At 72.9% G+C, this 55,619-nt stretch carries 54 protein-coding genes and 1 tRNA gene (1 of these 55 cut by a window edge); 35 read left to right on the top strand and 20 right to left on the bottom strand.

Annotated features, from left to right (window positions below; translation table 11 throughout):
* Together Athai_RS16340 and Athai_RS16335 are read left to right on the top strand one after the other, a co-directional pair.
* Nucleotides 1–912 carry the 3' portion of a carbohydrate ABC transporter permease gene (locus tag Athai_RS16340; RefSeq protein ID WP_203962276.1) on the top strand. 87 nt of this gene lie to the left of the window's left edge, so the window shows 912 of its 999 coding nt (coding positions 88–999); the start codon falls outside the window, past its left edge; its stop codon occupies nucleotides 910–912.
* Entirely contained in the window at nucleotides 909–1,802 is an 894-nt protein-coding gene (locus Athai_RS16335) for a carbohydrate ABC transporter permease (protein ID WP_203962275.1), read from the top strand. Before Athai_RS16340 ends, Athai_RS16335 begins: the two co-directional genes overlap by 4 nt.
* A gap of 61 nt (nucleotides 1,803–1,863) precedes the next feature.
* Here the strand turns inward: Athai_RS16335 and Athai_RS16330 are convergent, their stop codons facing one another.
* Complete coding sequence (locus Athai_RS16330; RefSeq protein WP_203962274.1) at nucleotides 1,864–2,097, bottom strand: hypothetical protein; 234 nt, start codon at nucleotides 2,095–2,097, stop codon at nucleotides 1,864–1,866.
* A gap of 305 nt (nucleotides 2,098–2,402) precedes the next feature.
* Between Athai_RS16330 and Athai_RS16325 the strand changes: the two genes are divergently transcribed.
* The gene (locus tag Athai_RS16325) at nucleotides 2,403–3,194 is read left to right on the top strand and encodes a hypothetical protein (protein ID WP_203962273.1); all 792 of its coding nucleotides are present in this window, start codon (nucleotides 2,403–2,405) and stop codon (nucleotides 3,192–3,194) included.
* 101 nt (nucleotides 3,195–3,295) lie between these two features.
* On the opposite strand, the gene crcB is transcribed toward Athai_RS16325, so the two are convergent.
* From crcB to Athai_RS16305, 4 genes are all read right to left on the bottom strand, one after another.
* Entirely contained in the window at nucleotides 3,296–3,664 is a 369-nt protein-coding gene (crcB, locus tag Athai_RS16320; protein WP_203962272.1) for a fluoride efflux transporter CrcB, read from the bottom strand.
* Nucleotides 3,661–4,242: a fluoride efflux transporter FluC gene (locus tag Athai_RS16315; protein WP_239156971.1), complete on the bottom strand. Its 582-nt coding sequence runs from the start codon at nucleotides 4,240–4,242 to the stop codon at nucleotides 3,661–3,663. Before Athai_RS16315 ends, crcB begins: the two co-directional genes overlap by 4 nt.
* Nucleotides 4,243–4,492: 250 nt before the next feature.
* Nucleotides 4,493–5,725: a phosphoglycerate dehydrogenase gene (serA, locus tag Athai_RS16310; protein ID WP_203962271.1), complete on the bottom strand. Its 1,233-nt coding sequence runs from the start codon at nucleotides 5,723–5,725 to the stop codon at nucleotides 4,493–4,495.
* 206 nt (nucleotides 5,726–5,931) lie between these two features.
* Nucleotides 5,932–7,221 (bottom strand): MDR family MFS transporter, encoded by a 1,290-nt coding sequence (locus Athai_RS16305; RefSeq protein WP_203962270.1) that lies wholly within the window; start codon nucleotides 7,219–7,221, stop codon nucleotides 5,932–5,934.
* Between the two features lie 75 nt (nucleotides 7,222–7,296).
* Between Athai_RS16305 and Athai_RS16300 the strand changes: the two genes are divergently transcribed.
* On the top strand, nucleotides 7,297–8,280 hold the full coding sequence (locus Athai_RS16300) for an ArsR/SmtB family transcription factor (protein ID WP_203962269.1): 984 nt from the start codon (nucleotides 7,297–7,299) through the stop codon (nucleotides 8,278–8,280).
* A 138-nt stretch (nucleotides 8,281–8,418) separates the two neighbouring features.
* Here the strand turns inward: Athai_RS16300 and Athai_RS16295 are convergent, their stop codons facing one another.
* Nucleotides 8,419–9,231: an SDR family NAD(P)-dependent oxidoreductase gene (locus tag Athai_RS16295; RefSeq protein ID WP_203962268.1), complete on the bottom strand. Its 813-nt coding sequence runs from the start codon at nucleotides 9,229–9,231 to the stop codon at nucleotides 8,419–8,421.
* A gap of 75 nt (nucleotides 9,232–9,306) precedes the next feature.
* On the opposite strand from Athai_RS16295, the gene Athai_RS16290 reads away from it, so the two are divergent.
* Entirely contained in the window at nucleotides 9,307–9,783 is a 477-nt protein-coding gene (locus Athai_RS16290; RefSeq protein WP_203962267.1) for a MarR family winged helix-turn-helix transcriptional regulator, read from the top strand.
* Between the two features lie 43 nt (nucleotides 9,784–9,826).
* Here the strand turns inward: Athai_RS16290 and Athai_RS16285 are convergent, their stop codons facing one another.
* Nucleotides 9,827–10,567, bottom strand: a complete 741-nt coding sequence (locus tag Athai_RS16285; RefSeq protein WP_203962266.1) for a M50 family metallopeptidase — start codon at nucleotides 10,565–10,567, stop codon at nucleotides 9,827–9,829.
* A gap of 262 nt (nucleotides 10,568–10,829) precedes the next feature.
* On the opposite strand from Athai_RS16285, the gene Athai_RS16280 reads away from it, so the two are divergent.
* Complete coding sequence (locus tag Athai_RS16280) at nucleotides 10,830–11,900, top strand: phage baseplate protein (protein WP_203962265.1); 1,071 nt, start codon at nucleotides 10,830–10,832, stop codon at nucleotides 11,898–11,900.
* A 252-nt stretch (nucleotides 11,901–12,152) separates the two neighbouring features.
* On the opposite strand, the gene Athai_RS16275 is transcribed toward Athai_RS16280, so the two are convergent.
* Complete coding sequence (locus Athai_RS16275) at nucleotides 12,153–12,815, bottom strand: HAD family hydrolase (RefSeq protein ID WP_203962264.1); 663 nt, start codon at nucleotides 12,813–12,815, stop codon at nucleotides 12,153–12,155.
* Between the two features lie 150 nt (nucleotides 12,816–12,965).
* Here Athai_RS16275 and Athai_RS16270 point away from each other — a divergent pair, with 150 nt between their 5' ends.
* Nucleotides 12,966–14,189, top strand: coding sequence for an amidohydrolase (locus Athai_RS16270; protein WP_203962263.1), 1,224 nt, complete (start codon nucleotides 12,966–12,968; stop codon nucleotides 14,187–14,189).
* A gap of 43 nt (nucleotides 14,190–14,232) precedes the next feature.
* Here Athai_RS16270 and Athai_RS16265 read toward each other — a convergent pair whose 3' ends face one another.
* The gene (locus Athai_RS16265) at nucleotides 14,233–14,448 is read right to left on the bottom strand and encodes a hypothetical protein (RefSeq protein WP_203962262.1); all 216 of its coding nucleotides are present in this window, start codon (nucleotides 14,446–14,448) and stop codon (nucleotides 14,233–14,235) included.
* Nucleotides 14,449–14,574: 126 nt separating this feature from the next.
* On the opposite strand from Athai_RS16265, the gene Athai_RS16260 reads away from it, so the two are divergent.
* Complete coding sequence (locus Athai_RS16260; RefSeq protein WP_203962261.1) at nucleotides 14,575–15,357, top strand: HAD-IIA family hydrolase; 783 nt, start codon at nucleotides 14,575–14,577, stop codon at nucleotides 15,355–15,357.
* Between the two features lie 154 nt (nucleotides 15,358–15,511).
* A complete protein-coding gene (locus tag Athai_RS16255) occupies nucleotides 15,512–18,361 on the top strand; it encodes a penicillin acylase family protein (RefSeq protein WP_203962260.1) in 2,850 nt (949 codons plus the stop codon).
* 190 nt (nucleotides 18,362–18,551) lie between these two features.
* On the opposite strand, the gene Athai_RS16250 is transcribed toward Athai_RS16255, so the two are convergent.
* A complete protein-coding gene (locus Athai_RS16250; RefSeq protein ID WP_203962259.1) occupies nucleotides 18,552–19,058 on the bottom strand; it encodes a hypothetical protein in 507 nt (168 codons plus the stop codon).
* 82 nt (nucleotides 19,059–19,140) lie between these two features.
* Here Athai_RS16250 and Athai_RS16245 point away from each other — a divergent pair, with 82 nt between their 5' ends.
* From Athai_RS16245 to Athai_RS16235, 3 genes are read left to right on the top strand one after another with little or no spacing between them, the layout of a single operon-like run.
* Nucleotides 19,141–19,632, top strand: coding sequence for a rhodanese-like domain-containing protein (locus Athai_RS16245; protein WP_203962258.1), 492 nt, complete (start codon nucleotides 19,141–19,143; stop codon nucleotides 19,630–19,632).
* Between the two features lie 32 nt (nucleotides 19,633–19,664).
* Entirely contained in the window at nucleotides 19,665–20,102 is a 438-nt protein-coding gene (locus tag Athai_RS16240) for a VOC family protein (RefSeq protein WP_203962257.1), read from the top strand.
* Nucleotides 20,099–20,752 (top strand): shikimate kinase, encoded by a 654-nt coding sequence (locus Athai_RS16235; RefSeq protein ID WP_203962256.1) that lies wholly within the window; start codon nucleotides 20,099–20,101, stop codon nucleotides 20,750–20,752. The genes Athai_RS16240 and Athai_RS16235 overlap by 4 nt, the downstream gene beginning before the upstream one ends.
* 81 nt (nucleotides 20,753–20,833) lie before the next feature.
* On the opposite strand, the gene Athai_RS16230 is transcribed toward Athai_RS16235, so the two are convergent.
* From Athai_RS16230 to Athai_RS16220, 3 genes are all read right to left on the bottom strand, one after another.
* Complete coding sequence (locus Athai_RS16230) at nucleotides 20,834–22,792, bottom strand: vWA domain-containing protein (protein WP_203962255.1); 1,959 nt, start codon at nucleotides 22,790–22,792, stop codon at nucleotides 20,834–20,836.
* Nucleotides 22,793–22,987: 195 nt separating this feature from the next.
* Nucleotides 22,988–24,400, bottom strand: coding sequence for a sigma 54-interacting transcriptional regulator (locus tag Athai_RS16225; RefSeq protein WP_239156970.1), 1,413 nt, complete (start codon nucleotides 24,398–24,400; stop codon nucleotides 22,988–22,990).
* Between the two features lie 54 nt (nucleotides 24,401–24,454).
* Nucleotides 24,455–25,447: a phosphatase PAP2 family protein gene (locus tag Athai_RS16220; RefSeq protein WP_203962253.1), complete on the bottom strand. Its 993-nt coding sequence runs from the start codon at nucleotides 25,445–25,447 to the stop codon at nucleotides 24,455–24,457.
* 700 nt (nucleotides 25,448–26,147) lie between these two features.
* Between Athai_RS16220 and Athai_RS16215 the strand changes: the two genes are divergently transcribed.
* Entirely contained in the window at nucleotides 26,148–26,621 is a 474-nt protein-coding gene (locus Athai_RS16215; RefSeq protein ID WP_203962252.1) for a GNAT family N-acetyltransferase, read from the top strand.
* 45 nt (nucleotides 26,622–26,666) lie between these two features.
* On the opposite strand, the gene Athai_RS16210 is transcribed toward Athai_RS16215, so the two are convergent.
* The gene (locus Athai_RS16210) at nucleotides 26,667–27,494 is read right to left on the bottom strand and encodes an NAD(P)H-dependent oxidoreductase (RefSeq protein WP_203962251.1); all 828 of its coding nucleotides are present in this window, start codon (nucleotides 27,492–27,494) and stop codon (nucleotides 26,667–26,669) included.
* A gap of 99 nt (nucleotides 27,495–27,593) precedes the next feature.
* Between Athai_RS16210 and Athai_RS16205 the strand changes: the two genes are divergently transcribed.
* Nucleotides 27,594–28,586: a GlxA family transcriptional regulator gene (locus Athai_RS16205; RefSeq protein ID WP_203962250.1), complete on the top strand. Its 993-nt coding sequence runs from the start codon at nucleotides 27,594–27,596 to the stop codon at nucleotides 28,584–28,586.
* Between the two features lie 83 nt (nucleotides 28,587–28,669).
* Here Athai_RS16205 and Athai_RS16200 read toward each other — a convergent pair whose 3' ends face one another.
* Together Athai_RS16200 and Athai_RS16195 are read right to left on the bottom strand one after the other, a co-directional pair.
* On the bottom strand, nucleotides 28,670–29,386 hold the full coding sequence (locus Athai_RS16200; RefSeq protein ID WP_239156969.1) for a VIT1/CCC1 transporter family protein: 717 nt from the start codon (nucleotides 29,384–29,386) through the stop codon (nucleotides 28,670–28,672).
* A 60-nt stretch (nucleotides 29,387–29,446) separates the two neighbouring features.
* A complete protein-coding gene (locus tag Athai_RS16195; protein ID WP_203962249.1) occupies nucleotides 29,447–30,442 on the bottom strand; it encodes a LacI family DNA-binding transcriptional regulator in 996 nt (331 codons plus the stop codon).
* A 236-nt stretch (nucleotides 30,443–30,678) separates the two neighbouring features.
* On the opposite strand from Athai_RS16195, the gene Athai_RS16190 reads away from it, so the two are divergent.
* From Athai_RS16190 to Athai_RS16170, 5 genes are all read left to right on the top strand, one after another.
* Nucleotides 30,679–31,746: a glycoside hydrolase family 172 protein gene (locus tag Athai_RS16190; RefSeq protein ID WP_203962248.1), complete on the top strand. Its 1,068-nt coding sequence runs from the start codon at nucleotides 30,679–30,681 to the stop codon at nucleotides 31,744–31,746.
* Between the two features lie 2 nt (nucleotides 31,747–31,748).
* On the top strand, nucleotides 31,749–32,630 hold the full coding sequence (locus tag Athai_RS16185) for an ABC transporter substrate-binding protein (protein WP_203962247.1): 882 nt from the start codon (nucleotides 31,749–31,751) through the stop codon (nucleotides 32,628–32,630).
* Nucleotides 32,561–33,070 (top strand): type 2 periplasmic-binding domain-containing protein, encoded by a 510-nt coding sequence (locus Athai_RS16180; RefSeq protein ID WP_203962246.1) that lies wholly within the window; start codon nucleotides 32,561–32,563, stop codon nucleotides 33,068–33,070. The genes Athai_RS16185 and Athai_RS16180 overlap by 70 nt, the downstream gene beginning before the upstream one ends.
* Nucleotides 33,071–33,131: 61 nt before the next feature.
* Complete coding sequence (locus Athai_RS16175; protein ID WP_203962245.1) at nucleotides 33,132–34,019, top strand: carbohydrate ABC transporter permease; 888 nt, start codon at nucleotides 33,132–33,134, stop codon at nucleotides 34,017–34,019.
* Nucleotides 34,006–34,872, top strand: a complete 867-nt coding sequence (locus tag Athai_RS16170; protein WP_203962244.1) for a carbohydrate ABC transporter permease — start codon at nucleotides 34,006–34,008, stop codon at nucleotides 34,870–34,872. Before Athai_RS16175 ends, Athai_RS16170 begins: the two co-directional genes overlap by 14 nt.
* Before the next feature lie 134 nt (nucleotides 34,873–35,006).
* On the opposite strand, the gene Athai_RS16165 is transcribed toward Athai_RS16170, so the two are convergent.
* Nucleotides 35,007–36,197 carry an FAD-dependent monooxygenase gene (locus Athai_RS16165; protein WP_203962243.1) on the bottom strand — a complete coding sequence of 397 codons (1,191 nt, stop codon included), beginning with the start codon at nucleotides 36,195–36,197 and terminating at the stop codon, nucleotides 35,007–35,009.
* A 76-nt stretch (nucleotides 36,198–36,273) separates the two neighbouring features.
* Between Athai_RS16165 and Athai_RS16160 the strand changes: the two genes are divergently transcribed.
* Nucleotides 36,274–36,981: a TetR/AcrR family transcriptional regulator C-terminal domain-containing protein gene (locus tag Athai_RS16160; protein WP_203962242.1), complete on the top strand. Its 708-nt coding sequence runs from the start codon at nucleotides 36,274–36,276 to the stop codon at nucleotides 36,979–36,981.
* Nucleotides 36,982–37,012: 31 nt separating this feature from the next.
* Here Athai_RS16160 and Athai_RS16155 read toward each other — a convergent pair whose 3' ends face one another.
* Nucleotides 37,013–37,921, bottom strand: a complete 909-nt coding sequence (locus Athai_RS16155) for a LysR family transcriptional regulator (RefSeq protein WP_203962241.1) — start codon at nucleotides 37,919–37,921, stop codon at nucleotides 37,013–37,015.
* A 101-nt stretch (nucleotides 37,922–38,022) separates the two neighbouring features.
* Between Athai_RS16155 and metE the strand changes: the two genes are divergently transcribed.
* The 15 genes from metE (at nucleotide 38,023) to Athai_RS16080 (ending at nucleotide 54,622) form a co-directional block, all read left to right on the top strand.
* Entirely contained in the window at nucleotides 38,023–40,308 is a 2,286-nt protein-coding gene (gene metE, locus Athai_RS16150) for a 5-methyltetrahydropteroyltriglutamate--homocysteine S-methyltransferase (protein WP_203962240.1), read from the top strand.
* An 89-nt stretch (nucleotides 40,309–40,397) separates the two neighbouring features.
* The gene (locus Athai_RS16145) at nucleotides 40,398–40,868 is read left to right on the top strand and encodes a hypothetical protein (protein WP_203962239.1); all 471 of its coding nucleotides are present in this window, start codon (nucleotides 40,398–40,400) and stop codon (nucleotides 40,866–40,868) included.
* A 386-nt stretch (nucleotides 40,869–41,254) separates the two neighbouring features.
* The gene (locus Athai_RS16140; protein ID WP_239156968.1) at nucleotides 41,255–42,274 is read left to right on the top strand and encodes a LacI family DNA-binding transcriptional regulator; all 1,020 of its coding nucleotides are present in this window, start codon (nucleotides 41,255–41,257) and stop codon (nucleotides 42,272–42,274) included.
* A complete protein-coding gene (locus tag Athai_RS16135) occupies nucleotides 42,271–43,197 on the top strand; it encodes a carbohydrate ABC transporter permease (RefSeq protein ID WP_203962238.1) in 927 nt (308 codons plus the stop codon). The genes Athai_RS16140 and Athai_RS16135 overlap by 4 nt, the downstream gene beginning before the upstream one ends.
* Nucleotides 43,194–44,033: a carbohydrate ABC transporter permease gene (locus tag Athai_RS16130; protein ID WP_203962237.1), complete on the top strand. Its 840-nt coding sequence runs from the start codon at nucleotides 43,194–43,196 to the stop codon at nucleotides 44,031–44,033. The genes Athai_RS16135 and Athai_RS16130 overlap by 4 nt, the downstream gene beginning before the upstream one ends.
* A gap of 32 nt (nucleotides 44,034–44,065) precedes the next feature.
* A complete protein-coding gene (locus tag Athai_RS16125; RefSeq protein ID WP_203962236.1) occupies nucleotides 44,066–45,364 on the top strand; it encodes an ABC transporter substrate-binding protein in 1,299 nt (432 codons plus the stop codon).
* The gene (locus Athai_RS16120) at nucleotides 45,334–46,440 is read left to right on the top strand and encodes an ADP-ribosylglycohydrolase family protein (protein WP_275422483.1); all 1,107 of its coding nucleotides are present in this window, start codon (nucleotides 45,334–45,336) and stop codon (nucleotides 46,438–46,440) included. The genes Athai_RS16125 and Athai_RS16120 overlap by 31 nt, the downstream gene beginning before the upstream one ends.
* Nucleotides 46,437–47,630 carry an ADP-ribosylglycohydrolase family protein gene (locus tag Athai_RS16115; protein ID WP_203962234.1) on the top strand — a complete coding sequence of 398 codons (1,194 nt, stop codon included), beginning with the start codon at nucleotides 46,437–46,439 and terminating at the stop codon, nucleotides 47,628–47,630. The genes Athai_RS16120 and Athai_RS16115 overlap by 4 nt, the downstream gene beginning before the upstream one ends.
* On the top strand, nucleotides 47,620–48,768 hold the full coding sequence (locus Athai_RS16110; RefSeq protein WP_203962233.1) for an ADP-ribosylglycohydrolase family protein: 1,149 nt from the start codon (nucleotides 47,620–47,622) through the stop codon (nucleotides 48,766–48,768). The genes Athai_RS16115 and Athai_RS16110 overlap by 11 nt, the downstream gene beginning before the upstream one ends.
* Nucleotides 48,768–50,183: an ADP-ribosylglycohydrolase family protein gene (locus Athai_RS16105; protein ID WP_203965795.1), complete on the top strand. Its 1,416-nt coding sequence runs from the start codon at nucleotides 48,768–48,770 to the stop codon at nucleotides 50,181–50,183. Before Athai_RS16110 ends, Athai_RS16105 begins: the two co-directional genes overlap by 1 nt.
* Nucleotides 50,183–51,079 carry a ribokinase gene (gene rbsK, locus Athai_RS16100; RefSeq protein ID WP_203962232.1) on the top strand — a complete coding sequence of 299 codons (897 nt, stop codon included), beginning with the start codon at nucleotides 50,183–50,185 and terminating at the stop codon, nucleotides 51,077–51,079. Before Athai_RS16105 ends, rbsK begins: the two co-directional genes overlap by 1 nt.
* On the top strand, nucleotides 51,076–52,329 hold the full coding sequence (locus Athai_RS16095) for a CaiB/BaiF CoA transferase family protein (RefSeq protein WP_239156967.1): 1,254 nt from the start codon (nucleotides 51,076–51,078) through the stop codon (nucleotides 52,327–52,329). Before rbsK ends, Athai_RS16095 begins: the two co-directional genes overlap by 4 nt.
* 60 nt (nucleotides 52,330–52,389) lie before the next feature.
* Nucleotides 52,390–53,190: an HpcH/HpaI aldolase/citrate lyase family protein gene (locus tag Athai_RS16090; protein WP_203962231.1), complete on the top strand. Its 801-nt coding sequence runs from the start codon at nucleotides 52,390–52,392 to the stop codon at nucleotides 53,188–53,190.
* A 308-nt stretch (nucleotides 53,191–53,498) separates the two neighbouring features.
* A complete protein-coding gene (locus Athai_RS16085) occupies nucleotides 53,499–53,819 on the top strand; it encodes a DUF4190 domain-containing protein (RefSeq protein ID WP_203962230.1) in 321 nt (106 codons plus the stop codon).
* A gap of 524 nt (nucleotides 53,820–54,343) precedes the next feature.
* A complete protein-coding gene (locus tag Athai_RS16080) occupies nucleotides 54,344–54,622 on the top strand; it encodes a hypothetical protein (protein WP_203962229.1) in 279 nt (92 codons plus the stop codon).
* A gap of 154 nt (nucleotides 54,623–54,776) precedes the next feature.
* On the opposite strand, the gene Athai_RS16075 is transcribed toward Athai_RS16080, so the two are convergent.
* Nucleotides 54,777–54,851 (bottom strand) — tRNA-Val (locus Athai_RS16075).
* 52 nt (nucleotides 54,852–54,903) lie between these two features.
* Nucleotides 54,904–55,350, bottom strand: a complete 447-nt coding sequence (locus Athai_RS16070) for a PGPGW domain-containing protein (protein ID WP_203962228.1) — start codon at nucleotides 55,348–55,350, stop codon at nucleotides 54,904–54,906.
* Between the last annotated feature and the right edge of the window lie 269 nt (nucleotides 55,351–55,619).

Raw genomic sequence — 55,619 nt, 5'->3', positions numbered from 1 at the left:
GTGAGCTTCTTCGCGGTGTTCCTCGGCGTGCCGCTGATCATCTTCCTGGTCTTCGTGGTGTCCCCGTTCGTGCAGGCGATCTACTACTCGCTGACCGACTGGGGCGGCTTCAGCGCCACGATGAACTTCATCGGCTTCGACAACTACGTGAAGCTGTTCCAGGACGACACGTTCGTGCGATCGATGCGCAACAGCATCATCCTCGGCCTGGTCGTGCCGTTCGTCACGATCGTGCTGGCGCTCGCGCTGGCCACGGTGGTCACCATCGGCGGCAGCGGCACCGGCGCGGTGCGCGGGCTGACGAGGTCCAACCTCTACCGCGTCGTGTCGTTCTTCCCGTACGCGGTTCCGGCCATCGTGATCGGCATCATCTGGGCGCAGATCTACGATCCCGGTTCCGGCATCCTGAACGCGGTGCTGACCCACCTCGGGTTCGACGGGGCGAAGAACTACGCTTGGCTCGGCGACTCGCGGACCGCGATGGCGGCGTCGATCTTCGTGATCGTGTGGAGCTTCGTCGGTTTCTACATGGTGCTGTTCATCGCCGGGATCCGCGGCATCGACCCGGAGATCTTCGAGTCCGCGCGGCTCGACGGCGCGAGCCGGGTGCGCACGGCGGTGTCGATCGTGGTCCCGCTGATCCGGGACAACATCCAGACCGCCTACATCTACGTCGGCATCGCGGCGCTCGACTCGTTCGTGTACATGGCCGCGCTGAACCCGGACGGTGGTCCGCAGCTTTCCACCCTGGTGATGTCCCAGGACCTGTACACGACGGCGTTCACCAAGGGCCAGTTCGGCTACGCCACCGCGATGGGCGTCATGCTCGCCGTCGTGACGCTGGCGTTCGCGGCGGTGGTGTTCATCGTCAATGCCCTGACCGGGGGCCGCGAGAAGGGGGGTCGGCGATGACCCAGACCGCCGTCACCGAGCCCACCGACACGCCGAACTCGGCGCCCCGGCCGCGCCGCCGCAGCAACGATCGTTCGATCGGCTTCGACGTGGTCGCGCACATCATCCTGATCCTGTGGTCGCTGCTGGTCGTGCTGCCGCTGCTGTGGGTGTTCGTCTCCTCGTTCAAGACGACGAAGGAGGCGCTGGGCAACCCCCTCACCTGGCCGCACAGCCTGCACTGGCAGAACTACGCGACCGCGTGGAACGACTCGGGGGTCGGCCCGGCCTTCATCAACACCATCATCGTGGTGGGCTTCTCGCTGGTCATCGTGATGGTGCTGGGCGCGATGTGCTCGTACGTGCTGGCCCGGTTCAAGTTCTTCGGCAACCGGGCCATCTACTACCTGATGCTCGCCGGGCTGACCTTCCCGATCTTCCTCGCGATCGTGCCGCTGTTCTCGATCCTGAAGAACGTCGGCCTGCTGAACACGCTGACCGGCCTGATCATCACCTACGTGGCGTTCGCGCTGCCGTTCACCGTGTTCTTCCTGCACGCGTTCTTCAAGCGGTTGCCGTTCGACGTGTACGAGGCCGCGCAGGTCGACGGGGCCGGGGAGTGGCGGACGTTCTTCCAGGTGATGCTCCCGATGGCGCGGCCCGGGCTGGCTTCGGTGGCCATCTTCAACTTCCTGGGCCTGTGGAACCAGTTCCTGCTGCCGACCGTGCTCAAGCCGGACAACTCGGTCCTGACCCAGGCGATGGCGCAGTTCCAGTCGCAGGCCGGATACGCGGTCAACTTCGGCGCGCTGTTCGCCGCCGTGGTGATCACCGTGGCGCCGGTGCTGGTGGTGTACATCATCTTCCAGCGTCAGCTGCGCGGCTCGGTGGTCGCCGGGGCGGTGAAGTAGGTCCTGGTCGCAGTGCGGCGCCCCGGCCGTCAGGCCGGGGCGCCGCAACGAATTCCGTCGGTCAGTGCACGGCCGGCCCGGTGGCGGCCAGGTACTCGCTGATCCGGCCGAGGAGGCCCTCAGCCTCCGCGAGCAGGTCGCCGGTTGGCCGCCCGGCCCGGCTCACCCGCTCGCGCAGCGCGAACAGGTCCCGCCGCAGCTGGGCGGAGCAGGAGTGCTCGGCCCCGCAGGGAAGGTTCTCCACCGCGTCGGTCACCCGAGACAGGACGCTCCTCAGGTCTGGCGACGTCGTCATCATCGCTTACCCCTCGTGCTCGTCCGATACACGATCAGTATGCGTCGCGCCCAGTCGACACGCGCGGCTTCCCTGAATTCATCGGCATTCGCCGGACATCGGCCGCCAGGAACGTGACGGACAGCGCCAGCACGCAGACACGGTGCGTGACGATCGCTTGCTGGCACGGAACGGGGAGAGCGGCACTGGAGGCCGGGACTTATCGTGGTGCACGGCGCGGCGGAGAACCGGCCGCCAACATAGGTGATGCAACTGGCCTGGTGGGGTGCACGGCCCCGGTGGGGCCGAGTCTAGGGGGAAGCGGAATGAGCGACAGCGACGTCTGGATCGACGCGGACGGTGACGGCCACGCCGATGACGTGACCGCCCACTACGAGAGCGACGGCTCCGTCGAGTACACGGCGGACACCAACGGGGACGGCCAGGTCGACTTCGTCGCGTACGACGAGAACAACGACGGCATCGTCGAGTACGCCGACTACGACGAGAACCACGACGGCAGCTTCGACGAGCGGATGGTCGACGAGAACGGCGACGGCTACCTGGACGACACCGCCAGCGGTGTCGACTTCAGCCACGACGACTCGTACGTCGGGGGCGGCTCCGGTGGCGGCACCGGTCACGACGACAGCGGCGCCGGGCACGACGGTGGGGACGGCTCCGCCGCGGCGACGCCGGGCGGCCTGTCCGCGCAGCCGCCGGCGGGCGGCTCGGGCGACGGTAGCGACGCGTCCACCTCGGGTGGCTCGGGTGACGGTAGCGACTCGTCCACCTCGGGTGGCTCGGGTGACGGTAGCGACGCGTCCACGTCGGGTGGCTCGGGTGACGGCAGCGACTCGTCCACCTCGGGTGGCGATCACGGCGGCGGCGATGGCTCGGCGTCGATCCCCGACCTGACCACGGTGCCGGGCGCCGGTGGCTCGGACGGCGGCGACTCCTCGGGCGGCTCCGACTCGTCGGGTTCCACCGGCGACCAGTCCGGCTCGGACTCCACCAGCGGTTCCGGCGACGGTGCGGGCGACGGCTCGGATCACGGCGGGCAGGACTACTCGGAGAGCTTCGGCGCCGTCGACGACTCCCCGTCGTACGGCAACTGAGCCATCTCGTTCGGCGGCCCTCACCCCGGGGCCGTCGCACGGTTCCCGTGCCGGCGGCCGCTGCCCGGCGGCCCCACCGCGGCGCGCCGTGGCCAGCGCGGTCAGCCCCAGACCGCGCTGGCCACGGCGAAGCCGGCGAACGCGGCACCGAGCCCACCGGCCAGGCTGGCCACCACGTTGAGCACCGCCAGGCTGCGACCGCCGGTCCCCAGCAGCCGCAGCGTCTCGTAGCTGAACGTCGAGTACGTGGTGAGCGCACCGCACAGGCCGGTGCCCAGCAGCGCGGTCAGTGCCGGGGAGATCACGCCCGCGCCGCCGACGACGAACCCGAGCAGGAACGAGCCGAGCACGTTGACGGTGAACGTGCCCCACGGGAACACCGAATCGTGCCGGGACTGCACGGCCCGATCGACCAGATAGCGTGCCGGCGCGCCGATGGCGGCGCCGATCGCGATCAGCACCAGCGTCATGCCCGGCCTCCCCGCGCCGCCAGCGTACGGGCGAGCAGTGTCCCGGCCAGCGACGCGAGCACGGCACAGACCAGCGTGGCGAGCAGGTAGAGCAGGGCGGTGCGGGCGGTGCCCGCCACCACCAGCTGCCGGGTGTCCACGATGGACGTCGAGAAGGTGGTGTAGCCGCCGAGCACGCCGACCCCGAGAAACGGCCGAAGCAGCGGGTGCGCCGGCAGGACTTCGGCGATCAGCACCATCAGCACCCCGATCAGGAACGCCCCCGAGACGTTGGCCAGGAACGTCGACCAGGGAAAGCCGGACTGGCCGTGCGGCATCGCCACCGACAGCCCGTAGCGGCCGAACGCGCCGAGCACGCCGCCCGCGGCGATCGTGCCCAGCAGTACCACCGGGTGCCGGCGAAGCTCCTGCCGCTGCTGCGGCACGTGCAGGTCGACGTCCGGATCGGTCGCCACCGGCGGGCGCCCCGCATCGGTGGTCGCGCCCGGAGCCGGATCGTCGGCGCGGTGCTCGTGGCTGCCGGTGGGCTCCTGCGGCGACGCGTGCTCGTCCATCGCGGCGCCCTGGCCGTGTGTCATCTGCGGGCTCCCTCGCCTACCGGGTGTGTCGTGCACCTGGTAGGGACCGTTGGCGACCGGTTGGTGCGGTTTTCCGGCAGGTGCCGGACGGCGGGCCCCACCGCCGATGGCCCCAGGATATCGGGCCGATGATCACTGCCGCCGGTACTCGGGGGCGAGAAGACTCACTGTGGGACCGGCAAACGGACACCGGGCGGTGCCGATCGCCCGACGGGTGCCGGGTGGGGCGAACCGCCCCACCCGGGTCGGGTCAGTCGAGCGCACGCAGCCGGATCGTCTCCGGCATCGCGGACAGCCCGGCCAACACCTCGGCGCTGCCGCGGGAACCGATGTCGGTGATCACGTAGCCGATCTCGCCACGGGTACCGAGCAGCTGGCCGTCGACGTTGACCCGGTGCTCGCCGAGCAGGCCGTTGATCTTCGCCAGCACGCCGGGCACGTTGCGGTGCACGTGCACCAGTCGGCGCGCGCCGGGCCGCTCGCCCAGGTCCAGCTGCGGGAAGTTGACGCTCATCGCGGTCGCGCCGGCCTCGATGAAGTCGCGGAACTTGCCGGCCACGAACTGGCCGATGTCCTGCTGCGCCTCCTCGGTGGAGCCGCCGATGTGCGGGGTGAGGATGACGTTCGGCAGGCCCTGCAGCTCGGAGACGAACTCGTCGCCGCGGCCCTTCGGCTCGGCCGGGAACACGTCGATCGCGGCGCCGGCCAGGTGGCCCGAGGTGATGTTGTCGCGTAGCGCCAGGTGGTCGACCACGAAGCCGCGGGACAGGTTGAGGAACAGGCTGCCGGGCCGCATCCGGGCGAACTCGTCGGCGCCGAACATGCCGCTGTTGCCGGGCCGGCCGTCCACGTGCAGGGTCACCACGTCGACCTCGCTGAGCAGCTCGTCCAGCGAGCCGCAGCGGCGCGCGTTGCCCAGCGCCAGCTTGTCGGCGGTGTCGTAGAAGTACACCGACATGCCGAGGTTCTCGGCCAGCACCGACAGCTGGGTGCCGATGTTGCCGTAGCCGACGATGCCGAGCCGCCGGCCCCGCACCTCGTGCGCGCCGGTCGCCGACTTGTCCCAGACCCCGGCGTGCAGGCTCGCGTTCTTCTCGGTCAACCGCCGGGTCAGCGCGATGATCTCGGACAGCGCGATCTCCACCACGCTGCGGGTGTTGGAGAACGGCGCGTTGAACACCGCGACGCCGCGGGCGGCGGCGGCCGCCAGGTCGATCTGGTTGGTACCGATGCAGAACGCACCGACCGCGAGCAGGTTCGGCGCGGCGGCCAGCACCTGCTCGGTGACCTGCGTCTTGGAGCGGATGCCGAGCAGCTGCACGCCGTCCAGCCGGCTCGCCAGCTCGTCGGAGTCCAGCGCGCGACCCAGGGTCTCCACCTGGTACCCGGCCTTCTCCAGCCGGCTCTGCGCGTCGGGGTGAATGCCCTCCAACAGCAGGGCACGGACGGGTTGCTGGGTGGCGTTGTCGATGACCACGAGCATCCTTTCTCGCTCAGGCGGTGGCCGTGCGTCGCTGCTCGGCATCCGGGCCGGCGACGCGGCCGACGGCCCGGGCTGATGCACCCAGCCTAGAGTCCCCGCCGGGGTACCCGACCACGCCGGGTGGCGGGTACCACGATGCAGTCGCCGCCTATCGGCCACCGACCCGTCACCTGCCGGTCACCGGACGGTTCGTCCCGGTCGTCCGGTCAGCCCGCCGCGAGGCCCAGCGCGACCGCCCGGCGGTGGGCGACCCGGCGGGCCAGCAGCAGCGCGCCGGCGCCACACAGCACCCCGATCGCCAGGCAACCGAGCCAGGTCGCGGCCGGCCCCAGCGTGCCGTAGACGAACGTACCGGCGGTGGGGCCGGTGAGGCTCGCGGCGGACCAGCCCCAGCCGAACATCGCCTGGTAGCGGCCGCGCGCCTGGGCCGGGGCGAGGTCGGCGACCAGCGCCGCGGTGAACCCGGCGGTGCCCACCTCCCCGACCGTCCACACCACCACGACCAGGCAGTACTGCCAGGCGGTGTGGGCCAGGCCGGTGAGCGCCATGCCGCCGCCGACCAGCGCCCACGACGCGGCGAGCACCTTCATCCGGTCGAACCGCGCCAGCCAGGTGGTCAGGACCGGTTGCAGCACGACGATCACGATGCCGTTGACCGCCGCGGCGGTGCCGTACACGGTGGCCGGCAGGCCGTGGTCCCGGATCGCCAGCGGGATCGCCACCTGCGCCTGGTTGTACAGGGTGGCGTAGGCGAGGGTGAGCAGCACCAGCGCCACCAGCAGCGGGTCGCGCAGCGCGGTGCGGTAGCCGGCCCGGTCGCCGCCGGTGGCCGGCTGCGGCCGGCCCGCGGTCCCGCGCGGGATGCCCACCGCGATGATGACCGCGAACGCCAGCCCGGAGCCGGCGTCGACGGTGAACAGCAGCCAGTACCCGTGCTCGGCGAGGAACCCGGCGAGCAGGCTCGCCACCGCGAAGCCGAGGTTGACCGCCCAGAACAGCAGCCCGTACGCCTTGGCCCGGGCGGCCGGCGGCACCACGTCGGCGACCAGCGCCGAGGACGCCGGCCGGTACAGCTCGCTGACCGCGCCGAGCAGCGCCGCCGCGGCGATCATCGCCGGTAGCGGGTGCACCGCGCCGAGCAGCACCAGCGCGCCGCTGGTCGCGACGAGCCCGGTCAGCAGCGTGAAGCGGCGGCCGACCCGGTCGGCCAGCAGTCCGCCGAGCGGCTGGGAGACGAGCGAGCCGACCCCGCGTGCCGCCAGCACCGCGCCGATCTGGCCGGCGGACAGCCCCTGCGCACCGAGGTAGAGCACCAGGAACGCGGCGACCATGCCGCCGATCCGGTTCACCAGCTGGCCACCGAACAGGATCCAGAAGGTGCGCGGCAGCCCGCCGAGGTGCGTCTGCATCCCACCGGCGAGGCGGGACCGGCGCTGCGCCGGGATGCCGGTGCCGGTGTGTGGTCGGGGGCGTTCGTCGGTGCTGTGCGGAGTCACGCGGGTAACTGTCGCCGGCCGCATTCGCTCCTTTCCAGAGATTTAGACTGAGCTGAATCTCCGATCGGAGGCATCGTGCTGGAGCTCGCGTTTTCCACCGAGGACGTGCTGCGCATCCGGTTCGCGTTCTCGCCGCTGTGGGAAGCGGTGGTCAGCGTCCGTGCGCTGCGTCACCCGGCCGACCGGGCGCTGCACCTGCCGTGGATCCGGCGGGCTCGTGCGGCGCTGGCCGAGGCGGGTGTCGACCTCGGGCCGCTGCTGGAGCTGGTGCCCCAACCGCTGCGGTACATCCCGGACTTCCTCACCCCGCCGCCGACCACGCCGGTACCGGACTTCACCGCCGAGCTGGCCGCGGTCCGGGCGACCGCGCCGGAACAGGTGCGCGCCGAACTGCGCCGGATGGGTACCCCGGCCGGGCCGTTCGCCGCCCGGCTGGCCGACGACCCGGCCTCCGGGCTGGCCGAGCTGGCCGACACCCTGACCGAGTACTGGCGCGTCGCGCTCGCACCGGACTGGCCGCGGGTGCGCGGCCTGCTGGAGGGCGAGATCGCCTACCGGGCCCGCCGGCTCGCCGAGGGCGGCGCGTACCTGCTGTTCGGCGACCTGCACGAGCGGGTCAGCTTCGCCGACGACCGGCTGTACGTGCGGCACAAGCACTGGCACGACTCGCGCAGCCTGGACGGCGCCGGCCTGGTGCTGGTGCCGTCGGTGTTCGCCTGGCCCAGCGTGTACACGATCAGCCAGCGGCCCTGGCAGCCGACGCTGCTCTACCCGCCGCGCGGGATCGCCACGGTCTGGGAGTCCGGCAGCGCGGTCGGCCCGCAGGCGTTGGGCGCCGTGCTCGGCCGGGCCCGCGCCCGGCTGCTCGCCGAGCTGGTCGCACCGGCGTCCACCACCGAACTCGCCCGCCGCACCGGGCTGACCGCCGGCGCCGTCTCCCAGCAGCTGGCGCTGTTGCGTGCGGCCGGCCTGGTCGCCTCGCACCGGGCCGGCCGGGTGGTCCTCTACGCCCGCACCGAGACCGCCGACGCACTGCTCACGGTGTCCGCGGCGCGGTGACCGGCGCCCGCCTGGCCCGGCGCCGCCGCCGAAGCACCGGGTCACCCGCGGGCCCGGAGCCGCCGGGGCCGCCGCCGAAGGGCCGGGTCACCCGCGGGCCCGGAGCCGCCGGGGCCGCGGCACCGTGGCGGCCGGTGATCAGGCGGGGGTCAGCTCCGGGCTGTGCGCGGCGCCGACCACCCGGCCGACGGCGCGCCGGCCGATTGCCAGTACCAACCGGGTCGGCAGGAACCGGACGCCCTGCATCAGCCCGTTGATCGCGCCGGGCACCACGGTGTGCCGGCCGCGCTGGTACCCGTCGAGCGCGGCGACGGCCACCTGGGTCGCGGTGCGCAGCTGCCCGATCTCCGGCTGCGGGGTACCGAGCCCGGCGGCGAACCGGGTGCGGACCGGCCCCGGGCACACCGTGGTGACCCGGATGCCGGCGGTCCGGTACTCGGCCCACAGCGCCCGGCTGAACGACAGCACGAAGGACTTCGCCGCCGCGTAGACCGCCATGTACGGCGCGGGTTGGAAGGCCGCGGTGGAGGCGACGTTGAGTATCCCGCCCGAGCCGCGTCGGAGCATCTCGGGCAGGAACGCGTGGGTCAACTCGACCAGTGCGGACACGTCGAGCGCGAGTTCGGTCCGGGTGCGCGCCGCGGGGATCTCGGCGAAGCGGCCGGCGCTCCCGATCCCGGCGTTGTTCACCAGCAGATCGACGGTCACCCGGCGGCGGTCCAGCTCGGCCTGGATGGTGTGGACGGCCTGCGGGTCGGTCAGATCGGCGCCGAGCACCTCGGCCCGGACGCCGTGCTCGGCGTGCAGTCGGTCGGCGAGGGCGGTCAGGGTGTCGACCGAGCGGGCCACCAGGACCACGTCGGCGCCCCGCGCGGCGAGCTGCTCGGCCAGGGCCGCGCCGATGCCGCTGGAGGCGCCGGTGACGAGCGCGGTCGTTCCTCGATATTCCATCAGAACTCCAAATCGTCAGTGTCGCTGATGATCAGTCTAGCGGCACCAGGACGGCGAGCGGAATAAGCTGGGCCCATGTCGATCACCGCGCCGACCGATGCCGAGGCCGACCTGCTCGGGCGAACCGGGTTCCGGCTCGTGGAGCTGGGCAAGGTCGCCCTGACGCTGGCCGACGCGGCGCTGGCCGAGTACGGCCTGACCGGCCGGCACCTGCGCGTGCTGACCCTGGCGGCCGGCGGCGTGCCGTCGCAGCAGGGGATGTCCGAGCGGTCCGGCATCGACCGGACGACCCTGGTGGCGATGCTCGACGATCTGGAGCGGCACGGCTACGTGCGGCGTCGCCGCGATCCCGCCGACCGCCGCCGGCACCTGGTCGAACTCACCGACGCGGGCGCGGCGGTGCTGGGCACCGCGGCCGAGGTGCTGGACCGGGTGGAGGACGACCTGCTCGGCCCGCTGCCCGCGGCGGAGCGGCGCCGACTCGGTCGAACCGTGGCGAAGATCCTGGATGACCGCGGCGCCGGCGGCGAGCTGCCGGTGGTCGAGTGCTGACCCGGCCCGGCCCGGGACACCGGCGCTGGCGGGCCGACCCGGGTCAGCCCGTGACGCCGGCGATGGAGGGCAGTTCGGGCACCAGCCAGTAGCCGCCGATCAGCAGGCAGCCGGCGGCGACGAGGAAGAACACCACGACCCAGACGATGCCGGGTACCCCCGTGAGCCGGTGCAGCTGGTCGGCGTCGGAGCTGGGCGCCTGCCGGCGGGCGCGCTTGGTCTGCAGCTCGAAGATCGGCCGCAGCCCGCCGAGCAACAGAAACCAGGTGATCAGGTACGCGGCGGCGGCCTGCACGGTCGGCGAGGTGAACCAGGAGATCACGAACAGCGCGACGCCGGTGACCACCACGGTGAGTACCCCGTACGCGTTGCGGATCATGATCAGCATCGCGAGCAGCAGCAACAGGGTCAGCCACAGCAGCGCGGTGAGCCGGTTCGCGGTGACCATCGCCGCCGCGCCCAACCCCAGCAGCGACGGTGCGATGTACCCGGCGAGCCCGGTGAACACCATGCCGGGTCCGGTCGGCTTGCCGACCGACACGGTGACGCCGGAGGTGTCGGAGTGCAACCGGATGCCGGTCAGCCGGCGGCCGGACAGCAGCGCCACCAGGGCGTGGCCACCCTCGTGCGCGATCGTGATCGCGTTGCGGGCCACCCGCCAGACCGGCCCGTAGCCGACGACGAGCAGCGTGACGACGCCGGTGACCAGCACCAGTGTCAACGGCGCCGCCGGCTGGGTGCCGATGACCTGATGCCAGACCTCGCTGATCGTCGAGCCGTGCACGGGGCCGCCTCTCTGGCCGGTGGGTCGAGACCGTGATGGTGCCATGCGCGCCGCACGCCACCGGTCACGGCGCCGGCATCACGCCGTACCGTGCCGGCCTGGCCGCGCACGGTCGCCGTCGATGGCGTGAGTCGAGATCTGCCTTGCGAACTTCACGTCAAGCATTGCGAGATTGAGCCTGTTCTACCGTTGATTTCTGTTCCTGTCCCGGTCATGCTGTGCCTGCCGCGTATCGGATGCGGCAGGTGGAGGGAGGTCAGGCGTGGTCGAGACTCCTGGCGGACAGCGGCAGCTCAGCCGGCGTGCCGTGCTCGCCGCCGGCGGCATCGCCCTCGGCGCGGGCATCGGCTCGCTCGCCACCGGTACCGCGAGCGCCGCGGCGACGATCGCCGGTGCGCCGGCGTTGCCGCGCTCGCCGCGGTTCGCGCTGGACGCACCGGGGCACGTGCTGTGGCGGGACCGGCCGCTGTTCAACAACACCGTGCTGCAGGCGCTGGCGTTCGACGACACCCGCGACGAGCTGTACACCGTGCAGCTGATGCAGGGCGGCCAGCAGCTGCCCGGGGAGGGTGCCCCGGTCGCCGGCGCCACCCGCGACCTGCACGGCGACCTGTGCCTGAGCCGGCTGGACCGCACCGGCACGGTGCTCGGTCACATGTTCCTCACCGGGTTCGGCCACGGCGTGCAGATCGGCGTCGAACCGTCGCCGCGCGGCGCGTACCTGTGGACCGAGACGAAGGCGATCGCCGACGACGGCAAGCACGGCTGGGGCAGCGTGCTCGGCCGGTTCCCGTTCGCCGACGGCGCGGTCCTCACCCCCGATTCGCCGAGCCTGCGGCAGTACGCCCCGGTGCCCGGTGCCGACCGCACCACCGCCTCGACCGACCCGGTGCACCGCACGCTGACCATGCGGCACCGCGTCGACGGCCACTTCCGGTACGCGCTGTACCTGCTGCCGCAGCTGCGCGCCGGCGTCGTCGAGCCGATCGCGGAGGTCGCCCAGCCCGACGTGCTCGCCACCGACTTCCAGGGCTACGCCAGCTACGGCCGCTACCTGTACCTGATCGAGGGCAACGCCTTCGGCCACTCCGGGTCGGTACCACCGACCGGCAACACCGTGGTCACCCGGGTGCGGTGGACCGACGGCGCGGTCGAGGACCGGCAGCTGCTGAGCGTCGCGAACGACATGCGGTTCCGGGAGCCGGAGGGGATGGCGATCCAGCTCGGCCCCGGCGGCCGGCCGCGGCTGGCGTTCGGCTTCGCCGAGACGATCTCGACCACCGACTCGCACAAGATCGCCACCGTCTGCTACCTGGACCGGCTCGCTGTCTGAACGCACCGCTGCCCGCCGCTCCGTCGGTCGGCGGCGACGTTCGGTCGGCCGGCACGCCCGGCCGTGCGCCGAGAACGCGACGTCCAGCCGTGCGCCGAGAACGCGACGTCCAGCCGTGCGCCGAGAACGCGACGCCCAGCCGTGCGCCGAGAACGCGACGTCCAGCCGTGCGCCGAGAACGCGACGTCCAGCCGTGCGCCGAGAACGCGACGCCCAGCCGTGCGCCACGGCCCCGGGCCGGATCCGGTCGGCTCAGGCGGGCCAGATCCGGTCCAGCGTCGGCGCCAGCTCGGTGAGCGAGTCGATCCGGTACCCGGCCCGGGCCAGCACGTCGGGGGCCGGTGGGAAGTGCGGATTCGGCGCGGCGATCACCGTCATCCGGGCGTTGAGCGCGGCGCGCAGTCCGTTGCTGGAGTCCTCGATCGCCACGCAGTCACCGGCCGGTACGTCGATGCCGGCCGCGGCGGCCAGGTACACCGCCGGGTCCGGCTTGCCGGCGCCGGCCTGCTCGGAGGACACCGCGGCGCGCACCGTGCCGGCCAGCCCGGTACCGGACAGGAACGCCTCGATGATCCGCGGCGGGGACGAGGTGGCGATCGCGACCGGTACCCGCCGCGCCGCGTCCCGGACCGCCTGCACGGCGTGCGGCAGCAGCGGCGGACCCGCCGCGTACCGGTCGGCCATCCGGTCGATCACCGTGCCGGCGACCTGCTCCGGCGTGCCCCGCACGCCGAGCGTCTCGACCAGGTAGCGGGCCCACTCCGGGGTGGACATGCCCAGCATCGCGGTGGTCGCCTCGTCGGTCCAGCGACCACCGAACTCGGCGACCACGCCGCGCCGGATCTCGTCCCACCACTGCTCGGAATCGACCAGGACGCCGTCCAGGTCGAAGATCACGCCATGCCGTGTGTCCATCCGCCCACGATGCCATTGGCCGGTCCCGGCTCGCGCCCGACCTGCCGGCCCGACCGGGTCGGTACCCGGGCCGGACGCCGGCGTCGGCCGGTCCACGTCGGCGCCGACCGGGGAGTGCGGCAAGCTGGGGGCGGCGAAGGGAGAACTTTCATGGCGGAACAGCTGGCGATCACCGGCGGCCGGGTCGTGCCGGTCGGGGCGGAGCCGATCGACGACGGCGTCGTGCTCTGCGAGGGTGGGCGCATCACCGCGGTCGGGGCGGCCGGCGAGGTGACCGTACCGGCCGGGGCTCGCACCGTGGACGCGACGGGTCAGTGGGTGCTGCCCGGGTTCGTCGACGGGCACGTGCACGCCGGCATCGGTGAAGAGGGCATCGGCTGGGAGGGCCGCGACTACAACGAGATGACCGACCCGAACGGTGCCCGGCTGCGCGCCTCGGACGGCATCAACCCGGCCGACATCGGCCTGGCCGACGCGCTGGCCGGCGGCATCACCACGGTGGTGGTCAAGCCGGGCTCGGCGAATCCGATCGGCGGCCAGACCGCGGCGATCAAGACCTGGGGCCGCACCGTCGACGAGATGATCGTGCGCGACCCGGCCAGCGTGAAGAGCGCGCTGGGGGAGAACCCGAAGCGGGTGTACGGCGAGCAGAAGAAGTTGCCGTCCACCCGGCTCGGCGTGGCCGCCGTCATCCGGGACGCGTTCCTGCGCACCCAGGACTACGTTGCGGCCCGCGCGCACGCCGCCGACGAGGGCAAGCCGTTCGACCGCGACGCGACCTACGAGACGCTCGCGCGGGTGCTGTCCGGTGAGATCCCGTGGTGCCAGCACACCCACCGTGCCGACGACATCGCGACCGCGGTGCGGCTGTCCGAGCAGTTCGGCTACCGGCTGGTGGTCAACCACGGAACCGAGGCGCACCTGCTGGCCGATCTGTTGGCGGACAAGCAGATCCCGGTGATGATCGGCCCGCTGTTCACCAACCGGTCGAAGGTCGAGGTGGCGCAGCGCTCGCTGCGCAACCCCGGCATCCTGGACCGGGCCGGCGTCGAGATCGCGATCATCACCGACCACCCGGTGGTACCGATCGACTTCCTGATCTACCAGGCCGCGCTCTCGGTCAAGGAGGGCCTGGACCGGGACACCGCGCTGCGCTCGATCACCGCCAACCCGGCGCGGATGCTCGGCCTCGACGACCGGGTCGGTACGCTCGCCGCCGGTCGCGACGCCGACGTGGTGCTGTGGTCCGGCGACCCGCTGGACGTCACCAGCCGCGCCCTGCGGGTGTTCGTCGGTGGTCGGGACGTGTACCACTGGGACGACCACCGCGGCGTCGGCGTCACCGCCAACCCGCACTACGACGAGCACGCCTGACGACACCTGGTCCGGGCGCCGCCGGTGCCCGGACCAGCGCCGCCTACTCGGCGGGGTCGGGGGTGGCGGTGGGTGCCTCGGAGTAGAGGGCGACGATCCACTGCTCGGTGCTGGCGCCTTCTTCCTCGTCCGGCACCGACTCGTTGTGCAGGGTGACGCCGAAGCCGAGGGTGGCGGCGGCGTTGACCGCCTCGATGGCCTCCTCGACGGTGCCGAACCACATCCGCTGGATCAGTTCGGCCTCGTTCGCTGCCGTCACGTGTGCCCTCCTCGGCGCCTGATGATCGTCGCGGTCATGGTCGCACACGAGGTACGGACCGGATCGGCCGGCCGATCTTCACCGGGTCGGCACCCGCGCCGGCGCCCGGATCGGACAGGATGGGGTATGACCACACGCAGGCCCACCGAGTGCTGGCTGACCGACATGGACGGGGTGCTGATCCACGAGGGGTCCCCGGTCCCCGGCGCGCAGGAGTTCATCAAGCGGCTCCGCGACTCGGGTAAGCGCTACCTGGTGCTGACCAACAACTCGATGCAGACGCCACGCGACCTGCAGGCCCGGCTGGACCGGATGGGTATCGCGGTGCCGGAGGAGGCGATCTTCACTTCGGCGCTGGCGACCGCGCAGTTCCTGAACGACCAGCGGCCGGGCGGCTCGGCGTACGTGATCGGGGAGGCCGGGCTGACCACCGCGCTGTACCAGATCGGGTACGTGTTGAGCGACCACGACCCGGACTACGTGATCCTGGGGGAGACGCGCACCTACAGCTTCGAGGCGATCACCCGGGCGATCCGGCTGGTCGGCGACGGGGCGCGGTTCCTCGCCACCAACCCCGATCCGACCGGCCCGTCGAGCGAGGGGGTGCTGCCGGCGACCGGGTCGGTGGCGGCGCTGATCTCGAAGGCGACCGGCGTCGAGCCGTACTTCGTGGGCAAGCCGAACCCGATGATGATGCGTTCGGCGCTGAACACCGTGCAGGCGCACTCGGAGTCCACGGTGATGATCGGCGACCGGATGGACACCGACGTGCTGTGCGGGATGGAGGCCGGGTTGGAGACCGTGCTGGTGCTGACCGGCATCACCCAGCGCGACGAGATCGAGCGCTTCCCGTACCGTCCGTCGCGGGTGGTGGAGTCGATCGCCGACCTCGTCGACGAGATCGGCTGATCGGGGCGGAGCGGGCGGTACCGGGTTCGGCGGGTCCGGTTACCACGAAGTAAAGAAATCCGGCATCAGGGACTTGTCTGTCCCCTGCCGCGGCGCGATCATCAAACACGAGAAAATCTCGCGACCTGCCGATGACCCGTGGAGGGGATCGCGCATGATTCGAATCCGCCCGTCAACCCGCAGAACGGTGTCCCTGGTCGGCGCGCTCGGCTGCCTGGCCGCGCTGCTGGTGGCCGGCCCGGCGAGCGCCCGCTCCGACTCGCCGGCCGACTCGGTCACCGACTACTGCCAGGGCCACTGCAACGACATCCTGCCGCCGGGAGAGAACGGCAACGCCACGCTGGCGCAGATCCTGCTCAACCGCACCCTGGGCACCCGGCCCAAGCACACCGCCGACCAGCTCGGCAAGTACGCCGACCTGGTCGACGGCTACCAGCAGCTGACCGACGACAAGCTCGGCAGCTACTTCGACGACTCGTCCCTGGGCGTGCCCGACGACCAGGTGGCGAGCAGCATCCAGCCGCGCGACGACGTGACGATCGTGCGGGACAAGGCCACCGGCGTGCCGCACGTCTACGGCAGCACCCGGGCCGGTACCGAGTACGGCGCCGGCTACGCCGCCGCGCAGGACCGGCTGTGGCTGATGGACCTGTTCCGGCACGTCGGCCGCGGCGAGCTGACCGGCTTCGCCGGCGGCGCCCCGGGCAACCGGGCGCTGGAGCAGCAGTTCTGGCGGCAGGCGCCGTACACCGAGCAGGACCTGCAGGACCAGGTCGACCGGGTGGCGAGCTCCGGCGCCCGCGGTGCGCAGGCGTTGCGGGACGTGACCAACTACGTCGACGGGGTCAACGCCTACATCGACAAGGCGTACTCGTCGCGCACCTTCCCCGGCGAGTACGACCTGACCGGGCACGTAGACCCGATCACCAATGCCGGCGGGATCGACCACTTCAAGCCGACCGACCTGGTCGCGATCGCCGCGGTGATCGGCGCGCTGTTCGGCTCCGGCGGCGGCAACGAGGTCACCAACGCGCTGGCCAAGCAGGCGTTCGACGCCAAGTACGGGATGGCCAGGGGCGACGCGATGTGGCAGGCGTTCCGGGAGCAGAACGACCCGGAGGCGGTGCTGACCGTGCACGACGGGCAGAAGTTCCCGTACGGCGGGGCCGGCGCCGACGCGCCGAGCGTGGCGATGCCCGACCCGGGTTCGGTGACCCCCGAGCAACTGGTGTACGACCCGACCGGCTCCGCCGGCTCCTCGGCGGTGTCGAAGGCCGCCGCGGCGCCGAAGAAGTACTCCTCGGTGGCCGGCATGTACAACCACGGGGTGCTGCCCGCGGACCTGCTGAACTCGCCGAAGCGCGGGATGTCCAACGCGCTGGTGGTGTCCGCCGCGCATGCCGAGGGCGGGCACCCGGTCGCGGTGTTCGGTCCGCAGACCGGCTACTACGCGCCGCAGCTGCTGATGCTGGAGGAGCTGGAGGGTCCCGGGATCAGCGCCCGCGGTGCCGCGTTCGCCGGGCTGAGCTTCTACGTGGAGCTCGGGCGCGGCCAGGACTACTCGTGGAGCGCCACCTCGGCCGGCCAGGACATCACCGACACCTACGCGGTACCGCTGTGCAACGCCGACGGGTCGCCCGCGACGAAGGCGTCGCAGTCGTACCTCTACCACGGCAAGTGCACCGCGATGCAGCGGCTGGAGCGCGACGACGCGTGGTCGCCGACGCTGGCCGACCAGACCGCGAAGGGCTCGTACAAGCTGGTGATGTACCGGACGAAGTACGGGCTGGTGCAGTCCCGGGCCACGGTGGACGGCAAGCCGGTGGTGTTCACCACGCTGCGCTCCAGCTACCGGCACGAGGTGGACTCGATCATCGGGTTCCAGGAGTTCAACGATCCGGGTGCGATCCACTCCGCGACCGACTTCCAGCACGCCGCGGCCGACGTGAACTACACGTTCAACTGGTTCTACGTCGACTCGACCGACACCGCGTACTTCAACTCCGGCGACAACCCGGTGCGCCCGTCCACGGTGGACTTCGACCTGCCGACCAGGGCGGAGCCGCAGTACGAGTGGGTCGACTTCGATCCGTCCGACAACACCGCGAAGTACACCCCGTTCGCCGCGCATCCGCAGTCGCGAAACCAGGACTACTACGTCAGCTGGAACAACAAGCAGGCCCTCGACTACTCCACCTCGGGCCCGGGAGACGGCCCGGTACACCGGGCGAACCTGCTCGACGACCGGGTCAGGGCGCTGGTCGACAGCGGTCAGAAGGTGACCCGGGCGGACCTGACCAAGGCGATGGAGGACGCGGCCAACGCCGACCTGCGTGGTGAGGACGTGCTGCCGCTGGCCCTGCAGGTCATCGACACCGCTCCGGTCACCGACCCGGACCTGGCCAAGGTGGTGGACGCGCTGAAGGCATGGCAGCAGGCGGGTTCGCACCGGGTGTCCGCCAGCGCCGGCGACAAGTCCTACGTGGACGCAGACACCATCCGGATCATGGACGCGTGGTGGCCGCTGCTGGTCTCGGCCGAGTTCCGCCCGGACATGGGCGACTCGCTGTACGCGGCGCAGGCCGCGGCGCTGCAGATCAACGAGTCGCCGTCCGGCGGGCAGAACGGCGACACCGGCGGCGGTAGCTCGGTCAACGAGTCCCAGGGCCACAAGGGCTCGTCCTTCCAGTACGGCTGGTGGGGCTACGTGCACAAGGACCTGCGGTCGGTACTCGGCAAGCCGGTGTCCGGTGGGCTCGGCGCCACCTTCTGCGGCGGCGGTGACCTGGCCCAGTGCCGTACCGCGCTGCTGACCAGCCTGCGGCAGGCCGCGGCCGAACCGGCCGATCAGGTGTACCCGGGTGACGACAGCTGCGACGCCGGCGACCAGTGGTGCGCCGACTCGATCATCCAGCACCCGCTGGGCGGCGTCACCGATCCGACGATCGGCTGGCAGAACCGGCCCACCTACCAGCAGGTCGTCCAGTACCAGTCGCACCGCTGACCGCAGCGCCGGCGCCGTCCGCACCCCTCGTGGCGGGCGGCGCCGGCCGCCGCTCCCTCGTGGCGGGCGCCCAGAGCGGCCATCCCTTCGCTGCACCCTTTGCTCTGGACACTCGTATGCACCACCCGGTGGTGCGCTCAGGTGTCCAGAGCAAAGGGCCGCCAAGGGCTGCCCCCACCGGACGGCGCCGTCACTTCCGGGCAGCGACGAGCGGTTGCGGCGCAGCGGTGTCGGCCCGGCGGATCTGCCGGTAGGCGAGCAGCAGCGGGACGATGCCGAACACGCCGAACGAGCAGTCGACGAAGCGCCAGTACAGCGGGATGTCCCGGATCGGTCCGGCGATGAGCGCCAGCGGGATCACCGCCACACAGGCGATCATCCCGAACTGCACCACCCAGACGTTGCGTACCGGGTCGCGCAGTGGCCCGACGAAGGCCAGCGCGATCACCAGATGCGCGAACGCCAGCCAGTCGGTGCCGTAGGCGAGGTACGGGTAGCGGACGCTCGCGTCGCGCAGCCCGTCGGCGACCGAGCCCAGAAACGCCGCCGGGCCGGGCAACAGCGAGTCCACCGACAGTGCGTGCATCACCTGCACGAGCAGGCGCGACTCGCTGACCAGCGGGAACGCCGTCAGCCCGCTGACCACCAGGCCCACCATGAACACGATCAGATAGCCACGCACCCGCCTGATCCGCATGCGAGAAGTATCGACAGCCGATGTGAAGATCCGATGGATGTCCTGCGGGCTTCTCGAACCGCTTTCCCGGTACCGTCGGACCATGGCGGCGAACCCGACCCCGTCCGGTGCCGACCGACCTGGCCCGGCGCGGAGCGCGGCCCGAGCCGGTGCGAACCGAGCTGGCTGCGCGCGGAGCACGGCATCGGACGGTACCCCGCGGGGGACCGCGGAGCGGATCGACGTCGAGGTGGCGGCCGCGGCGTGGGCGGCCGGCGACCTGGTGCTCGACGTCCGCACGCCGGAGGAGTACGCGACCGGGCACGTCGCCGGCGCCCGCAACGTTCCGCTGGACCGGTTGCCCGCCGCGGCCCGGGAACTGCCCGGCGGTCAACTGCTCACCGTGTGTACCAGCGGCGGGCGGTCCTGGCAGGCGGCACAGCGGCTCGCGGCCCTCGGCCGTACCGCGCTGTCGGTGCGCGGCGGCACCAAGGCGTGGCGGGCCGCCGGGCACCCCGTGATCGACGGGCCGCTGCCCGGTGCCGTCGCCCGCCGGGGGCTGCTGCGCCGGCTGCTGTCCCGCCGCCGTCGGTGAAGCACGCCGCGGGTGCCGGGCATGATGGCGGGATGGCACGTCTTGCACTGGTGACCATCGTGGTCGACGACTACGACACCGCGATCACCCACTACGTCGGCGACCTGGGCTTCCGGCTGGTCGAGGACACCGCTCTCGGCGACGGCAAGCGGTGGGTGGTGGTGTCGCCGGGCGACACCACCGGCACCGCGCTGCTGCTGGCCCGCGCGGCGGACGACCGGCAGCGGGCCAGGATCGGCGACCAGACCGGCGGCCGGGTCGGCTTCTTCCTCTACACCGACGACTTCGCCGCCGACCACGCGCGGCTGCTCGCCGCCGGAGTCCGGTTCGCCGAGGATCCCCGGCACGAGCCGTACGGCACCGTCGCCGTCTTCACCGACCGGTACGGCAACCGCTGGGACCTGCTGGAGCCCGCCCGTCCCCGGATCGCCGGTACCGCCGGGCAGCCGGCAGCGGGCCAGGACCGATGAGCGCGCCGCCGCCGGGCGCCGGGTCGCCGGCCGCGCGGCTGCGTCACGTGTACTGGCTGGGCGGCGGGTCGGGTGCCGGCAAGTCGACGATCGCCCGCCGCCTCGCCGACCGGTACGGGCTGCGCTACTACGGCACCGACGAGGTGATGTCCGACCACGCCGCCCGCAGCACCGCGGCAGACAGCCCGCGGCTGGCCGAGTTCGTCGCGATGGACATGGACGAGCGCTGGCTGCTGCGCAGCCCCGAGACGATGCTGGAGACGTTCCACTGGTTCCGCGGTGAGGGCTTCGGCCACATCGTCGACGACCTGCTCGCCCTGCCCGACACCTCGGGCGTGATCGTCGAGGGGTTCCGGCTGCTGCCGCGGCTGGTCGCGCCGCTGCTGGCCGACCCTTCCCGGGCCGCCTGGCTGTTGCCGACCCCGGAGTTCCGCCGACTCGCCCTGGATCGTCGTGGCGACACCTGGACCATCGCCGGGCGGACCAGCGCACCGCCGCGGGCGCTGGCCAACCTGCTGGAACGCGACCGGCTGTTCACCGACCGGCTGGCCGGTGAACTGCGCGAACTGGGCCTGGCCGCGGTCCCCGTCGATGGCACCGTGTCGGAGGAGGTGCTGGCTGACCGGGTGGCCGCCCTGTTCCGGCTCTGAGGCGAGCGACGGCGGACATCGTCGGGCGGGTTTGCCTGGCCGCCGGCGGTCCCCATCCGCCGGCAGCCAAGCCAACCGTGTTCAGGTTCGGCGGCGGGAGCGCAGGTAGTCGCTGACCACCGCGGCGCCGAGACCATCCGGGTCCGGGGTCACCACCCGGCCGCCGGTACGCCGCGCCACCAGGTCGACGAACGCCCGCAGGCTCGGGTCCTCGCCGAGCATGAACACCGTCACCGCGGCGCCCAGCCGTGCCAGGTGATCCAGCTCCGCGACGGTCACCCGGAGGGTCTCCGGGTCCGGCGGGTAGTCGAAGCGCCCGTCGCCGTCCGGGGTCAGCCGCGCGGTCGGCTCGCCGTCGGTGACCACCAACAGCACCGGCTGCGCGTCGGGGTGCTTGCGCAGGTGCCGGCCGGCCAGCAGCAGCGCGTGGTGCAGGTTGGTGCCCTGCTCGTACGCGCCGTCGAGGCCGACCAGTTCCTCGGCGGAGACGGTCCGGGCGAGCCGGCCGAACGTGATCAGCTCCAGCGCGTCGGTGCGGAACCGGGTGCGGACCAGCTGATGCAGCGCCAGCGCGGTGCGCTTCATCGGCACCCAGCGCCCCTCGGCCACCATCGACCAGGACGTGTCCACGCACAGCGCGACCGCGGCCCGGCTGCGCGCCTCGGTCTCCGCGATGGCCACGTCGGCCAGCGCGAACGGCGCGTCGTCGGCCGGGTCGGCGGCCCGCCGCAGCACCGCGTTGCCCAGCGTGCGCGGCACGTCCCAGGGCTCGGTGTCGCCGAAGCGCCACTCCCGGCTCGCGCCGGTCGGCTCTCCGGCGGCGCCGGCCAGCCGGGTGTCACGCTGACCGGAACGTGCCGACAGCTGCTGCGACACGTCCCGCAGTGCGGTCTCGCCGAGCCGGCGCAGCGCCCGCGGCGAGAGCCGCAACGAACCGTCCGCGGCCCGCTCGAACAGCCCGTCCGCGCGCAGCGCCTGCTCCAGCTCCGCCAGCCGGCGGGCGTCGGCCACCGACCGCGGCCCGAGGGTACGCTCCAGCGCCTCCAGGTCGATGTCGGCCAGCTGCGCACCCGGGTACGACTGGGCCAGCTGCTCGGCCAGCGCATCCAGGTCGGCCAGCTCGCCCATCGCCCGACTCGCCTGGCCCAGCCCGAGCGGCTGATCGCCGTCGAACTCGGCCCCGCCGGACCAGTCCAGGTCCGGCCGCAGTGCCTGCAACTGCGCGTCCAGCTCGGCGAGCGCGGCGCCGATCCGCGGATCGCCGAACGCCTGCGCGGACAGCTCGGCCAGTTCGGCGCGCTGCTCCTCGGTCAGCGAGTTGAGCAGCCGGGACGCCTGCGCCGAGCGCTGCGCCAGCGACTCGATCAGCTCGTCGATGCTGCCCGGCCGTTCCGGGAAGAACTCGCCGTGCTGGCGGATGAACTCGGCGAACCGGCGGTCGATGTCCGGCTCACCGCGGGCATGCGCGGCAAGCAGCGCGTTCAGATCGGCGAGCATGTCCGCGACCCGGGCCACGTCGGCGTCGGTGACCTGCCGCATCGCGTCCCGCATCCCGGCGAACCGCTGGTCCAGCAGCTCCCGGCCGAGCAGCCGCTGGATCTCGGCGTACGCCGCGGCGCCCTCGGCGCTGCGCCAGTCGTAGCCGGCGAGCTCGCGCACCGCGCCGGCGGTGTCGGCCGGCAACGCGTCCAGCTGCATCTCCCGGAACCGCGCGTCGTCGGAGCGTTCCGCGGCCAGCGCGTCGCGCTCGTCCGCCAGCGCCTGCCGCAGCAGCTGGTCGACCTGCCGCAGCGTGCCGTCCAGCCGGTACCGGGAGCGCAGCTCCCGGCGCCGCTCGTGCACCCGGCGAGACAGCTCGTCCAGCCCGGCCCGGTCGCCCAGACCGCGGCGCAGCAGCTCGCGCAGCGCCGCCGACGGGGACGCGCCGGCCAGCACGTCGTCGCCGATGGCGTCCAGCGCGGCAGCCGGATCGTACGGCGGGGCCAGCGGGTCCGGGCCGCCCAGGAACCGGGAGTAACGGAAGGACGGATCGGAACTCATCGACGTTCCTCCTTGGTCGGAACGCCGATGAGGCACGACACGCGATGCTTCTGGTTCGTTCGCTGGCGCTCGCTCACTGACGTTCCTCCTTGGTCGGAACGCCGATGAGGCACGACACGCGATGCTTCTGGTTCGTTCGCTGGCGCTCGCTCATCGGCGTTCCTTCCACCGCGGTCGCGGGGTCCACCGGTCCGGTCACGCTCCGTACACCACCGTGTCGGGGTCGGCATCGGTCGGTTGCTTGGCCAGCCGGCGGGTCAGGTAGAGGTGCTCCAGGGCCAGCTCGACCGCCGCCGCGCGGGCCCCGTCACCCGCGTCGGCCGGCAGCTGCAGCCGGTCCACCAACTCGTCGAGCACGCGCAGCTTCGGCAGCGCGGCGAGCACCTCGCCGGCCGGCACCCGTTCGCCGGTGAGTACCTGGTGGCCGTCGGAGACCGCGTCGGCGAGTTCGGTCAGGTCGAGCCCGGACAGCCGGGACCGGCCGGTCTCCGCGACCGCGCGACGCAGCAGGTAGTGCAGCAGCTCGTCCTCCCGGCCCTCCTCGCCGGGCTCGAACTCCAGCTTGCCGCGCAGCACCCCCGGCACCGTCGTCAGGTCGACCGGCCGAGCCACTGCCGGGTCCTCGCCGGTCAGCGCGGCACGGCGCAGCGCGGCGGCGGCCACGGTCTCCGCTGCGGCGATCGCGAACCGGGCCGACACGCCGGAACGCTGGTCGATCGAGGTCGACTCGCGCAGCAGCCGGGACAGCCGCGCCACCACCTCCAGCAGGGTGTCCGGCACCTCGGCGACCAGCTGCGCCTCCTGCCGGACCAGTGCGATCTCGGCGGTGACCGTCGGCGGATAGTGGGTGCGGATCTCGGCCCCGAACCGGTCCTTGAGCGGGGTGATGATCCGTCCACGGTTGGTGTAGTCGTCGGGGTTGGCCGACCCGACCAGCAGCACGTCCAGCGGCAGCCGCAGGTTGTACCCGCGGACCTGGATGTCGCGCTCCTCCATCACGTTGAGCAGCGCGACCTGGATCCGCTCGGCCAGGTCGGGCAGCTCGTTGACCGCGATGATGCCGCGGTGCGCCCGTGGCACGAGACCGTAGTGGATGGTCTCCGGGTCACCGAGGCTGCGCCCGGCGGCGACCTTCACCGGATCCACGTCGCCGACCAGGTCGGCCACGCTGGTGTCCGGCGTGGCCAGCTTCTCCGCGTAGCGTTCGGAGCGGTGCCGCCAGGCGACCGGCAGCTCGTCGCCGAGCTCGGCGGCCCGCCGCAGCGACGCCGGCGTGATCGGCTGGTACGGGTGTTCGCCCAGCTCGGCGCCGTCGATGACCGGGGACCACTCGTCGAGCAGACCGGCCAGGGCGCGCAGCAGACGGGTCTTGCCCTGGCCGCGCTCGCCGAGCAGCACCACGTCGTGCCCGGCGATCAGGGCCCGCTCCAACTGGGGCAGAACGGTCGTGTCGAAGCCGACGATGCCAGGCCAGGGATCCTGGCCCGCGCGCAGCCGGGCGAGCAGGTTGTCACGGATCTCGATGCGGATGCTGCGGTACCGGTGACCCGAGGCGCGCAGCGCGCCGGTCGTGCGGGGCAGGTGTTCGGGTGCGATGGGAGTCGTCACCCGCACCACGCTACGGCGGGATCGTCGCTCGCGGCCACGCCCGCGGCCGGGCGGCTACTCGTGATCGTCGCGGACCCGGATCGGGCCGCTTCGCGCGTGCGGGTGCCGGCCCGCCGGGCCGGTGCCCCCGGGCCGGCGCTGCACCGGCGTGTCGGACCGGACCGGCGGCCCGGCCGGCCGGCCGGTGGACCAGATCCGGGCCAGCGGGCCCGGGCGTCGCCCGGCGGACAGCTGGGCCCAGGACGCCGGCACGAGCGCGGGCAGCGTGCGCCGCGGCTCGTCGGACTCGATCCTGCTCGGCTGCTCGGACCGTCGTCGCCAGGGTGGCAGCGGCATCGTGTCGAACGGGATGCGGTAGAGCACCCGGCTCAGGAACAGCCCGAGCGGGATCGCCGCGACCACGTCGGTCAGCCAGTGGTAGTCGATGTACACCATGGTGGCCGCCACCGTCGCCGGCGCGCCGAACCGGACCAGCCAGTAGATCGCCCGGGGTAGGTACGGCCCGATGAGCAGCATCAGCGCCCCGTACCAGACGATCGCGTTGCCGGTGTGCCCGGACGGGTAGGCCATGCTGTACGGCCCGGAGGGGTGCGCGAACATCTCCACCGGACCGTGGTGCGGCACGGCGCGGTTGCTCCACACCTTGATCGGGCCGATCACCAGGTAGGTGAGCAGGAACGCGGCGGCCGGCACGAACACCGGCCGGATGGTGCGCCGGCGCCAGGCCAGGAACACCGCGATGGCGAGGGTGCCGTAGGTCAGCGGGCCGCCCTGGCCGAGGCAGCTCAGCGCGTATCCGGTCCACCAGCTCAGCGCGTTGCGGTGGTTGTCCGACCAGTGCAGCGCGGCGGTGTCGAGAGCCAGGATGTGCCGCTCGTTGAAGATCAGCGGGATGGTGATCGCCACGAAGATGGCGACCAGCACCACGTCGAACCACCAGCCGGTCGGCCGCACCCGCGGCGGCACCGCGCGGTGCGCGCCAACGGCACCTCGCGGTCGCGGAATCTGCGTCCCCGGACTCACCAGCCGGTTGCCTCCCGTGGTCATGGCCCCTCACACGCGCGTCGTGCTCCGGCCCCCGTAGCCGTCGCGGTGCCTACGGCCGCAGTCCCGGCCGTAGGCACCGTAGGACATCATCGCAAACCGGACCCGCGGGCGGCCAACCGCCGGGGCCGAGGTCACATCTGTGCTCAACGAGCGGTGGTGTTATCGGGACTCGCGGTCAGGACAATCGCCCATTGCCGCCCGAACTGCCACACCCACCCGGAGACACCCTGTGCCGTCGCCGCACCCCCCGGTGGCACCGCACGGACCCCATCCGGCGGGGCCGGGTGAAGTCGCCGTCGACAACCGTGCCGACGACGCCGTTGTCGTCGGACCGGCCGGGACGCTCCCCAGCATGCCCGACCGGCTGCCGATCGACCACATCGGACGGTGTCGTGGCGGAATGTCTCAGCAAACACACGGCATTTCCGATGCCGACACCGAGCCACCGAGCCGCCGTCCCAGCCGCTCGCACCGCACCGCGCGTGCCTCGCGCTGTCCACCCCGCGCTGTCCACCGTGGTGCGCCGGCCGGCGTCACCGCCTCGGGTGTGCGGCCGGCGGCATGACCTGCGGCGGGCTCCGGTCGCCCCGCCTCTCCGGTCAGTATGGACCGACCGGTCTCGGCTCGCGGCTGCGGAGGTCCGTCGCCCGTCCGGCGGGCGTTCGGCCGCGACTCCGGCTCGGGCGTAGCGTCGGAGATCATGGATGTCGAGATTTGCACCGACCCGGGCCGACTGGACCGGGAGCGGATCTTCCGGTGGCTCTCGAAGGAGTCGTACTGGGCCCGCGGCCGGTCCCGGGTGAAGGTGGACCGTGGCATCGAGCAGTCCCTCAACTTCGGCGCCTACCTGGACGGCGAGCAGGTCGGGTACGCCCGGCTGGTCACCGACGAGGTCGAGTTCGCCTGGCTCTGCGACGTGTTCGTGGACGCCGGCGCCCGCGGCCGGGGCGTCGGCAAGGCGCTGCTGGCCGCGGTCCGGGAGACGCTGGTACCGCTGGGTCTGCGGCGCGTCATGCTGGCGACCGCGGACGCGCACGGTCTCTACGGGCAGTTCGGCTTCCGACCGCTGGCCGATTCGGACCGTTTCATGGAGCTCCGCAGCGACGACGGTGCACCGGCGCCGGGCTCCAGCGGGGCCGACGCGGACACCGGCGTTGCGTCGACGGACGGCTGAGCCGCTCCCGACCCGCACGCCGGCCCGCTCCGGACCGCCCGGTGGTCACGGCAGCGGTACGGTCCCAGCCGCGGTCTTCGGCGCCCGGTGCTCCTCGTCGCCGTCGGTGCTGTGCACGGCGGGGCCGGTACGGCCCGGGGCGAGGTCGGCGCGCAGCACCAGGTCGGCGTCGTAGTCGCCGCCGCGCTCCGACCGGTACGGCAGCGGCGGGGTGTCGGCCAGGGTGTGCAACCGGTCGGTCAGCTCGGTGCGCATCGCCTCGTAGCGTTGCGCGCTCACCCGGTTCGCGCCGGTGAGCAGCAGCGGTGGCAGCACCTGCATCCCGGTGTAGTGGAAGGTGCCGTGCAGCAGGCCGAACAGCGTGTCGGTGAGGTCACCGTGGATGCCGCGCGGTCCCAGGCTCGGGCCGTGCGCGCCGACGGTGACCACGGCGAGGGCGCGGCGGCCGGCGAGCGTGCCGTCGCCGTACCGGCGGATCCGGCCGGTGTCGCGATCGGTCACGCCGTAGCCGAACCCCTTGACGAACACCCGGTCGAACCAGCCCTTGAGGATGGCCGGCAGGCCGTACCACCACAGCGGGAACTGCACCACGACGGTGTCCGCCCAGCGTAGTTTGTCCTGTTCGGTGCGGATCTCGGCGGGCAGGGTCCCACCCCGGTACGCGCGGTGCGACGCCGCAGCCACGTCCAGCCGAGCGCCGGGCGGCTCGGCCGGGTAGTCATCGCGTCGGACCACCGGGTCGAAGCCCATCGCGTACAGGTCCGACTCGCGGTACAGGTGGCCGAGCGCGGCGAGGGTGCGCAGCCCGTCGGCGCGCAGCGCGCCGGTCAGCGACCGCGGCTCCGGATGCGCCGACACCCACAGGATCTTCACCGCGAACCTCCTCCATCGGTTGCGTTCACGCCTCCACCGTGCCGGGCCCGGGCCCGGCACGCGATTGGCCCGAAGGCCAACATGTGCAAGGATCAGGCCATGCCTGCCACCCCACCGCCGCCCGGCCGCCGGCCGCACCGGGTGGCCGTGCTGGTCCGGGACGGTGTGGTGCCGTTGGAACTCGGTCTGGTGCATCAGGTGCTCGGGCGAGCCCGGTCGGCCACCGGCGACCCGCTCTACCGCGTGCTGACCTGCACGCCGGTGCCCGGCCCGGTGCGTACCGACGCCGACTTCCCGATCGTGGTCGAGCGGGGGCCGGACACCGTGGGTACCGCCGACACGGTGCTGGTCCCGGCCGCGCACGCGCCGGGTGCCACCGACGAGACCGGCCGGCTGGACGCGCGGCTCGCCGCGACGCTCGCGCAGCGGCGGGCGGGCAGCCGGATCGCGTCGATCTGTACCGGTGCGTTCGTGCTGGCCGCGGCCGGCCTGCTGGACGGGCGCCGGGCAACCACCCACTGGCGGTCCGCGCCGCTGTTCCGCACGCTGTTTCCCGCCGTGCGGCTGGACCCCGACGTGCTGTACGTGGACGAGGGCGAGGTGCTCACCTCGGCCGGCGAGGCGGCCGGCATCGACCTGTGCCTGCACCTGGTCCGGCGCGACCACGGTGCCGCGGTCGCCAACGAGATCGCTCGGGACACCGTGGTCGCGCCGCACCGCGAGGGAGGCCAGGCGCAGTACATCCGGCAGCCGGTGCCGGCGGCGACCGCCGCGACGACCGCGGCGGTCCGCGAGTGGGCGCTGGCCCACCTGGATCGCCCGCTGCCGCTCGCCGAGCTGGCGCGGCGCGGCTCGATGAGCGTGCGCACCTTCACCCGGCGGTTCCGTGCCGAGGTCGGTGTCGCGCCGGGGGAGTGGCTGCTGCAGCGCCGGCTGGAACGGGCCCGCGAGTTGCTGGAGGGCACCGACGTGCCGGTCGACCGGGTCGCCGCGCAGGCCGGCTTCGGTACCGCGGCGTCGCTGCGCGCCCACCTCGCGACCGCGTTGCACACCTCACCGTCGGCCTACCGCGCCGCCTTCCGTGGCCGCTGACAACAGCGGTCGCGCGCCGGCCGTGGCTGCCCGGCGCGGGTGGTCACCGGTACCGGCGGCCGGGCCCACCGGTAGCGACCCGATCAGGCCGCGGTGGTACCGAACGCGTGGCCGATGCCGAAGGTGACCAGCATTGCGATCGCGCCGCCGACGACGACCCGGACCGCGGCCCGGCCTGCGGGGGCGCTGCCGAGTTTCGCCGCGACGGTACCGGTGATGGCGAGCGCCACCAGCACCACGGCGAACGTGATCGGGGTGCGCAGCCCGTGCGGGGGCAGCAGGATCGCGGCGAGCGGCAGCAACGCGCCGACGGTGAACGAGATCGCCGAGGCGATCGCCGCGTGCCACGGGTTGGTCAGCGCCTCCGGGTCGATGCCCAGTTCCGCCTCGGCGTGCGCGGCGAACGCGTCGTGCTCGGTCAGCTCCTTCGCGACCTGCTGGGCGGTCTCCGGCCGCAGCCCCTTCGCCTGGTAGATCGCGGTCAGCTCGGCGAGCTCGGCGTCGGCGTCCTCGCGCAGCTCGCGGCGCTCCTGCCGGAGCAGGGCCCGTTCGGTGTCGCGCTGGCTGGACACCGACACGTACTCGCCGAGTGCCATCGAGACCGCGCCGGCGGCGAGGCCGGCCAGCCCGGCGGTGAGGATCGGGCCGCGGGCGGCGGTCGCCGAGGCGACACCGACCACCAGCCCGGCCGTCGAGACGATCCCGTCGTTGGCGCCGAGCACGCCGGCACGCAGCCAGTTCAACCGCTGTCCGAGCGAACCGGTGTCGTGCGGCTCCTGGTGCCCCGGCACCTCGACCATCGCATCCACCCCCGTGGGCAGGCTACGACAGGTGGGCCGACCGGGGTGCGCGGCGCACCGTCAGGGCCGCCGTGAGCTGGCCCGGGCGTGCAGGGTGGTGTGCAGGGTGGCGGTCTCCGGCGGCCGGTCCGGGTCGTCGATGCGCGCCTTGAGCAGGGTCGCGGCGGTGCGCCCGAGCTCGTACGTCGGCTGGGTGACGGTGGACAGCGGGGGCCGGATGAAGGTGGCCCACGGTACGTCGTCGAAGCCGACGACGCCGACCTGCTGCGGGATGCGGATGTCGTTGTCCGCCAGGCACTCCAGGGCACCGACGGTCATCAGGTTGTTGGTCACGAAGACCGCGTCCGGTGCCGGCCGGGTGGCGAGCAGGCTGGCCATCGCCGCGTACCCGCCGTGCTGGCGGAAGTCGGCGTGCCGCGAAAGCGAAGGGTCCGGTTCGATGCCGGCCGCCCGCAGCGCCGCCCGGTAGCCGCGCAACCGCCGGCTGGCGGTACTCAGCCGGGCCGGGCCGGTGATGCACGCGATGCGTCGGAAACCCTGCTCGACCAGGTGTGTGGTGGCTTGTCGGGCACCGTGTTCGTTGTCCACCAGGACGGTGTCGACGGCGAGGCCGCGGGGTCGCCGGTCGATCGCCACGACGGCGCGGCCCGCCGCGTGCAGCGCGGCGAGGTTCTCGGTGCGGCTGGTCGGCGAGACGATGAAGCCGGAGATCTGGTCGGCGAGCAGCGCGCGCAGGTAGTCGGCCTCCTTGTCCGGGTTCTCGTCGGAGTTGCACAGCACGACCGAGTAGCCGAGCCCCTGGCCGACATCCTCGACGCCGCGCACCAGCGCGGTGAAGAACGGGTTGTTGATGTCGGAGATGACCACCGCCCACAGGTTGGTGGTGGCGCGGCGCAGGTTGCGGGCCAGCGAGTTGGGCCGGTAGCCGAGCCGCTGCGCGGCCGCGTTGACCCGGTCCCGCAGCCCGGCGTCCACTGTGGATCTTCCGTTCAGCACCCGGGACACGGTCGCCGGCGAGACGCCGGCTTGGCGGGCCACGTCGTAGATGGTCGGCATGGCCACCATCGTCCTCCCATCGTGTGCCGGGGCGCCGCACGCCCCAGGACGGCGGCCCCGGCGTCGATGGGGCGGCGCCGGCCCTTGACTGCCGGGGGGCCTCGCCCTACCTTACGAGAAATCGGTTTCTTGCGACAGGACGGACCGCGCCAGCGGGACGCCGGGTAGATCAGCGGACCGCGCCAGCGGGACGCCGAGGACATCAGCGGACCGCCGTGGCGGGCGCGGAGGACATCATGAGCACTCGAGGCACGGCCGGGATCGCCCGACTCACCGCGGGCCGGACCCGATCGATCAGCCCGGAGAACCCCACCGGCGCGCCCGGTGCCGGCGGGCGGGCCACCGAGGGTACCGGCGCGCACGCCGCGCGTGATCTCGGTCGCGGCTGGAAGGTCTCACCCAGCATCGAGATCGCCGCCGGCGCGACCACGGCGCTGGGCGAGATCGAGGGGCCGGCGACGATCCGGCACCTGTGGCTGACCACCCACCCGGACAACTGGCGCTCGCTGGTCCTGCGCATCACCTGGGACGGCGCCGAGGTGCCCGCGGTCGAGACCCCGGTGGGCGACTTCTTCTGTTCCGGCTGGGGCCGGTTCGCCCAGGTGTCGTCGGTGCCGGTGGCGGTCAACCCGCACGGCGGCTTCAACAGCTACTGGGAGATGCCGTTTCGCCGTTCCGCCCGGCTGACGCTGGAGAACCTCGGCACCGAGCCGGCGATCGTCTACTACCAGATCGACTACGAACTCGACGCGGTCGACGCCGACGCCGGCTACCTGCACACCCAGTTCCACCGCAGCAACCCGCTGCCGTACCGGGAGGTGCACCCGATCGTGACCGGGGTGCGCGGCGCCGGCCACTACGTCGGTACCTACCTCGCCTGGGGGGTCAACTCGCGCGGCTGGTGGGGCGAGGGGGAGCTGAAGTTCCACCTGGACGGCGACGACGAGTTCCCGACCATCTGCGGTACCGGCACCGAGGACTACTTCGGCGGCGCCTGGAACTTCGACGTGCCGGGTGCCGGCTACACCAGCTTCACCACCCCGTACCTCGGGCTGCCGCAGGTGATCGCGCCGGACGGGTTGTACGACAGCCAGCAGCGGTTCGGCATGTACCGGTTCCACCTGCCCGACCCGATCCGGTTCGGTACCGACCTGCGGGTCACCGTGCAGGCGCTCGGCTGGCGCTCCGGCGGCCGGTACCTGCCGCTGACCGACGACATCGCCTCCACCGCCTGGTGGTACCAGGCCGAACCGGGCGGCACCCCGGGCGACGAGCTGACCGCGGACGCGCTGGAGGTGTGTTGACCATGGGCGTCAGCCGCCGGTCGCTGTTCGGCGCGGGCGCCGGTGCGCTCGCCGCGCCGGCTCTGCTGTCCGGCTGCGGGTCGTCCGCCTCCGGCCGCAAGGAACTGGTCTTCTGGCAGTTCTACGCACCCACCCCGGTCGGCGGCTCGCCGGACGTGGTGAAGCAGAGCCAGTGGTTCACCAGGATGGTGAATGACTGGAACGCGCAGCACGAGACGAAGATCCGGCTGGAGTACGTCACGGTGCTCGGCAACCCGAAGCTCGCCACCGCGTTCGCCGCGGGGGAGGGGCCGGACATCTTCCTGCTCTCGCCGGGCGACTTCGCCCGCTACTACAACGGCGGCGTGCTCGCCGAGCTGACCCCGTACATGGAGCCGGCGGCGGTCAAGGACTTCTTCGCGCCGAACATGGCCACCCGCACCGCCGACGGCAAGGTGTACGGGCTGCCGATGGAGATCGAGCCGCTCGCGATGTTCTACTCCGAGCCGGCGATGGAGTCCGCGCACCTGGCCGAGTCCGACCTGCCGCGCACCTGGGACCAGCTGCTGGACTTCGGCGACAAGCTCAAGACCCGCAAGGCGCCACCGATCATGCTGCCCAACCAGCAGGGCTACTACCAGAACTTCACCTGGTACCCGTTCCTGTGGCAGACCGGCGCGGACGCGGTCACTCACGGCCACTCCGGCTTCGACTCGTCCGGCGCCCGGGCCGCGCTGAAGCTGTGGCAGGACTGCATCCAGACCGGTATCGCCCGCGCACCTCCCCGGTACCCGACAGCGACGCGGTCGCCGGCCTCGGCGGCGGGTACGCCACGATGTCGCTCAGCGGCATCTGGACGGTGTCGGCGTTCAAGTACCGCAAGCCGAAGTACCGGTACGGCGTGATCCCGCTGCCGAGGCCGGCCGGCGGCACCGCCCGGACCGCGCTGGGTGGCTGGGCCTTCGTGGCGAACGCGCGCGGCAAGGATCCGGAGACGGCGGCGAAGTTCTGCGTCTGGGCGCTCGGTTCGATGGAGCGGGACTCGATCCAGCGGGTCGTCGACTGGTGCACGGTGGCCAAGAGCGACATCGCCCCGCGCGCCTCGGCGCTCGCGGCCGGGCGCAGGTCCGGCGGGTACGACCATCCGGTGATGAGGAAGTTCGCCGACGAGATCTTCCCGACCGGCCGGGGCGAACCGCGCTACCCGCCCGTGGTGTACAAGGCGATCTCGGACGCGATCCAGCAGTGCGAGTTCGCCGGCGCCGATCCGGCCACGCAGGCCAGGCTCGCCAGCGACACCATCGACGCCTACCTCACCAGCTACCGGGGGGTGCAGATCCTGTGACCGATCTCGCGGTGGGGAAACGCTCGGCGCGCGAGGCGCCGACGACCCGCACGACCCCCGGTTGTCGCGCCGCAGCCGGGAACGCCTCGCGGCCGGGCTGTTCCTCGCGCCGGACGTGCTGGGCCTCGCGCTGTTCGTCGGTGTGCCGATGGTCGTGTGCATCGTGCTCGGCTTCTTCCAGGTCGACGGGTTCGGCGGCTACACGTTCATCGGGCTGGACAACTACCGGCGGATGTTCGCCGACCCGCTGTTCCTCGGCAGCCTGCAGACCACGCTGCTCTACCTGGTGGTGCTCATCCCCGGGCTGTTCGTGGTCAGCCTGGCGCTGGCGCTGCTGATCCGGCAGAAGTTCCCGCTGGTCGGGCTGTTCCGCGGAGCGTTCTTCGCGCCGAACGTGATCAGCCTGGTGGTGATCGGGCTGATCTGGAAGTTCATGCTCACCGACCAGACCGGCTTCGCGGTCCGGGTGCTGGGCTTCTTTCGGATCAGCTCGCCGAGCTGGCTGGGCAGCCCGCACCTCGCGTTGTGGATGGTCGTCGCGGTCACCATCTGGTTCGCGATGGGCTACTACATGCTGATCTTCCTGGCCGGCCTGCAGGACATCCCACGCGAGTACTACGAGGTCGCCACGATCGACGGGGCGAGCCTGTGGCAGCAGTTCCGGCACATCACCTGGCCGCTGCTGAAGCCGACCAGCTTCTTCATCCTGCTCACCTCGACCGTCTCGATGCTCACCGGCGGCATCGACCTGATCTACGTGATGACCTCCGGTGGCCCGGCGAACTCCACCTCACTGATCATCTACTACATCTACGAGCAGGCGTTCGTCTACGGGGAGTACGGCTACGCCTCGGCGATCGGCGCGTTCATCGTGGCGATCCTGCTGGCGTGGTCGGTCGGCCTGTTCGCGCTGACCCGGGGAGGGCGGTTCAACGATGCCCGCGACTGACCCGGCGCCCGCCGCCGGGGCGGCACGCCGACCGGCCCGCGCCCGGACCGCCAGGAGCGGCTGGGTACGGTTCGCCGTCGCGCTGGTGCTCGCGGTGGCGGCGGTGTTCCCGCTGCTGTGGATGGTGTCCGGCGCGTTCCGCACCCCCGACGACGTGTTCTCGCCGTCGCTGCTGCCGGCGCACCCGACGCTGCACAACTTCTCGTACGTGCTGACCCAGGTGCCGTTCCCGCGCTACCTGCTCAACAGCCTGATCGTGGCCGTGGTGGTCACCGTGGTGGCGCTGTTCTTCCACTCGATGGCCGCGTACGCGCTGGCCCGGCTGCGGTTCCCCGGCCGCGACACCGTGTTCGTGCTGATCTTCTCCACCCTGCTGATCACGTTCCCGGTGATCCTGGTGCCGCTGTTCCTGATCGTGCACACGCTGGGGATCCTGGACAGCTACGCGGGGATCATCATCCCGTCGATCTTCAACGCGTTCGGCATCTTCCTGCTCCGGCAGTTCTACCTGTCGCTGCCCAAGGAGTTGGAGGAGGCGGCGATCGTCGACGGCTGCGGCTACTGGCGGGTGTACTGGAAGGTCATCCTGCCGCTGTCCCGGCCGGTGTTCGCCGCCCTCGCGGTGCTGTTCTTCCTGGCCAACTGGAACGCGTTCCTGTGGCCGATGGTGGTCACCACCAGCACCGACCTGTCCCTGGTGCAGGTGGGGATCGCCGCGTTCCAGCAGCAGCACGCCGCGGACTGGAACTTCAGCCTGGCCGCGTCGACGATCTCGGCGCTGCCGACGCTGGGGCTGTTCGTGATCTTCCAGCGCCGCATCGTCGAGTCGATCAAGACCTCCGGCTTCAAGTGACCCGGCACCTTCGCCGGCCGCGAGCACCAGATGCTCCAGCCGGTCGGGTACCGCGACGGGCGACAGGGTGCCGACGATCACCGACGGTCGGCGCACCGGGCCGATGCGGGCGGGCCGCCCCGCGGTCCCGGTGCTCAGGCCGCGGCCTGGTAGTCGGGCAGGCCGGCGTCGGTGGCGAGCGAGGAGGTGCCGGACAGCATCATCCGGCGCACCAACCGGTTGGCGAACATGCCGTTGCGCAGCGTCAGCCCGTACCCGGTGGCCGGGGCGAGGAACCGGCCCGGGTGGGCGCCGCGCTGCCAGCGACCGGCGAACCGCCGCATCCGCCGCTCGTACGCGGCGAGTGCCGGCTGGTGCGCGCCGCCCGTCGCCGCCAGCTCGCCGGCCAGCACGTACCCGCCGACCACGCCGGTGCCGACGCCCATCCCGCCGAGGGTGACGCCCCACGCGGCGTCGCCGAGCAGCGCCACCCGGCCGGCGGTCCAGCGCGCGGCGTGCACCCGCGCGATCTCGTCGAAGTACAGTTCGTCGGCGTCGGCGAGCCCGGCCAGCAGTCGCGGCACGTGCCAGCCCATCCCGGACAGTGCCGCGGTGACGAATTCCTTCTGCGCGTCCTGGTCGTGCCAGTCGACGTTCGCCGGCCTGGACCGGAACACCGCCATCGCACCGGCGGTACCGGCGACCCGCAGGTCGGCCGCGACGCTTGCCATCCGGCCCGGCTCGTTGTACTGCCGGGAGGTGCGGTCGGCGCCGATGTCGTTGGGCAGCTCCCAACCGGCGATGTGGTAGCCGAGGTGCCGCACGAACCGCGACTCCGGGCCGAACGCGAGCCGGCGCACCGCCGAGTGCAGCCCGTCCGCGCCGACGACCAGGTCGTAGCGCTGGGTGTCGCCACCGGCGAAGCTGACCCGCACCCCGCTGTCCGTGTCGGTCAGCTCGACGATCTCGTCGCCGAACAGGTAGCGGCAGCTGCCGCGGCTGTGCTCGTAGAACACCCGGGACAGGTCCCGCCGGTACACCTCGATCTCGCCGCCGGTGAACTCGGCCGGCAGCGTGAAGATCTCCCGGCCGTCCCCGTCCACGCTGCACATGGCGTTGCCGCCGGTCTGCAGCGCCCGTAGCTCGTCGAGCACGCCCATCTTCGCCAGCACGCCGAGGTGGGTCGGGCCGCGGAAGTCGACCGCGAAGCCGCTCTCGCGCAGCGCTGCCGCCTTCTCCACCACGGTGACCTCGGCGCCGTAGTGCGCGAGCCACCAGGCGAGCGCGGGGCCGGCGACGCCGCCGCCGGAGACGAGGACCCGGTAGCCGTTCAGTGCCGCTGTCATGACCGCTCCTTAATTGTTTCCATCGGATACAGATTACTATAGACACAGATCTGATCCGGCGGCAAGGAGGAATCCGATGGCGGTACGCAAGGACGCGCTCGCGTTGCTGTGGGAGCGGCCACCGGCCGGCCGACGCGGCCCGAAGCCGACGCTCACGCACGACCGGATCGCCGCCGCGGGCGTCGCGCTCGCCGACGCCGAAGGGCTGACCGCCGTCACCATGCAGCGGGTCGCCGAGGCCCTGGAAGTGACCAAGATGGCGCTGTACCGGTACGTCCCCGGTAAGGCGGAGCTGATCGCACTGATGACCGAGGCCGCGCTCGGCGGCCCGCCGGAGCTGCCCGCCGGGCCGTGGCGGCCGGCGATGGACGCCTGGGCCCGGCACATCTTCGCCGGCTACCTGCGGCATCCGTGGGCGCTGTCCACCACCGTCGGCCCGCGGCCCGTCGGGCCGAACGAACTGGCCTGGATGGAGGTCGCCTGCGCCCGGCTGGCCGGTACCGGGCTGACCGGAGGTGAGATGCTCGACGTGGCCGCGACGCTGATCGGGCACGTGCGCTCGATCGCGCAGCAGGACGCGGCGGCGGGTTCGGCCAGCCCGGAGCGGAACCTGCAGGAGGGGATGGTGGCGGTGCTGCGCGCGCACCGGGACCGCTACCCGGCGCTCACCGCCGCGCTCGATGCGACCGTCGAGCACGGCGGCAGCGACCAGGCGCTCGACTTCGGCCTGGACCGCATCCTGGACGGCGTCGAGCTGCTCGTCGCCCGCCGCGACGGTTCCTGACCGGCCGCCGGACACGCGGTGGTCGGCGGTGTCAGCGGGTTTGCAGGAGTCGTTGGACGGCCTGGGCCAGGATCAGCACCGCCGGATCCTGGGCGTCCGCCGCCCAGGCCAGGCGGAACCGCAGCGGCGGTGGCGGCTCGGCCAGCGGTACGAACCGGACGTCGGGGCGGCGGACGGTGTCGGCGACCAGGCTCGGCAGGGGTAGCAGGGCGATCCGGGCGGCGACCAGATCCAGCGCCGCCGACGGGTCCTCCAGGTCGTCGGCGGCCGGGTACGGCGAGCGCGGCGGTAGCGCCGCGACCAGCGCCGGCCACGGTCCGCCGGCTGGGCGGTGGGCCGGTACCAGCACCCGGCGGCCGGTCAGTGCCGCCGGGCCGAGCGAGCGGCGCTGCGCCAGCGGGTCGCCGGTCGGTACCGCCAGCCGGTCGATCATCACGGTGAACAGCGGGATCGCGGTCAGGTGCAGCGGAACCGGTGCGGCCAGGATCGCGGCGGTGACGGTACCGGTGGCGGCCAGCTCGGCGGCCTCCCGCTGGCCGGCGGAGCGCAGCAACACCTCGGCGCCGGGCTGCCGGCGGGTCAGCCGCCGGGCGATCCGGGCCGCAAAGGTCCCCAGCATCGGCGGATAAGCAAGCGTGATCGTTGGTCCCGGCGCCGCCGACCAGCGGTCCGCGGCGGCGAGCAGCGCGCCGGCCTCGGTCAACAGCGACCGGGCCGGTGCGAGCAGCGCCTCACCCGCGGCCGACAGCCGCACCGACCGGCTGCTGCGCTCCAGCAGCCGGCAGCCGAGTGCCCGCTCGAACCGGCCGACCGCCTGGCTGATCGCGGGTTGGGAGAGCCCGAGCGAGCGGGCCGCGGCGGAGAAGCTCCGCAACTCGGACACGGTGACGAAGCAGCGCACGTCGCGCAGCGAGGGCAACCGCTCCAGCATCCCCGTCATGTCGTCACCAGCGATAAGTCTGTCAAATTGATCGACCGGGGCGGTTGCCGGGCTGGCTAGCCTGCCCGGACCCGTACGTCGCGAGGCCCGAGGAGAGCGCCATGCCGCAGCCAGCCACCCCGCACCGCCCGGTACCCGAGTCCGCCGGCCGGCGCCGCGTCGCCGCGCCGGAGTTCCCGGCGGCGACGATCCTCGGGTACCCGCGGATCGGCCCGCGGCGGGAGCTGAAGCGAGCGATGGAGGCGTACTGGGCCGGCAAGGCCGACCTCGCGCAGCTGCGCGAGACCGGTCGCCGGCTGCGCGCCGGGACCTGGACCGATCTCGCCGGGCGTGGCCTGGCCGGCCAGGTCTCCAACACCTTCTCCGACTACGACCAGGTACTCGACGCGGCGCTGCTGCTCGGTGCGGTACCCGACCGGTACCGGCGGAGCACGCCGGAGGACACCGTGTTCGCCGCTGCCCGCGGTGCGGACGGGCTCGCGCCGCTGCGGATGACCAAGTGGTTCGACACCAACTACCACTACCTGGTGCCGGAGATCGGGCCGGAGACCCGGTTCCGGGCCGACCCGGCCAAGCCGCTGGCCGAGTACGCCGAGGCGCGGGAGCTCGGGGTCGAGACCCGGCCGGTACTGCTCGGTCCGGTCACCTTCCTGCTGCTGTCCGAGCCGACCGCCGGCGCGCCGGCCGGGTTCACGCCGCTGTCCCGGCTCGACGCCGTGCTCGACGCGTACGAGCAGATCCTCGGTGCGTTGGCCGACGCCGGTGCCGGCTGGGTGCAGCTGGACGAGCCGGCGCTGGTCGCCGACCGCACCCCGGACGAGCTGGCCGCGACGGCCACCGCGTACCGGCGGCTCGGCGGGTTGGCGCACCGGCCGGCGCTGTTCGTCGCCTCGTACTTCGGCGCGTTGCGGGAGGCGCTGCCGGTGCTCGCCGCCTCGCCGGTGGAGGCGATCGGCCTGGACCTGGTCCGCGGCGAGCTGCCGGACGAGCTGGACGTGGTGCGGGGCAAGGTGATCGTCGCCGGTGTGGTGTCCGGCCGGGACGTCTGGCGAACCGACGCGACGCGGGCCAACGAGCAGCTGGACCGGCTGCGCGCCGCGGGCGTGCCCGTCTCCGTGAGCACCTCGTGCTCGCTGCTGCACGTGCCGTACGACCTGGCCGCGGAGACCGACCTGCCGGCGGACCTGACCGGGCAGTTGGCGTTCGCGGCGCAGAAGGTGGACGAGGTGGTGGCGCTCGCCGCCGGCGACACCGGTACCGGGACCGTCCCGGCCCCGGTACCGGCCGCCGCCCCGGCCGCGCTTCCCCCGGTCACCGACCGCTCGCCGTACCCGGTGCGGGCCGCGGCGCAGGCCGCGCGGCTGGCGTTGCCGGACCTGCCGACCACCACGATCGGCTCGTTCCCGCAGACCGGCGAGCTGCGCGCCGCCCGCGCCGAGCTGGCCGCCGGCCGGCTCGACCCCGCCCGGTACGACGCGATCATCGAGGCCGAGATCGACCGGGTGCTGGCGCTGCAGGAGCAGCTCGGCCTCGACGTGCTGGTGCACGGCGAGCCGGAACGCAACGACATGGTGCAGTACTTCGCCGAGCACCTGGACGGGTTCGCGGTCACCGGCAACGGCTGGGTCCAGTCGTACGGGTCGCGCTGCACCCGGCCGCCGATCCTGCACGGCGAGGTGCGCCGGACCGGGCCGATCACGGTGCGCTGGGCCCGCTACGCGCAGTCCCGGACCGACCGGCCGGTCAAGGGGATGCTGACCGGACCGGTGACGATCGTGGCGTGGTCGTTCGTGCGCGGCGACCTGCCGCTGCGCACGGTGGTGCACCAGGTCGCGGAGGCCGTCCGGGGTGAGGTGGCGGATCTGGAGGCGGAGGGTATCGGCATCGTGCAGGTCGACGAGCCGGCGCTGCGCGAGCTGCTGCCGCTGCGCGCCGCCGAGCGGGACGACTACCTGGACTGGGCGGTCGCCGCGTACCGTCGGGCGACCTCGGGTGCCGGTGACGACACCCAGATCCACACCCACCTCTGCTACTCCGATGCCGACGAGGTACTCGCGGCGATCGATGCGCTGGACGCCGACGTGACGAGCATCGAGTCGGCGCGCTCGCACGGCCGGATCCTGGTCGAGCCGGCGCTGCGGTCCTTCGCGCGCGGCCTGGGCCCCGGCGTGTACGACATCCACTCGCAGCGGGTGCCGTCGGTCGTCGAGATCGCCGACGAGCTGCGTGCCGCGCGGGTGGCGCTGCCCGCCGGCCGGGTGTGGGCGAACCCGGACTGCGGGCTGAAGACCCGGGGCTACGCCGAGGTGACCGAGGCCCTGCGCAACCTGGTCGCGGCGGCGCGGGAGGTGCGCCACGCGGCAACTGTGCCCGTTCGGCGCGATTGAACCCTTTAGGGTATATAGACGTATTCATCATGATGTGCTTCGATGGTTCTGAAACTTCTTCGTGTTTCGTCGCCAGCGAGGAGGCCCCCATGAAGCCCGTCCGTACCCTCGTCGGCCTGACGGTCGCGGCCAGCGCGGCGCTGCTGCTCGGCAGCAACGCCGCCTACGCCGCGGGCGGCCAGGTCGACGGCTCGATCACCGTCGCCGGCTCGACCTGCACCTGGACCAACGCCAGCACCAGCGACGTACCGCCGAACACGCTGACCATCGACCACACCACGGTGTCCGCGAGCTGCGGCGGCAGCATCAGCGCCAGCCTCGGCAACGACCCCAGCGTCACGTTCGACGACTCCACCGGTACCGCGACCTCGCCCGAGATCGACGTCTCGGCAACGGTCGCCGGCATCTCCTGCGGGTACCAGGTGACCGACCTGACGGTCAGCCGGCAGAGCGGCACCCGCACCTACACCGGCGGGCCGTACACGGCGGCCAAGACGTCCGGCAGCTTCCTGTGCCCGGGCAGCGAGACCGTCGACTCGGTCTCCCTCACCTTCCACTGAGCACTCCACACCTTCCACTGAGCGCTCCACGCGCCGCCCGGCCGGGCAGTACGGCCGGCCGGGCGGTGCGGCCGGCCCGCGGGCCGGCCCGATCGGAGCCCGCCGCGGCGACGACCACGATGGTCGTCGCCGCGCTTCGGGTACCGGGCCACCGTGCCGGCCGAAGATGACGCACGGTAGTCCGCCTGCGTACGGTTTCGGGTGCCCGGCAGGGTGCGCCGCCCGGCACCCGCGAAAACCCCCGCCCGAACTGTCGGGTACCGCCGTAACCTGCGTGTTCTCCCCGCGAAATCGACCGTTGACGTGCTCGGAGGCGTGCGGTAGCTTGCCGCTGTAGTCGTTTACAAGAACGTTTTCAGCTGGTCATCCGGGAGAGGAGCGGTGGGTTGACGCTGTCCGCACGCCCTACGCTCAGTCAGGTCGCCGACCTGGCCGGGGTGTCCGTCGCCTCGGTGTCCCGGGTCCTCAACGGCCTGCCGGCGAGCCCCGAGATGACCACCCGGGTGCGCGCCGCCGTCGACTCGCTCGGGTACACCCCGGACGCCCGGGCCCGGTCGCTCAAGGTCGGGCGCACCGAGCAGCTCGTCCTGGTGGTGCCGGACGTCGGCAACCCGGTCTACACCGGGTTGATGCGCGCGGTCGCCGCCGTGGTCAAGGACGCCGGCTACCGGCTGCTGCTGTCCACCGGCAACTCCGAGGTGGCCGAGGAGATCGCCATCCTGGACGGGCTGTCCAGCGGCTACGCCGACGGCGTGATCATCAGCCCGCTGCGGATGACCGAACCGATCCTGCAGGCGCTGCAACGGCTGCGGCACCCCGCCGTGGTCATCGGTACCCCGCCCGCGGCGGTACCGGTGGACGCGGTGCAGGCCGACTCGGCCGCCGGCGTGCAGCTGGCGATGCAGCACCTGGTGGACACCGACCGGCGCCGGATCGCGTTCGTCAACGGTCCCGTCGACACCGTGCCGGGCAGCGCGCGACAGCGCGGTTTCGACCGGGCCGACGAGCGGCTGCTGGCCGGCGCCGGGCGGCGCTACGCGGCCGGCGCGTTCACCGTCGACGCCGGTCGGCAGATCGCCGAACGGGTGCTCGACGACCGACCCGACGCCGTGCTGTGCGCCAACGACCTGCTCGCCTTCGGCGTGATGCGGGTGGCGCACTCGCGCGGCATCCGGGTGCCGGACGAGCTCGCCGTGGTCGGCATCGACGACACCGACCTGGCCGCGGTCGTCTCACCCGGCCTGACCAGCGTCAACCTCGGTTCCGGCGAGCGCGGTGCGGCCGCCGCCCGGCTGCTGCTGGACCGGATCGCCGACCCGGACCGGCCCGCCGAGCGGGTCGTCGTCGACCCGTGGCTGACCGTCCGCGAGTCGTCCACCCCGGCACCGCAGGAAGGGGTCCGATGAGCCAGCACGCGACACTCGACCCGCCGGTACCGGCGCCCGCCGCGCCGGCGGCCCGCCGGCGCCGGCGCGACGCGGGCGGCACCATCCTGGTCCTGCCGGCGTTGATCCCGGTGGCGCTGCTGTCGGTCTGGCCGCTGCTGCAGGGCATCTACCTCGCCTTCACCGACACCACGGCCGGCCGGCCGGGCGCGTTCGTCGGGCTGCGCAACTTCGCCGACCTCGGCTCGTACGGGCTGTTCTGGGACTCGTTCCGGATCGGCCTGGTCTGGGCGGTCTCGGTGACCGTGCTGCAGTTCCTGCTCGCGCTCGGGCTGGCGCTGCTGCTCAACATGAGGCTGCGCGGAGCCGCGTTCGCCCGGGTGCTCGCGCTGATCCCGTGGGCGATGCCGCCGGTGATCATCGCGATCATGTGGAAGCTGATGTACGACCCGCGATCGGGTCCGGTGAACGGGATCCTGTCCACGCTGGGCATCATCGACCACAACGTCAACTGGCTGGGCGACTTCTCGACCGCGCTGCCGGCGGTGATCTTCGTCGGCGTCTGGGTGGGGATGCCGGCCACCACCGTGGTGCTGCTGGCCGGGTTGCAGTCGGTCGACCCGGCCGTGCTGGAGGCCGGCGCGGTCGACGGTGCCAGCAGCTGGCGCCGGTTCTGGCACATCGTCCTGCCCTCGCTGCGCCCGGTGATCGTGGCCATCACCACGCTCGACTTCATCTGGTCGTTCAACGAGTTCGGCCTGGTGTACGTGCTCACCGCCGGTGGGCCCGGCGGCAAGACGATGCTGCCGATGCTGTTCGCGTACAACGAGGCGTTCAAGTACGGCAACTTCGGGCTGGCCGCCGCGATGGGAGTGGTGATCGTCGCGGTGATCGTGCTGCTGATGTTCGTGTACCTGCGTGCGCAAAGGCGGGCCGCCCAGTGACTCCACGTCGCCTCACCGTCGGCCGGGCGCTGTCCTACCTCGCACTCGCCGGCTACGTCGTGCTGCTCGGCTTCCCGCTCGTCTGGCTGCTGTCCACGTCGTTCAAGACACCCCGCGAGCTGGCGTCGCTGTCGCCGAGCCTGCTGCCGGAGTCGTTCTCGCTGACCAACTTCCGGTCCGCGATCGAGCAGCAGGACCTGCTGCGGGCCGGGGCGAACAGCCTGATCGTGGCGGGCTGCACGACCGCACTGGTGATCCTCGTGTCGGTACCCGCCTCGTACGCCCTGGCGCGGTTCCGCAGCCGGCTGCGGGGCGTGGCGATGGGGTGGATCCTCGTCTCCCAGGTGTTCCCGATCATCCTGATCGTGGTGCCGCTGTTCCTGATCCTGAAGCAGTTCGGGCTGATCGACTCGCTGGTCGGCCTGGTCCTGGTCGACCTGGTCTGGTCGCTGCCGTTCGCCCTGTGGATGCTGCAGGGCTACGTGGCGAAGATCCCCGCCGAGCTGGAGGAGGCGGCGGCGACCGACGGTGCGAGCCGGCTGCGCACCCTGACCTCCATCGTGTTCCCGCTGCTGCTGCCGGGCATCGCAGCCACCTCGATGTTCGCGTTCGTCCTGTCCTGGAACGAGTTCTTCTTCGCGCTCGTGCTCATCCAGGATCCCACGCTCAACACCCTGCCGTTGGCGCTTGCCCGCTTCGTCGGCCAGGAGGGCCAGGTACAGCTCGGCCCGCTCGCCGCGGGATCGCTGCTGTCGATGATCCCCAGCCTGGTCTTCTTCGCGCTGATGCAGCGCCGACTGACCTCCGGCCTGCTGGCCGGCGCGGTCAAGGGCTGACCCCGCCACAGGTGAAGGAAGGAACCCCTCCGATGCACAGAAGGACGGCCCTGACCGCGATGCTCGCGGCCTCGGCAGCGACCCTGACCGGCTGCGCCACCAACGGCGGCGGCAGCAGCTCCGACAACACCGACGCCAACGGCACGGTGCACCTGAAGTTCCAGTCGCTGGCGTTCGCCGACACGACCGTCGCGCAGACCAAGAAGGCCGTCAAGGCCTGGAACGCGAAGCACCCCAAGGTGCAGGTCGAACTGATCCAGGGCAGCTGGGACAACGTGCACGACCAGCTCGTCACCCAGCTTGCCGGCGGCACCGCGCCGGACATCATCCACGACGAGAACGCCGACATCATCGGGTTCGGCCAGCAGGGCTACTTCGCCGACCTCAAGCCGTACCTGTCGAGCTCACTGCGTGACAACGTCTCCGACGGGGTGTGGAGCTCGCTGACCGTCGACGGCAAGGTGATCGCGGTACCCACCCTGCAGCAGACCTACGTGGTGTTCGCCAACACCACCGCGCTCGGCAAGGCCGGTGTCTCGGTACCGACCGGGAAGTCGCTGTCCTGGGACGACTTCCGGGCGATGGCGAAGAAGCTGACCGGCAAGGGCAGTCACGGGGTCGGGTGGGGGCTGAAGCAACCGGCCGCCACCGTGCTCAACCTGTCCGCGAACTTCGGTGGGAAGTGGTTCCGGAACACCGGGGACAGCGCGAGCATCACCGTCGGTACTGCGGAGCTGCAGGTGCCGCAGCGCATCCACGCGATGGCCTACGACGACAAGTCGATCGACCTGACCAGCCTGACGCAGTCCGGCGGTGACGTGCTGCCCGGCTTCTACGCCGGGAAGTACGCCATGATGGTGGCCGGATCGTACGTGGCGCAGCAGATCCAGGAGCAGGCGCCGAAGGGCTTCGGCTGGGCGGTGCTGCCGCCGCTGGCCGGTACCACCAGCGCCCAGCCGGCGAGTTCGCAGACGCTGTCGGTGTCCAAGGCGACCAAGCACGTCAAGGAGGCGGCGCAGTTCATCGACTACTTCGTCGCCGACGCCAACCTGGCGAAGCTGGCGCAGAGCGACTGGCTGATCCCGGCCACCGCGAGCGCCCGCAAGGCGGTCCGGGCGCAGACCGGCGGCAAGGACGGCTGGGACCAGATCCTGGTCTCCGGCGAGCACAGCGTGGACGCGCCGTACCTGCACGCCAAGGACTACCCGCAGTGGAAGGACCAGATCGCCACCCCGGCGCTGCAGCGCTACCTGGCGAACGACATCAGCACCAGCAAGCTCACCGACCAGCTCACCAAGGGTTGGAAGCAGGTCGCCGGGGGCGGACACTGAACCGCGAGCACGACGTCCACGGGCCGGCCGGGCATCCCACACCCGGCCGGGCCGGACCCGACCCCGGCGCGGCCCGCGACCGGGCTCGTGGCACCCTGCTGGGCCTCGCGATCGGGGACGCGATGGGCGCGCCGGCGGAGAACATGACCGCCGCGGCCATCGCGCAACGGTGGGGCACGGTGACCGGGTTCCTGCGCGACGAGCCGGCCGGTACCGACGACACCGAGTACGCGGCGTTCAGCGCGCTGCTGCTGATCGAGCACGGCACCGCGCTGACCAGCGAGCAGGTCGCCGACGCGTGGGTACGCCACCTCGCCGGCCGGTCCGGCGGGTTTCCGGGCGCCGGGTTCAGCGAACTGGGCACCATCGAGAACCTGCGCGCCGGGCTGCGGCCGCCCGCGTCCGGTCAGCACCTGCACTCGTGGAGCGACGGGCTCGCGATGCGCGCCGCGGTGCACGGGGTGTACGCGGCGGGCGACGTCGCCACGGCCGCCCGGCTGGCCGCGGTGGACGGCGCGGTCAGCCACGACGGCGAGGGCGTGTACGCCGGCCAGGCGGTCGCCGCCGCGGTCGCCGCCGCCCTGGACGGCGCCCGCCCCGGTGCCGTCCTCACCGCGGCCCGCGGCTGCGTACCGGGCGACTCGTGGACGGCGGCGGCGCTGGCCACCGCCGGTACCGCCGCCGGGCCGGACGCGCTGCTCGACGCGCTGGTGGTGCGCAGCTACCCGTGGACCGACCTCGCGCCGGAGGCGGTCGGGCTGGCGTTCGGCGCCTTCCTCGCCGCGGACGGTGAGCTGCGCCGGGCCGTACCGGCCGCGGTGGCGATGGGCCGGGACGCGGACACCACCGCCGCGATCGCCGGCGCGCTGTGCGGTGCGAGTCGCGGGATGGCTGGCATCCCCGCCGACTGGGCCGCCGCGATCGGCCCGGTGACCGGCCGCTGCCTGGGTGAGGTCGTCGCCGGGCTGACCATGACCGACCTCGCCGACCGCCTCGTCGAGGCACGACTTGCCAGGGCGGCAGCCCCGCAGCCGCCGTCGACGGCCGGCCCCGAGGCAAGGACCGCACCGCGATGAGCGAACCGATCGACCGCACCGACACGCACCAGCGGGACCGCCGTCGCGGCGCGGTACTGGGCCTCGCGGTCGGCGATGCCGCCGGCTGGCCGGCCCGGGTGCACCGCTCCCGGCTGCTTCCCGGCTGGACCCGCCGGCTGCGCCGCGAACTGGACGCGTTCGCCGAGGCGGAGTCGGTGACCACGCTGCCGGTTCCGTTCGCGCTCAACCAGGACCCGACGCCGTTACGGCTCGGTCCCGGCGACGACGCCGAATGGGTCGCCTGGACGCTGCTGCGCTCCGGCGCGACCCGGCCGACCGACCGCGCCACGGTGCACGCGCACTGGACGGCGGCGGTGACCGACGGTACGGTCCCGGCCGGCCGGATCGCGGTGGCCGCCGCCGTGGACAACCTGCGCCGCGGTGTGTCGCCGCCGGACTCCGGCCGCCGCAACCCGCACCACTTCGACGACGCCGCGGCGATCCGGGCGGTCGGCTTCGGCGTGCTGGGCGCGACCCCGGCGCACGCGGCGACGCTCGCCGAATGGGACGCCGAGGTGACGCACGCCGGGGACGGGATCGCCGCCGCGCGCGCCGTCGCCGCCGCGATCGCCGCCGCCGTCACCGCCGCGCCGCCCCCCGCCCCGGCACCGTCCGCGGATGCGGCACCGGCCGGGGACGCGGCACCAGCACCGTCCGCGGATGCGGCGCCGGTGGTGCGGTCCGGTCCGCCGGTCGCCGCCGATGCCGCGCCGACCGGAGACGCCGCCGCGAGCACGCTGCTGGCCGCGCTGGCCGACGAGCTGCCGGCGGACCGGCTGCCCGGCCGCACGCTGCGGCGGGCGCTCGCGCTCGTCGACCCGGCCGGTACGCCGGCGGACGCCGTGCCGTTGCTGGACGAGCTGGTGGACCGGGTGTACAGCTACGGCTGCGCCGCCGCCCAGACCGTACCGGTCGCCGCCGCGCTGACCGCGGTGGCGCTGCGCAGCGGTACCCCGGCGATCGACACCATCCTCGCCGCGACCGCCCTGCCGTCGCTCGCCGACAGCGCGCCGGCCCTCACCGGCGCCCTGCTCGGTGCGGTACGCGGCGCCGCCGACCTGCCGCCGTCCTGGACCGACCGGTGTCGGATCCTGGCCGGCTGCTGCGACCCCACGCTCGCCGGGGTCGACCTGCTCGACATCGTGGAAAGGACCACCCGTGGCCAGTGAGAGCCTCGAATCGCGCGCGGTCGGCTGCCTCGTCGGCGCCGCAGTCGGTGACGCCCTGGGCGGCGCGACGGAGGGCTGGAGCCCGGCGCAGATCGCGCAGCGCTGGGGCGGCTGGGTGGACGGCATCGTCGGCCCGTACTTCGCCGACTGGCGCAACGCGCGCCCGATCGCCCCGTACCACAAGGGCGACGGCCACGTCACCGACGACACCCTGATGACGCACCTGCTCGTCGAGGTGTACGAGCAGGCCGGCACCCACCTGACCGCCTACGACGTGGCGGCCCGGCTGGTACCGCTGATGCTCGGTGAGCGCCGCTGGGTGCCGGAGCTGGAGGCGGCGGCGCTGCCGCTGCAACGGGTGTTCCTCGCCGAGAAGTACCTGGCGCTGCGGCTGCACTGGGCGCACGCCGACCCGCGCGAGGCGGGCGTCGGCAACGCGGTCAACTGCGGCGCGGCGATGTACATGGCGCCGGTGGGCATCGTCAACGCCGCCGACCCGGACGCCGCGTACGCGGAGGCGATCGACGTCGCCGGCGCGCACCAGGCCTCCTACGGCCGGGAGGCGGCCGGGGTGCTCGCCGCGAGCGTGGCCGCCGCCGCGGCGCCCGGCGCCACCGTCGACGACGTGGTGGCCGCCGCGCTGCGGCTGGCCAAGGACGGCACCCGGGCGGCCGTGGAGGCGGTGGTGACCGCCGCCGGCACGCTCGCGCACTGGACCGAGGCGATCGAGTCCGGCGCGCTGCGCGCCGCGATCCGCCCGTACGACACGGTCGGCGACGACTACCGCGACCAGGGGCTCGGCGCCCGCCGGCCCAGCCGGGTGCACAGCATCGAGGAACTGCCGCTGGCGCTCGGCATGCTGGTACTGGCCAAGGGCGACTGGCGGGAGGCCGTGCTGGGCAGCGTCAACTACGGCCGGGACGCCGACTCGATCGCGTCGATGGCCGGTGCCATCGCCGGCGCCCTGCACGGCCGCGACGCCGTGGACGCCGACCTTGCCGCGGCGGTCGCGACGGCCAGCCGGACCGACCTGGTCGCACCGGGGGAGCGGCTCGCCGCGGTGACCCGCCGGATCCGTACCGCAGACCGGGCCGCGCGGGCCGCCGTCGACGCCGGGTACGACGGGCTGCTGTCGTGATGCGGTTGACCTGGGTCCAGCCCGAGGACCTGGTCGGCCACGGGCTCGCCCAGGCGGTGCTCGACGGCGTCGAGGTCACCGACCTGCGCGAGTCCTGGGTGGCCGCCGGCGGGGACCCCGAGCCGTTGCACTCCGGCGCGTCCGAGCGGCCGGCCACGCCCGCGCTGCGGGCGCTCGCCGGCGAGATCCTGGACGAGCTGGACCGCCGCCCCGCCGCCCTCGACGCCGCCGAGCCGACCGACCTCGCCGCGATCCGCCGGCTGCGTACCGGTGCGGCACCGGACGGCGTGCGGACGCCGGAGCCCGGCGCGGTGGGCGACGGGCGGGCGGTGGCCGGCGCGGCCGGGTACCGCGACCGGCTGCACGGTGCGTGGCTGGGCCGCGCGGTGGGATGCCTGCTCGGCAAGCCGGTGGAGAAGATCCCGCGGGCCGGCATCCGGCAGATCCTGACCGCGACCGGCCGGTGGCCGCTGACCGACTGGTTCACCGCCGAAGGCCTGCCGCCGGAGGTGGCCCGGCGGTGGCCGTGGAACCGCCGCAGCGCACCGACCAGCCTGGCCGAGAACATCGCCGGGATGCCCGAGGACGACGACCTGAACTTCGCGCTGCTGGCGCTGGAACTGCTGGAACGGCACGGTTCCGCACTGTCCACCGAGGACGTCGCGCAGGCCTGGCTGACCGAGCTGCCGGCCGGCCGGCTGTTCACCGCCGAGCGGGTGGCCTACCGCAACCTGCTGCTCGGTCAGGTACCGCCGGACACCGCGACGGTGCGCAACCCGTTCCGGGACTGGATCGGTGCGCAGATCCGCGCCGACGTCTACGGCTGGGTGCACCCCGGCGTGCCGCTCGTCGCCGCGGATCTGGCCTGGCGGGACGCGGTGCTCAGCCACACCCGCAACGGGGTGTACGGGGCGATGTTCGTCGCCGCGGCCAGCTCGGCCGCGGTCGCCGGTACCCGCGTCGACGAGGTACTCGACGCCGGGCTCGCCGCGATACCACCGGACTCCCGGTACGCCGGGGCGGTCCGGTTCGCCCGGGCGCTGCCGGCCCGGCACACCGACTTCGAGGACGCGGTGGACGCGATCGCCGCCCGGTACGGCGAACTGCACTGGGTGCACGTGCTCAACAACGCGGCGCTGCTGACCGCGGCCCTGGTCTACGGTGCCGGCGACTTCACCACGACCATCACCTGCGCGGTGCGCGGCGGCTGGGACACCGACTCCAACGGCGCCACCGCCGGGGCCATCGCCGGCGCGCTGAGCGGAGCCGGTGCGCTGCCGGACCGCTGGGTCGCGCCGCTGCGCAACCGTCTCGCCTCCAGCCTGCCCGGCTTCGACGGCATCGGCTTCGACGAGCTCGCCGACCGGACCCTGTCGGTCGCGGACAACCTTGCCAACGAACGGGAGTGCAACTGATGGCCGACGTCGTGGTGCTCGGCAGCGCCAACATGGACCTGGTCGCGACCACCGACCGGCTGCCCGGCCGGGGCGAGACGATCGCCGGCCACACCTTCCGGCAGGTGCCCGGGGGCAAGGGCGCCAACCAGGCGATCGCCGCCGCCCGCTCCGGCGGCACCGTCCGGTTCGCCGGCGCGGTCGGCGACGACGATCTCGGCCGGCAGATCCTCGCCGCGCTCGGCGCCGCCGGGGTCGACACCACCGCGGTGGTACGCGCCGACGCGCCCACCGGCACCGCGCACATCACCGTGGCGGCCGGCGGCGACAACACGATCGTGGTGGTGCCCGGCGCCAACGGCACGCTGACCGAGCTGCTGCCGGCGCACGCCGCGGTCATCGCCGGCGCCGACACCCTGCTGCTGCAACTGGAGTTGCCGCTGTCGGTGGTCCGGGCCGCGGCGGCGCACGCCCGGGCGTGCGGCGTGCGGACCGTCCTCACCCCGGCGCCGGCCCGCCCGCTGCCCGACGAACTCCTCGCCGCGGTGGATCTGCTGGTACCCAACGAGCACGAGGCGACGATCATCGCCGGCGTCGACGACCCGCACCAGGCGGCCGCCGTGCTCGCGCGGCGGTGCGACGTGCTGATGACCCTCGGCGAGCGCGGTGCCGTGTACGCGACCGCCGGCGCCGAGCCGGTGACGGTACCGGCGTTCCCGGTCACCGCCGTCGACACCACGGCGGCCGGTGACACGTTCGTCGGCGTACTGGCGAGCGCGCTCGCGGCCGGCACGGCGATGCCGGACGCGATGCGGCGGGCGTCGGCCGCGGCGGCACTGTCGGTCCAGCGACCCGGCGCGTCCGACTCGGCGCCCACCGCGGCGCAGGTCGACGCCTTCCTCGGCGGTGCGGCATGACCGAGCACGACGAGCGCAGTCCGGCCGGAGGCGCGCCGGCGCCCGGGGGAACGGGCCATCCCGAGGCCGGCCGCGGGCCGCTGCACGGGCTGCGGGTGGTGGACGCCTCGACCCTGTTCGCCGGCCCGCTGACCGCGATGCACCTCGGTGACCTGGGCGCCGACGTGGTGAAGGTGGAGCACCCGCGCCGGCCGGACCCCGCCCGCGGTCACGGCCCCGCCCGCGACGGCCACAACCTCTGGTACAAGACACTCGGCCGCAACAAGCGGACGATGACGCTCGACCTGTCCACCGACGGCGGCCGGGACGTGTTCCGCCGGCTGGCCGGCACCGCCGACGTGGTGGTGGAGAACTTCCGGCCGGACACGCTGGAGCGCTGGGGTCTCGGCTACGACGTGCTGGCGGCCGACAACCCGGGCCTGGTCCTCGCCCGCATCACCGGCTTCGGCCAGCTCGGCCCGTACCGCCGCCGGCCCGGCTTCGGCACGCTCGCCGAGGCGATGAGCGGGTTCGCCGCGATGACCGGTGCGCCGGACGGGCCGCCCACGCTGCCGCCGTTCGGGCTCGCCGACGGCATCACCTCGTTCGCCGCCGCGTACGCGGTGCTCGCCGCGCTGCATTCCCGGCACCACACGGGATCCGGCCAGGTCGTCGACCTGTCCATCGTGGAGCCGATGCTCGCCATGCTCGGCCCGCAGATCACCCAGTGGGACCAGCTGGGCACCGTTCAGCCACGCACCGGCAACCGGTCGGCGAACAACGCGCCGCGCAACACCTACCGGTGCGCCGACGGTCGCTGGGTCGCGGTCTCGACCAGCGCGCAGAACATCGCCGAGCGGGTGATGCGGTTGGTCGGCCGGCCCGACGTGGTGGGCGAACCGTGGTTCGCCACCGGCGCCGGCCGCGTCGCGCACGCCGACGAACTCGACGGTGCCGTCGCCGCCTGGATCGCCGACCGGACCCGGGACGAGGTGCTCGCCGCGTTCGAGCAGGCGCAGGCGGCCGTGGCACCCATCTACGACGCCGCCGACATCGCCGCCGACCCGCAGTACGCGGCGCTGCACACCATCGTCCGGGTCGACGACGCGGACCTCGGCCCGATCGCCATGCAGAACGTACCGTTCCGGCTGTCCGCCACCCCGGGTCGGTCCGGTTCACCGGCCGTTCCCAGGGCGCCGACACCGACGAGATCCTCGCCGAACTCGGCTACCCGGACGGCGAGGTCGCCGCGCTGCGCGCCGCCGGGGTGATCTAGTGCACCGCGTCGAGGCCCCGGAACGCGGCGACCGGCTCCCGAACCGGGGCGCCGGATGCTGACCGCGCTGTACGTGCCGGCGGACCGGCCGGACCGGGTCGGCAAGGCGCTGGCCGGTGACGCCGACGTGGTCCTGGTCGACCTGGAGGACGCGGTCGCCCCGGACCGCAAGCGCCACGCCCGCGAGCAGGCCGCCCGGCTGCTCGCCACCATCACCGACCGGAACGTGCAGGTACGGGTGAACGACGTGCGCACCGCCGCCGGCGACGCCGACCTCGCGATGCTCGCCGGCCTGCCGCGGGGGATCGGGGTACGGCTGCCGAAGATCGAGGACGCGGACACCGTCCGGGTGGTCGCCGCGCGGCTACCCGGACGCGCGCTGCATCCGTTGCTGGAGTCGGCGTTGGGCGTGGAACGCGCGTACCGGATCGCGACCGCCGACGCGGCGGTCGCCTCGATCGGGCTGGGCGAGGCAGACCTGCGCGCCGACCTCGGGCTGCCCGCCGACGCCGACGACGGACTGGCCTACCCGCGCTCCCGGGTACTGGTCGCCGCGCGGGCGGCGGGCCTCCCGGCGCCCGCCCAGTCGGTGTACCCGAACGTGCGGGACCTGACCGGGCTCGCCGCCTCCTGCCGGGCCGGGCGTCGGGTCGGCTTCCGGGGCCGCGCCGCGATCCATCCCGCGCAACTGCCGGTCATCGCCGCCGAGTACGCCCCGACCGAGGCGGAGCTGGCCGCCGCCCGCGCGGTACTCGCGGTCGAGGACACCGGGGCGGCGGCGCTGCCGGACGGCCGTTTCGTCGACGAGGCCATCCTCCGCACCGCCCGCAACACCCTCCGCGACGCCCGCCGTTGACCGCAGGCACCGGCCAGAGCGCCGACCTCGGATAGCCGATCGGGCCCGCAGCTGGCTCTGTGCGGGCGGTGCCAGCTGGCCTGATGGCGCCGACGACAGCCCACCCGGTAGCCGAAGGTCCACGGTTCGTCGTGGGCGGTCGACCGGCCGACCGATACCTTCCGTGCTCAGTGAGAACACACTGAGTAGCGAGTTGTTCGCGCCGCGTGTGACGTACCGGGCGGGCAACCCAGGCAGGCGCGTGTCCTCCATCGCCGGCATGTTCGCTGCGATCCTCGTTCGACGGCGGTGGGAACAGAGGGTCACCCATGGCCACCGCCAACTATCCGACGCAGACCGTGAACTACCAACCCACCGGCGACTACCGGCCCACGTCCTCGCTCGCCGTCGTGTCGCTGGTGACGGCGCTGTTCGGGTTGATCACCTTTGGCGTCGGATCGATCGTCGGAATCGTCACCGGGCACATCGCCCTGCGTGACACCCGCGGTGAACACAAGAAGGGCCGCAGCGCCGCCATCGCCGGCCTGCTCGTCGGTTACATCGGCATCGTCCCGGCCGCGCTGCTGTGCATCACCATCGTGATGCTCGTCGCCGGCGCCGCCAGCACCGGCTCCACGTCCACCTACTGACCGGCCCACGCCGGCCCGCCGCCAGCCGGCGCCGGATGCTGCGGCGACCCGCCGTTCGGGCGGAGCTCGCTGCGCTGCCGGCCATGTCGGGACGCTGCTGCGGCGTGCGGCCTACGCTGGCGCGCCCCCGGCCACTGACTGTCCACTGTAGAGGGTAGTGGTCCGACATCGGGTCCTGTTCACGACCTACCGGGGAGGAAGAAATGACACAGCAACCACCACCGACACCGCCGGCCGGCCGCCCTTCCCCGCCGTGCTCGGGGAGGCGCAGGGGCAGGCACCTGGCGCTGTCGATACTCGGCACGGCGGTCGGGTCCCTGGCGCTGCTCGTCGCGCTGACCGCGATGACGGGCTGCGGAGGAAGCAAGCCAGCCACGAAGGCCGAATCCCCGACCCCGACCCGGACGAAGCACGAACGGTCGCCGCAGCCCACAAAGCGGAAACCGATCGCCAAGAAGACGGCTACCACCCACCCGCCGGCACCGCCGCCGAGCTCGACGGAGCCGGCCACGGTCACGTTCAAGGTGGACGGAACCGCCTCGGGCGTGGACATCACGTACGGGTCCGACTCGGATAGCCGGCAGGGCCCGAACGCGGTGCCGTGGCAGGCGTCCCTGCCCCGCGACGACTCCGGAAAAACCCTGTACTACGCCGTCACCGCGCAGCTCAACAGCGGTGGCGACATCACGTGCGAGGTGCTGGTCGGTACCAAGGTCGTCGCCGCTGGGCACGCGTCCGGCGGCTACAACATCTGCTCCGCCCAGATCGGACAGGACTTCCTCGGCACCTGGCAGAAGGAGTGACGGGGACAGGGCACGCGATCGTGACGATCGGCGCCGCACCACCGGCGACCGCCGTCTCGGACCCGCGTGCAACGCAACGAACGAACCGCGCGACCCAATGAACGGAGCCTCAATCCTCGATGTCCGGGATTGAGGCTCTGACCTGCAAAAATAGTGGTGCGCGATACTGGGATCGAACCAGTGACCTCTTCGGTGTGAACGAAGCGCTCTCCCGCTGAGCTAATCGCGCCCGGGACGTGGAGAACTGTACCCGACGGTGCCGATGGGGGTGCAGGGCAGGGTCAGGTGTTCAGATACCCCCAGCTGACGGCGGCGAGGTCGATGCCGAAGCTGACCCGTACGGACGCCCAGATCACGGCCGCGACCAGGACGAATCCGGCGGTGCCGACGAGGAGGCGGATCGGCCAGCCGCGACGCAGCAGCCAGTCGGTCCAGCGCCGCAGTTGGCGCCGGGTGAAGCGCAGCAGGTGCCGGGCCCAGGCGTACTCGACGGCGAGGACGGCGAGGCCGGCGATCACGATGAGCCAGCCCGGCCCCGGCAGCGGCACCAGGATCAGCCCGAGCACGACGAGCGCGCCGCCGAAGGCCCCGGCGCCGATCTTGAGCGCCAGGCGTCCCCCGGGCGCGGCCCGGATCCGGTCGAGCGGACGCGGCCGGTGCCGCTCCCGGTGCGGGTGGCCCGCGGCCGTCGCCGGGTGCTGCTCGTGCTGTCGTGTCTCCGCCGGCACCGCTCACCTCGCCTCGCCGGTCACCCGGCCTGGGTCGCCGGTACTGCCTCGACGGTACCGGGCTGGCGGCGGTGCACTGCCGCTTTTGTCCCGACCGCGGATGGGCTGTCCGGCGAACTTCTGCCAGGTTGTGGCCAACGGCGTATGCGCCGGCTGAAGACGGGGTATCACCTGAACAGAGCGACGATCGGGACCGGTCGGTGGGTTGTCACGACCCGCGGTCGGCCCCGGTCTTACCGTCAGCGCGGGACCGTGCCGTTCCCGCCGAG

This window comes from Actinocatenispora thailandica (assembly GCF_016865425.1).
Classification (GTDB): domain Bacteria; phylum Actinomycetota; class Actinomycetes; order Mycobacteriales; family Micromonosporaceae; genus Actinocatenispora; species Actinocatenispora thailandica.
This window is presented reverse-complemented; position numbering and strand designations above follow the sequence as displayed.

Excerpts from the sequence above, each read along its gene's own strand:
- Athai_RS16335 (WP_203962275.1), top strand. The coding sequence starts at position 909 with ATGACCCAGACCGCCGTCACCGAGCCCACCGACACGCCGAACTCGGCG.
- Athai_RS16330 (WP_203962274.1), bottom strand. The coding sequence starts at position 2,097 with ATGACGACGTCGCCAGACCTGAGGAGCGTCCTGTCTCGGGTGACCGAC.
- Athai_RS16325 (WP_203962273.1), top strand. The coding sequence starts at position 2,403 with ATGAGCGACAGCGACGTCTGGATCGACGCGGACGGTGACGGCCACGCC.
- crcB (WP_203962272.1), bottom strand. The coding sequence starts at position 3,664 with ATGACGCTGGTGCTGATCGCGATCGGCGCCGCCATCGGCGCGCCGGCA.
- Athai_RS16315 (WP_239156971.1), bottom strand. The coding sequence starts at position 4,242 with ATGACACACGGCCAGGGCGCCGCGATGGACGAGCACGCGTCGCCGCAG.
- serA (WP_203962271.1), bottom strand. The coding sequence starts at position 5,725 with ATGCTCGTGGTCATCGACAACGCCACCCAGCAACCCGTCCGTGCCCTG.
- Athai_RS16295 (WP_203962268.1), bottom strand. The coding sequence starts at position 9,231 with ATGGAATATCGAGGAACGACCGCGCTCGTCACCGGCGCCTCCAGCGGC.
- Athai_RS16290 (WP_203962267.1), top strand. The coding sequence starts at position 9,307 with ATGTCGATCACCGCGCCGACCGATGCCGAGGCCGACCTGCTCGGGCGA.
- Athai_RS16275 (WP_203962264.1), bottom strand. The coding sequence starts at position 12,815 with ATGGACACACGGCATGGCGTGATCTTCGACCTGGACGGCGTCCTGGTC.
- Athai_RS16270 (WP_203962263.1), top strand. The coding sequence starts at position 12,966 with ATGGCGGAACAGCTGGCGATCACCGGCGGCCGGGTCGTGCCGGTCGGG.
- Athai_RS16260 (WP_203962261.1), top strand. The coding sequence starts at position 14,575 with ATGACCACACGCAGGCCCACCGAGTGCTGGCTGACCGACATGGACGGG.
- Athai_RS16255 (WP_203962260.1), top strand. The coding sequence starts at position 15,512 with ATGATTCGAATCCGCCCGTCAACCCGCAGAACGGTGTCCCTGGTCGGC.
- Athai_RS16250 (WP_203962259.1), bottom strand. The coding sequence starts at position 19,058 with ATGCGGATCAGGCGGGTGCGTGGCTATCTGATCGTGTTCATGGTGGGC.
- Athai_RS16245 (WP_203962258.1), top strand. The coding sequence starts at position 19,141 with ATGGCGGCGAACCCGACCCCGTCCGGTGCCGACCGACCTGGCCCGGCG.
- Athai_RS16240 (WP_203962257.1), top strand. The coding sequence starts at position 19,665 with ATGGCACGTCTTGCACTGGTGACCATCGTGGTCGACGACTACGACACC.
- Athai_RS16235 (WP_203962256.1), top strand. The coding sequence starts at position 20,099 with ATGAGCGCGCCGCCGCCGGGCGCCGGGTCGCCGGCCGCGCGGCTGCGT.
- Athai_RS16230 (WP_203962255.1), bottom strand. The coding sequence starts at position 22,792 with ATGAGTTCCGATCCGTCCTTCCGTTACTCCCGGTTCCTGGGCGGCCCG.
- Athai_RS16220 (WP_203962253.1), bottom strand. The coding sequence starts at position 25,447 with ATGACCACGGGAGGCAACCGGCTGGTGAGTCCGGGGACGCAGATTCCG.
- Athai_RS16215 (WP_203962252.1), top strand. The coding sequence starts at position 26,148 with ATGGATGTCGAGATTTGCACCGACCCGGGCCGACTGGACCGGGAGCGG.
- Athai_RS16205 (WP_203962250.1), top strand. The coding sequence starts at position 27,594 with ATGCCTGCCACCCCACCGCCGCCCGGCCGCCGGCCGCACCGGGTGGCC.
- Athai_RS16200 (WP_239156969.1), bottom strand. The coding sequence starts at position 29,386 with ATGGTCGAGGTGCCGGGGCACCAGGAGCCGCACGACACCGGTTCGCTC.
- Athai_RS16195 (WP_203962249.1), bottom strand. The coding sequence starts at position 30,442 with ATGCCGACCATCTACGACGTGGCCCGCCAAGCCGGCGTCTCGCCGGCG.
- Athai_RS16190 (WP_203962248.1), top strand. The coding sequence starts at position 30,679 with ATGAGCACTCGAGGCACGGCCGGGATCGCCCGACTCACCGCGGGCCGG.
- Athai_RS16185 (WP_203962247.1), top strand. The coding sequence starts at position 31,749 with ATGGGCGTCAGCCGCCGGTCGCTGTTCGGCGCGGGCGCCGGTGCGCTC.
- Athai_RS16180 (WP_203962246.1), top strand. The coding sequence starts at position 32,561 with ATGTCGCTCAGCGGCATCTGGACGGTGTCGGCGTTCAAGTACCGCAAG.
- Athai_RS16170 (WP_203962244.1), top strand. The coding sequence starts at position 34,006 with ATGCCCGCGACTGACCCGGCGCCCGCCGCCGGGGCGGCACGCCGACCG.
- Athai_RS16165 (WP_203962243.1), bottom strand. The coding sequence starts at position 36,197 with ATGACAGCGGCACTGAACGGCTACCGGGTCCTCGTCTCCGGCGGCGGC.
- Athai_RS16160 (WP_203962242.1), top strand. The coding sequence starts at position 36,274 with ATGGCGGTACGCAAGGACGCGCTCGCGTTGCTGTGGGAGCGGCCACCG.
- Athai_RS16155 (WP_203962241.1), bottom strand. The coding sequence starts at position 37,921 with ATGACGGGGATGCTGGAGCGGTTGCCCTCGCTGCGCGACGTGCGCTGC.
- metE (WP_203962240.1), top strand. The coding sequence starts at position 38,023 with ATGCCGCAGCCAGCCACCCCGCACCGCCCGGTACCCGAGTCCGCCGGC.
- Athai_RS16145 (WP_203962239.1), top strand. The coding sequence starts at position 40,398 with ATGAAGCCCGTCCGTACCCTCGTCGGCCTGACGGTCGCGGCCAGCGCG.
- Athai_RS16135 (WP_203962238.1), top strand. The coding sequence starts at position 42,271 with ATGAGCCAGCACGCGACACTCGACCCGCCGGTACCGGCGCCCGCCGCG.
- Athai_RS16125 (WP_203962236.1), top strand. The coding sequence starts at position 44,066 with ATGCACAGAAGGACGGCCCTGACCGCGATGCTCGCGGCCTCGGCAGCG.
- Athai_RS16115 (WP_203962234.1), top strand. The coding sequence starts at position 46,437 with ATGAGCGAACCGATCGACCGCACCGACACGCACCAGCGGGACCGCCGT.
- Athai_RS16105 (WP_203965795.1), top strand. The coding sequence starts at position 48,768 with ATGCGGTTGACCTGGGTCCAGCCCGAGGACCTGGTCGGCCACGGGCTC.
- rbsK (WP_203962232.1), top strand. The coding sequence starts at position 50,183 with ATGGCCGACGTCGTGGTGCTCGGCAGCGCCAACATGGACCTGGTCGCG.
- Athai_RS16095 (WP_239156967.1), top strand. The coding sequence starts at position 51,076 with ATGACCGAGCACGACGAGCGCAGTCCGGCCGGAGGCGCGCCGGCGCCC.
- Athai_RS16090 (WP_203962231.1), top strand. The coding sequence starts at position 52,390 with ATGCTGACCGCGCTGTACGTGCCGGCGGACCGGCCGGACCGGGTCGGC.
- Athai_RS16085 (WP_203962230.1), top strand. The coding sequence starts at position 53,499 with ATGGCCACCGCCAACTATCCGACGCAGACCGTGAACTACCAACCCACC.